The sequence below is a fragment of the Faecalibacterium sp. An122 genome (assembly GCF_002160895.1).
Taxonomy (GTDB): domain Bacteria; phylum Bacillota; class Clostridia; order Oscillospirales; family Ruminococcaceae; genus Faecalibacterium.
The window spans coordinates 1-44,516 of record NZ_NFLL01000023.1; the positions used below are offsets into that span (position 1 = coordinate 1).

General features: G+C 62.5%; 40 protein-coding genes, 2 tRNA genes and 2 riboswitches. Of the genes, 25 read left to right on the top strand and 17 right to left on the bottom strand.

The genetic code is table 11. From position 1 onward, the window contains the following. A partial coding sequence (locus B5E67_RS11795; protein WP_143405426.1) for an IS3 family transposase occupies positions 1–450 on the top strand: 450 nt, incomplete at its 5' end. Between the two features lie 149 nt (positions 451–599). Here B5E67_RS11795 and B5E67_RS11800 read toward each other — a convergent pair. Both B5E67_RS11800 and pyk read right to left on the bottom strand, forming a co-directional pair. Continuing rightward, positions 600–1,058: an S-ribosylhomocysteine lyase gene (locus B5E67_RS11800; protein WP_087385467.1), complete on the bottom strand. Its 459-nt coding sequence runs from the start codon at positions 1,056–1,058 to the stop codon at positions 600–602. A gap of 12 nt (positions 1,059–1,070) precedes the next feature. Then, entirely contained in the window at positions 1,071–2,837 is a 1,767-nt protein-coding gene (gene pyk / locus B5E67_RS11805) for a pyruvate kinase (protein ID WP_087385468.1), read from the bottom strand. A 321-nt stretch (positions 2,838–3,158) separates the two neighbouring features. On the opposite strand from pyk, the gene B5E67_RS11810 reads away from it, so the two are divergent. Continuing rightward, positions 3,159–4,337 carry a phosphopentomutase gene (locus tag B5E67_RS11810; protein ID WP_087385469.1) on the top strand — a complete coding sequence of 393 codons (1,179 nt, stop codon included), beginning with the start codon at positions 3,159–3,161 and terminating at the stop codon, positions 4,335–4,337. Positions 4,338–4,411: 74 nt separating this feature from the next. Here the strand turns inward: B5E67_RS11810 and secA are convergent, their stop codons facing one another. From secA to B5E67_RS11840, 6 genes are all read right to left on the bottom strand, one after another. Next, a complete protein-coding gene (gene secA / locus B5E67_RS11815) occupies positions 4,412–7,363 on the bottom strand; it encodes a preprotein translocase subunit SecA (protein WP_087385470.1) in 2,952 nt (983 codons plus the stop codon). 273 nt (positions 7,364–7,636) lie between these two features. Then, positions 7,637–8,278 carry an HAD hydrolase-like protein gene (locus B5E67_RS11820; RefSeq protein ID WP_087385471.1) on the bottom strand — a complete coding sequence of 214 codons (642 nt, stop codon included), beginning with the start codon at positions 8,276–8,278 and terminating at the stop codon, positions 7,637–7,639. 29 nt (positions 8,279–8,307) lie between these two features. Continuing rightward, the gene (locus B5E67_RS11825; RefSeq protein ID WP_087247326.1) at positions 8,308–8,847 is read right to left on the bottom strand and encodes a QueT transporter family protein; all 540 of its coding nucleotides are present in this window, start codon (positions 8,845–8,847) and stop codon (positions 8,308–8,310) included. Between the two features lie 9 nt (positions 8,848–8,856). Beyond that, a riboswitch (PreQ1-III riboswitch) is annotated at positions 8,857–8,947 on the bottom strand. 137 nt (positions 8,948–9,084) lie between these two features. Then, positions 9,085–9,954 (bottom strand): DegV family protein, encoded by an 870-nt coding sequence (locus tag B5E67_RS11830; protein ID WP_242956967.1) that lies wholly within the window; start codon positions 9,952–9,954, stop codon positions 9,085–9,087. A gap of 8 nt (positions 9,955–9,962) precedes the next feature. Further along, entirely contained in the window at positions 9,963–10,469 is a 507-nt protein-coding gene (locus B5E67_RS11835) for a tRNA (cytidine(34)-2'-O)-methyltransferase (RefSeq protein ID WP_087247247.1), read from the bottom strand. Between the two features lie 13 nt (positions 10,470–10,482). Further along, the gene (locus B5E67_RS11840; RefSeq protein WP_242956969.1) at positions 10,483–11,316 is read right to left on the bottom strand and encodes a bifunctional hydroxymethylpyrimidine kinase/phosphomethylpyrimidine kinase; all 834 of its coding nucleotides are present in this window, start codon (positions 11,314–11,316) and stop codon (positions 10,483–10,485) included. Between the two features lie 114 nt (positions 11,317–11,430). Between B5E67_RS11840 and B5E67_RS11845 the strand changes: the two genes are divergently transcribed. Continuing rightward, positions 11,431–11,634 carry a hypothetical protein gene (locus tag B5E67_RS11845; protein ID WP_087247245.1) on the top strand — a complete coding sequence of 68 codons (204 nt, stop codon included), beginning with the start codon at positions 11,431–11,433 and terminating at the stop codon, positions 11,632–11,634. An 81-nt stretch (positions 11,635–11,715) separates the two neighbouring features. On the opposite strand, the gene B5E67_RS11850 is transcribed toward B5E67_RS11845, so the two are convergent. The 3 genes from B5E67_RS11850 to mtaB form a co-directional block, all read right to left on the bottom strand. Further along, complete coding sequence (locus tag B5E67_RS11850; RefSeq protein WP_087364680.1) at positions 11,716–12,216, bottom strand: hypothetical protein; 501 nt, start codon at positions 12,214–12,216, stop codon at positions 11,716–11,718. A gap of 231 nt (positions 12,217–12,447) precedes the next feature. Next, positions 12,448–13,992 carry a 4Fe-4S dicluster domain-containing protein gene (locus B5E67_RS11855; protein ID WP_087364678.1) on the bottom strand — a complete coding sequence of 515 codons (1,545 nt, stop codon included), beginning with the start codon at positions 13,990–13,992 and terminating at the stop codon, positions 12,448–12,450. Between the two features lie 266 nt (positions 13,993–14,258). Next, positions 14,259–15,566, bottom strand: coding sequence for a tRNA (N(6)-L-threonylcarbamoyladenosine(37)-C(2))-methylthiotransferase MtaB (gene mtaB, locus B5E67_RS11860; RefSeq protein ID WP_087385473.1), 1,308 nt, complete (start codon positions 15,564–15,566; stop codon positions 14,259–14,261). Between the two features lie 249 nt (positions 15,567–15,815). Between mtaB and B5E67_RS11865 the strand changes: the two genes are divergently transcribed. The 9 genes from B5E67_RS11865 (at position 15,816) to B5E67_RS11905 (ending at position 24,271) form a co-directional block, all read left to right on the top strand. Further along, a complete protein-coding gene (locus tag B5E67_RS11865; RefSeq protein ID WP_087385474.1) occupies positions 15,816–17,015 on the top strand; it encodes a D-alanyl-D-alanine carboxypeptidase family protein in 1,200 nt (399 codons plus the stop codon). Between the two features lie 346 nt (positions 17,016–17,361). Then, entirely contained in the window at positions 17,362–18,693 is a 1,332-nt protein-coding gene (locus B5E67_RS11870; protein WP_087385475.1) for a glucose-6-phosphate isomerase, read from the top strand. Positions 18,694–18,745: 52 nt separating this feature from the next. Continuing rightward, positions 18,746–19,150, top strand: a complete 405-nt coding sequence (locus B5E67_RS11875) for an ATP-binding protein (RefSeq protein WP_087248538.1) — start codon at positions 18,746–18,748, stop codon at positions 19,148–19,150. 178 nt (positions 19,151–19,328) lie between these two features. Beyond that, positions 19,329–19,826 (top strand): YceD family protein, encoded by a 498-nt coding sequence (locus B5E67_RS11880; protein WP_087385476.1) that lies wholly within the window; start codon positions 19,329–19,331, stop codon positions 19,824–19,826. A 25-nt stretch (positions 19,827–19,851) separates the two neighbouring features. After that, positions 19,852–20,031 carry a 50S ribosomal protein L32 gene (rpmF, locus tag B5E67_RS11885; protein ID WP_087248534.1) on the top strand — a complete coding sequence of 60 codons (180 nt, stop codon included), beginning with the start codon at positions 19,852–19,854 and terminating at the stop codon, positions 20,029–20,031. Positions 20,032–20,138: 107 nt separating this feature from the next. Next, complete coding sequence (locus B5E67_RS11890; RefSeq protein ID WP_087385477.1) at positions 20,139–21,491, top strand: DUF512 domain-containing protein; 1,353 nt, start codon at positions 20,139–20,141, stop codon at positions 21,489–21,491. Continuing rightward, complete coding sequence (der, locus tag B5E67_RS11895; RefSeq protein WP_087248530.1) at positions 21,488–22,831, top strand: ribosome biogenesis GTPase Der; 1,344 nt, start codon at positions 21,488–21,490, stop codon at positions 22,829–22,831. The genes B5E67_RS11890 and der overlap by 4 nt, the downstream gene beginning before the upstream one ends. Before the next feature lie 145 nt (positions 22,832–22,976). Next, entirely contained in the window at positions 22,977–23,654 is a 678-nt protein-coding gene (plsY, locus tag B5E67_RS11900) for a glycerol-3-phosphate 1-O-acyltransferase PlsY (RefSeq protein WP_087385478.1), read from the top strand. A gap of 173 nt (positions 23,655–23,827) precedes the next feature. Then, positions 23,828–24,271, top strand: coding sequence for a GNAT family N-acetyltransferase (locus B5E67_RS11905; protein ID WP_087182454.1), 444 nt, complete (start codon positions 23,828–23,830; stop codon positions 24,269–24,271). Between the two features lie 424 nt (positions 24,272–24,695). Here the strand turns inward: B5E67_RS11905 and B5E67_RS11910 are convergent. Together B5E67_RS11910 and thiT are read right to left on the bottom strand one after the other, a co-directional pair. Then, positions 24,696–24,771: transfer RNA gene (locus B5E67_RS11910), tRNA-Ala, on the bottom strand. Positions 24,772–24,941: 170 nt separating this feature from the next. Then, on the bottom strand, positions 24,942–25,517 hold the full coding sequence (thiT, locus tag B5E67_RS11915) for an energy-coupled thiamine transporter ThiT (protein WP_087248526.1): 576 nt from the start codon (positions 25,515–25,517) through the stop codon (positions 24,942–24,944). Between the two features lie 79 nt (positions 25,518–25,596). Continuing rightward, positions 25,597–25,698, bottom strand: a riboswitch (TPP riboswitch). A gap of 162 nt (positions 25,699–25,860) precedes the next feature. Between thiT and B5E67_RS11920 the strand changes: the two genes are divergently transcribed. After that, complete coding sequence (locus B5E67_RS11920) at positions 25,861–26,640, top strand: MBL fold metallo-hydrolase (RefSeq protein WP_087385479.1); 780 nt, start codon at positions 25,861–25,863, stop codon at positions 26,638–26,640. A gap of 83 nt (positions 26,641–26,723) precedes the next feature. Here the strand turns inward: B5E67_RS11920 and B5E67_RS11925 are convergent, their stop codons facing one another. Further along, the gene (locus B5E67_RS11925; protein ID WP_087385480.1) at positions 26,724–27,812 is read right to left on the bottom strand and encodes a sugar kinase; all 1,089 of its coding nucleotides are present in this window, start codon (positions 27,810–27,812) and stop codon (positions 26,724–26,726) included. 206 nt (positions 27,813–28,018) lie between these two features. Next, positions 28,019–28,933, bottom strand: coding sequence for a radical SAM protein (locus tag B5E67_RS11930; RefSeq protein WP_087385481.1), 915 nt, complete (start codon positions 28,931–28,933; stop codon positions 28,019–28,021). Positions 28,934–29,098: 165 nt separating this feature from the next. On the opposite strand from B5E67_RS11930, the gene B5E67_RS11935 reads away from it, so the two are divergent. The 9 genes from B5E67_RS11935 (at position 29,099) to B5E67_RS11975 (ending at position 41,571) form a co-directional block, all read left to right on the top strand. Further along, the gene (locus B5E67_RS11935) at positions 29,099–31,105 is read left to right on the top strand and encodes a fructose-1,6-bisphosphatase (RefSeq protein WP_087248517.1); all 2,007 of its coding nucleotides are present in this window, start codon (positions 29,099–29,101) and stop codon (positions 31,103–31,105) included. A 289-nt stretch (positions 31,106–31,394) separates the two neighbouring features. Then, a complete protein-coding gene (locus tag B5E67_RS11940) occupies positions 31,395–32,681 on the top strand; it encodes a UDP-N-acetylglucosamine 1-carboxyvinyltransferase (RefSeq protein ID WP_143405427.1) in 1,287 nt (428 codons plus the stop codon). Between the two features lie 97 nt (positions 32,682–32,778). Further along, on the top strand, positions 32,779–33,576 hold the full coding sequence (locus B5E67_RS11945; protein ID WP_087385482.1) for an MBL fold metallo-hydrolase: 798 nt from the start codon (positions 32,779–32,781) through the stop codon (positions 33,574–33,576). A gap of 404 nt (positions 33,577–33,980) precedes the next feature. Next, on the top strand, positions 33,981–36,641 hold the full coding sequence (alaS, locus tag B5E67_RS11950; protein ID WP_087385483.1) for an alanine--tRNA ligase: 2,661 nt from the start codon (positions 33,981–33,983) through the stop codon (positions 36,639–36,641). Positions 36,642–36,750: 109 nt separating this feature from the next. Continuing rightward, on the top strand, positions 36,751–37,092 hold the full coding sequence (locus B5E67_RS11955; RefSeq protein ID WP_087248509.1) for a histidine triad nucleotide-binding protein: 342 nt from the start codon (positions 36,751–36,753) through the stop codon (positions 37,090–37,092). 33 nt (positions 37,093–37,125) lie between these two features. Then, positions 37,126–37,665: a phosphoribosyltransferase family protein gene (locus B5E67_RS11960; RefSeq protein WP_087248507.1), complete on the top strand. Its 540-nt coding sequence runs from the start codon at positions 37,126–37,128 to the stop codon at positions 37,663–37,665. A 76-nt stretch (positions 37,666–37,741) separates the two neighbouring features. Next, positions 37,742–39,910 carry a ComEC/Rec2 family competence protein gene (locus tag B5E67_RS11965; RefSeq protein ID WP_087385484.1) on the top strand — a complete coding sequence of 723 codons (2,169 nt, stop codon included), beginning with the start codon at positions 37,742–37,744 and terminating at the stop codon, positions 39,908–39,910. An 18-nt stretch (positions 39,911–39,928) separates the two neighbouring features. Next, a complete protein-coding gene (holA, locus tag B5E67_RS11970) occupies positions 39,929–40,960 on the top strand; it encodes a DNA polymerase III subunit delta (protein ID WP_087385485.1) in 1,032 nt (343 codons plus the stop codon). Further along, positions 40,957–41,571 (top strand): DUF4093 domain-containing protein, encoded by a 615-nt coding sequence (locus B5E67_RS11975; RefSeq protein WP_087385486.1) that lies wholly within the window; start codon positions 40,957–40,959, stop codon positions 41,569–41,571. Before holA ends, B5E67_RS11975 begins: the two co-directional genes overlap by 4 nt. A gap of 71 nt (positions 41,572–41,642) precedes the next feature. On the opposite strand, the gene B5E67_RS11980 is transcribed toward B5E67_RS11975, so the two are convergent. Together B5E67_RS11980 and B5E67_RS11985 are read right to left on the bottom strand one after the other, a co-directional pair. After that, on the bottom strand, positions 41,643–42,020 hold the full coding sequence (locus B5E67_RS11980; protein WP_087247936.1) for a PH domain-containing protein: 378 nt from the start codon (positions 42,018–42,020) through the stop codon (positions 41,643–41,645). 45 nt (positions 42,021–42,065) lie between these two features. Next, entirely contained in the window at positions 42,066–42,554 is a 489-nt protein-coding gene (locus tag B5E67_RS11985; RefSeq protein WP_087247934.1) for an HAD domain-containing protein, read from the bottom strand. A 184-nt stretch (positions 42,555–42,738) separates the two neighbouring features. On the opposite strand from B5E67_RS11985, the gene B5E67_RS11990 reads away from it, so the two are divergent. From B5E67_RS11990 to B5E67_RS12000, 3 genes are all read left to right on the top strand, one after another. After that, positions 42,739–42,814, top strand: a tRNA-Pro gene (locus tag B5E67_RS11990). A gap of 245 nt (positions 42,815–43,059) precedes the next feature. After that, complete coding sequence (locus tag B5E67_RS11995; protein ID WP_087385487.1) at positions 43,060–43,512, top strand: hypothetical protein; 453 nt, start codon at positions 43,060–43,062, stop codon at positions 43,510–43,512. After that, entirely contained in the window at positions 43,509–44,360 is an 852-nt protein-coding gene (locus B5E67_RS12000; protein WP_143405428.1) for a hypothetical protein, read from the top strand. The genes B5E67_RS11995 and B5E67_RS12000 overlap by 4 nt, the downstream gene beginning before the upstream one ends. Positions 44,361–44,516: the final 156 nt, after the last annotated feature.

The window sequence follows — 44,516 nt, forward strand, 5'->3', positions numbered from 1 at the left end:
TATATTCAAACCAAACAAGGTGTACTGTATCTGTCTATGATCCGTGATTTGTACGACAACAGTATTGTGGCTTATAAGACTGCAACCCAGCAAACAGTCAACCTGGTTCTGGATACCATCCACCTGGCCGTCCGCAAAGAAAAGAAAAAGGTCGCCGCGGAGTTACAGCTCCACAGCGACCAGGGGTTTCAGTATACTTCCCAAGCGTACTTTAACCTGACTAAAGAATACGGCATTACACCATCTATGTCAAGACGGGGAAATCCGTATGATAACGCGATGGCTGAAAATTTCTTCTCCATCCTCAAAACAGAGTGCATCTACCGCCACAAACCGGCTACATTCTCCGAGGCCAACGACATGATCGACCGATACATCCAGTTTTATAACCACGAGAGAATCCAAGCGAAAGCAGGAGTGGCTCCGCTAACGCTCCGCCACTCCTGCTGAATCCTAATATCCTACACTTGGGGCTTTTTTGTACTATCCGCACAATTTGGACCGGTTCACTCCAGACCGAGGGCAGGGGCTTTTTTGCGCCCAGAGACAGAAAAACGCCCTCCGGCGAAAGCCGAAGGGCGTTTTATACTGTCAAAACATCAGTCCTGGTAGTGGAGCTGGTCGGCGGTGAGGGCCTCCAGCACCGGTACCATGGCGGCGGCCTCGGCCCGGGCGGCGGGCAGGTCCATGTCCTGCCAGTTGCCGCACTCCACCTCGCTGGCGCCGGGAATGGGCCCGTCATAGGACGCCATAAACCGGAAGGACTCCACCGTCAAAGCCAGGGCCTCGGCGGGGGTCAGGCCCCGGGTCAGCAGGTAAAAGCCGGTGCGGCAGCCCATGGGGCCCACATAGATGACCCCCTGGCTCCAGGCACTGTTGCGGGCATAGGTGGCGAACAGGTGCTCCAGGGTGTGGGCTGCGCCGGTGGAGAGATAGTCGCCCTGGTTGGGGAGCTTCATCCGGATGTCCCAGGTCAGGACGTCGCCGTCCTGGCGGCTCAGGTACATGCCGGGCAGCAGCCTGGTGTGATCCACGCAGAAACTGGCGATCCGTTCCATGGGGGCGCCTCCTTAGGCCTGGCCCTGCAGGGACTGGACGCTGCCGTGCGCGCAGTCCACCGCGATGTCCAGACCGTCGCGGATGTGGCTGGTGGCGCCCTGTGCGCCCACGATGGCGGGCTTGAGCAGGGCCTTGGCGGTGATGGCGGCATGGCTGTTCATGCCGGGCTCCTCCACCACCAGAGCGGCGGCCTCACGGATATAGGGCATCATCTCGTTGCTGGTGAAGGGCAGGACCAGAATCATGCCGGGCTTGAAGCGGGCCTTGATCTCGTCCAGGCTGTGGCAGACGCAGGCCTTGCCGGTGGCGCTGGCGTTGGCAGCGTCCTCGCGGCCCACGCCCACGCCGGAAGCCAGGCAGTTGCCCACCATGTGGATCTTCACCATGTTGGTGGTGCCGCTGACACCCACCGGCACGCCGGCGGTGACCACGGCCAGCTCGCCGTTGTGGATATAGCCGTACTTCTCGGCCAGGCTGGTGGACACGTCGATCAGTTCATCGGTGCTGTGGGCCAGAGGCATCAGCAGCGGGGTGATGCCCCAGGACAGAGCCAGCTGACGCTGGACCTGCTGGCGCATGACAAAGGCGATGATGGGCTGGTCGGGACGGTACTTGCTCAGCAGACGGGCGGTGTTGCCGGACTCGGACACGGTGACGATGGCCGAGGCGTTGACGTCCTGGGCGGTGAGGCAGGCGGCGTGAGCGGTAGCGTCGCTGACGCTGGTGGTGCCGTTGACCTTCATCCGGCTCAGGCGATGGACCTGGTAGTGGGCGTCGGCCTCGGTGCGCTCGGCGATCTGGGACATGGTCCGCAGAGCCTCCACCGGGTAGGCGCCGGCAGCGGTCTCGCCCGACAGCATGATGGCGGAGGTGCCGTCATAGATGGCGTTGGCCACGTCCGAAATCTCGGCACGGGTGGGACGGGGGTTGTTCATCATGCTGTCCAGCATCTGGGTAGCGGTGACGATGGGCTTGCCGAAGGAGTAGGACCGGTCAATGATGGACTTCTGGATGCTGGGCAGCTCGGAGAAATCGATCTCGACGCCCAGGTCGCCGCGGGCCACCATGACGGCGTCGGCGGCAGCCAGAATGCTGTCGATGTTCTCGACGCCCTCGGGGTTCTCGATCTTGGCGATGATGCGGATCTTGGAGTCGTACATGTTCAGCAGGTTGCGGATCTCGTAGACGTCCTGGGCCGTCCGCACAAAGGAGGCGGCGATGAAGTCAAAGCCCTGCTCGATGCCGAAGATGATGTCGTCCCGGTCCCGCTGGCTCATATAGGGCATGGACAGGTGGACGCCGGGAACGTTGACGCCCTTCTTGTTCTTGATCTTGCCTGCATTCAGGACGGTGCAGACGATGTCGGTGTCGGTGACCTCGCGGATGGACAGCTTGATCAGGCCGTCATCCAGCATGATGGTGCCGCCGGGGGCCACGTCGTGGGGCAGGTCCTTGTAGGTGATGCTGACCATCTCCTTGGTGCCCTCCACCTCGCGGGTGGTGAGGGTGAAGGTCTGGCCTTCGTCCAGCATCTCGGAGCCGTTCTTGAAGTCCTTCAGACGGATCTCGGGGCCCTTGGTGTCCAGCAGGGCGGCCACAGGCTGGTTCAGCTCTTCACGAATGGCCTTCAGGGCGTCGAAACGGCCCTTGTGCTCCTCGTGAGAGCCGTGGGAAAAGTTGAAACGGGCCACGTTCATCCCGTTTTCTACAAGCGCCCGCAGCACGCCCTCCTTGTCGGTGGAGGGACCCAGGGTGCAGATAATTTTAGTTTTGCGCATAGCGTTTACCTCCTGGCATACCAATGCCGTATATGAATGATATTTTATGCCATACACTCTTATTATAACTTGATGGATACAAATGAGCAAGAAGTTTTTGTGAAAATGTTGTGACGGGCAACGTTTTGGAGGCCGGAAAGCCTTCGCGGAAGATCGGTGAAAGTGTGACTTTGCCTCTTTTGCGGGGTGGGGAAATATGGTATACTGAAATCAAACCAGCGCCCCGGCGCGCCGTTCTCCGCCCAGGAGGATGGACAGGCCCCGGCGCCCTTTGACCCGCGGGACGCCCGGCAGGGGCCCCGCAGAAAGGACTAAAACACTATGGCAAAACGTGTATTTTTGATCGTTCTGGACAGCTTTGGCATCGGTGCGGAGCCGGACGCCGCCGCCTTTGGCGACGAGGGCACCAACACCCTGGGAGCCATTGCCCGGGACCCGGCCTTTGACTGCCCCAACATGGGCCGTCTGGGCCTGTTCAACATCGACGGCGTGACGGCGGGCCAGCCGGACGCCGCCCCCATCGGCGCCTTTGCCCGGCTGCAGGAGCAGAGCATGGGCAAGGACACCACCATCGGCCACTGGGAGATTGCCGGCGTGGTCAGCCCAGAGCCGCTGCCCACCTTCCCCAACGGCTTCCCCGACGAGCTGATCGCCAAATATGAGGCCAAAACCGGCTACAAGGTCCTGTGCAACAAGCCCTATTCCGGCACCGAGGTGCTGAAGGACTACGGCGAGCAGGCCATGGCGGAAAACGCCCTCATCGTCTACACCAGCGCCGACAGCGTGTTCCAGGTGGCGGCCAACGAGGCCCTGGTGCCGGTGCCCGAGCTGTACCGCTGCTGCGAGATCGCCCGGGAGATGCTGAAAGGCAAGTACGGCGTGGGCCGTGTCATTGCCCGGCCCTTTGTGGGGGACAAGGCGGACAACTTCCGCCGCACCACCAACCGCCACGACCTGAGCCTCAAGCCTCCCCGCGACACCATGCTGGACCTGATCGGCAAGGCCGGCCAGGACGTCATCGCCGTGGGCAAGATCTTCGACATCTTCGATGGCCAGGGCGTCACCGAAAAGATCAAGACCACCGGCAACACCAACGGCATCGCCTTCACCCAGGCCCTCCAGACCCGGGACTTTGAGGGCCTGGCCTTTGTCAACCTGGTGGACTTCGATATGCTGTACGGCCACCGCCGCGATATCCCCGGCTACGCCGCCGCCGCCACCGAGTTTGACCGGTTCCTGACCGATTTCCTGCCCGGCATGCGGGAGGACGATATCCTGATGGTCACCGCCGACCACGGCTGCGACCCGTCCTACCTCAAGACCACCGACCACACCCGGGAGTATGTGCCCTGGCTGGTCTACGGCAAAAAGATCCGCCCCGGCGTCAACCTGGGCACCCGCATGAGCTTTTCCACCATCGCCCGGACCATCTGTGAATATCTGGGCGTGGACGCCTCCAGCCTGGACGGCCAGAGCGTCTGGAACGAGATCAAAGCTTAACTTGTTTTCCCGCCGATAAAAACGCCCCCGCCTTCTGTTTGTGGAAGGCGGGGGCGTTTGTGGTTTATGGTTTGTTAGTTTTTGGATGCCAGGTCGGGGTGGTACTGGGCGCAGGTGCACTTTTTCCACTTGAGGCCGCTGCCGCAGGGGCAGGGATCGTTCCGGCCGATCTTGCCCACGCGCACCGGCTTGTTGGCGGCGCCTGCCACCTGGCCGGCGGCTGCGGCCCGGGCGCCGGCGCTCTGGCCGGTCATCTTCTGGCGCAGGGCGGCGATGTCAGCCGAAGCAGGGGCAGCCGGAGCTGCCGCTGCGGCGGGGGCGGCGGCAACAGCGGGAGCGGCTGCCGCAGGTGCAGCGGGGGCCGGCTGCTGGGCAGCGGCCTGGGGTGCAGGCTGGCCCTGCTGGACCGGGCGGACCTCGATCATCAGCAGCATCTTGACGGTGTCCTCACGGATGGAGTCCACCATCTGGTCGAACATATCAAAGCCCTCGATGCGGTATTCCACCACAGGGTCCTTCTGGCCGTAGCTGCGCAGGGAAATGCCTTTGCGCAGCTGGTCCATGTTGTCGATGTGGTCCATCCAGTACCGGTCCACGCACCGCAGCAGGCAGATGCGCTCCAGCTCCCGCATCAGAGCGGCGCCGTAGCGGGTCTCTTTGTCTTCCAGCACCTTGATGCCGCGGTCGTACAGGGTGTCAGCCACCTTCTCGGGGGTCAGACCGGCCAGCTCCTCGGCGGTGTAGTGGAAGTCGTTGTCGGTGGTGAGCCAGCCCTTGTAATGGCGGCGCAGGGCGGCAAAGTCCCAGTCCTCCTTGACCTCGCCGGTCAGGAACAGAGCGCAGCTGCTGTCGATGTTGTCCCGCAGCATCTTGTGGATGTCGGCGCTGACATCCTCGCCGTCCAGAACCTTGCGGCGCTGGCCGTAGATGATCTCGCGCTGCTGGTTCATGACGTCGTCGTACCGCAGCACGTTCTTGCGGATCTCGAAGTTGCGGCCTTCCAGCTTCTTCTGGGCGCTCTCGATGGTGGAGGTAATCATCCGGGTCTCGATGGGGGTGTCCTCATCCAGGCCCATGGAATTCATCAGGTTCTGGACCCGCTCGCCGCCAAACAGGCGCATCAGGTCGTCCTCCAGGCTCAGATAGAACCGGGAAGCGCCGGGGTCGCCCTGACGGCCGGCACGGCCACGCAGCTGGTTGTCAATGCGGCGGCTCTCGTGGCGCTCGGTGCCGATGATGAACAGGCCGCCTGCGGCACGGACTTCCTCCGCCTCGGAGGCGATTTCGTCCTTGTACTGGCGGTACAGCTCGTCAAAACGGGCCCGGGCCGCCAGGATGTTGGCGTCGGTGGTGTCGCTGTGGCCGTCGGCCTCGATCAGCAGGGCTTCCACCTGCTCGGGCAGGGCGTCCTGGGGAGCGTCGGGGTTCAGCAGCTTCTCGCAGAACTGCTCTTTGCGCATCTGGGCCTTGGCCATGAACTCGGCGTTGCCGCCCAGCATGATATCGGTACCACGGCCGGCCATGTTGGTGGCGATGGTGATGGCGCCCTTTTTGCCGGCCTGGGCCACGATCTCGGCCTCACGCTCGTGGTTCTTGGCGTTCAGGACGTTGAAGTCCCGGGTCCGCTTCTGGAGCATCTTGGCCAGGATCTCACTCTTTTCCACGCTGACGGTACCCACCAGAACCGGCTGGCCCTTTTCGTGGCAGGCCATCACCTGGTCGATGACCGCACGGTACTTGCCGGCCACGGTGGAATACACCACGTCGGGGTAGTCCTTGCGGATGGTGGGCTTGTTGGTGGGAACGGTCACGATGTTCAGGCCGTAAATCTCGGTGAACTCGGTGGCCTCGGTGCGGGCTGTACCGGTCATGCCGGACAGCTTTTTGTACATGCGGAAATAGTTCTGGAAGGTGATGGTGGCCAGGGTCTTGCTCTCGGAGGCGATGGTGACCCCTTCCTTGGCCTCGATGGCCTGGTGAAGACCCTCGTTGTAGCGGCGGCCGATCATCAGGCGGCCGGTGAACTCATCCACAATGATGACTTCGCCGTCCTTGACCACATAGTCGATGTCCTTCTTCATGACGCCGTGGGCCTTGATAGCCTGCTCAATGTGGTGCACCAGGGTCATGTTGTCGGCAGCGGCCAGGTTGTCCACCTTGAAGTATTCCTCGGCCTTCTTGATGCCGCTGGCGGTCAGGGTGGCGGTCTTGTGCTTTTCGTCCACCACGTAATCGCCGTCGGCCTGGTCGTCGGCCTCCTCCTTGGTCTCCAGCTCCACCACCACGCTCTTGCGCAGGCCGCGGACAAACTGGTCCACCTGGGTGTAGAGGGAGGAGGAATCCTCGCCCCGGCCCGAGATGATCAGGGGGGTGCGGGCCTCGTCGATCAGGATGGAGTCCACCTCGTCCACGATGGCGTAGGCGTGGCCCCGCTGCACCATGTTGGCCTTGTAGGTGACCATGTTGTCGCGCAGATAGTCAAAGCCGAACTCGTTGTTGGTGCCGTAGGTGATGTCGGCGTTGTAGGCCTTGCGGCGGGCGGCGCCGTCCAGGCCGGGGACGATCAGGCCCACCGTCAGGCCCAGCCAGCGGTACAGCTTGCCCATCCACTCGCTGTCGCGCTTGGCCAGGTAGTCGTTGACGGTGACCACATGGACGCCCTCGCCCGACAGGGCGTTCAGGTAGGCGGGCAGGGTGGCCACCAGGGTCTTGCCTTCACCGGTCTGCATCTCGGCGATGTTGGCCCGGTGCAGGGCGATGCCGCCGGTGATCTGGACCGGGAAGTGTTTCATGCCCAGCACGCGCCAGGCGGCCTCGCGGCAGACCGCGAAGGCCTCGGGCAGGATGTCGTCCAGGGTTTCGCCCCCCGCCAGCCGCTCCTTCAGGGCCGGGGTCTGGGCCTGAAGCTCGCTGTCGGACATGGCCGCATAGGTGGGCTCAAGGTCGAGGACCTTCTTGGTGAGGGGGTTGATTTTTTTCAGCTCCCGGTCCGAGAAGGTGCCAAAGATTTTTTCTACCAGGGACATAGTTTCACCTCAAAATAGGAGTGTTCGTGTATTGTAAGGCGGGGCCCGGGGCGGAAAATGCCGCGGGCGGCGCCGGCTTTCGCAGGAAAGCGGAAAGGCTGTGCAGGGGGCCGCGGCAGGGCCCGGCCCCAATGACACTGCCCCTATGATACACCAAAGCAGGAAGGGGTGTCAAACATTTGCGGCGGATTCAGGTAAAATTTCTGTGAACAGACCGCAAAAACCGCCCTGTAAGGCCCCTTTGCGGGGGAAACAGGGCGGTGAAATCAGAGTTTACAGCAGGCCGGGCAGGTCTTCCAGCCGGTCGATGGTGGGGTTGCCGGTGGCTTCCAGGCGGGCGCGGGTCTGGTGTCCGCCGGTGTAGAGGATGCAGCGCACCCCCATGGCACGGGCGGTCTCGGCGTCGTGGTCGGTGTCGCCGATCATGACGCACCGGGCCGGGTCGGCCCCGCAGGACGCCATATACCGGCGGCCCAGCTCCACCTTGCTGACGCCGTGGATGTCGTCCAGGCCCAGCATCTCGATGAAGCGCCGGTCCACCTGCCGGCGGCGGGCCTGGTCCACCAGGTAGTCCCGGCGGGACACCGACAGCAGCACCTGGCCTTCACACCGGGCGGCCATCGCCTCCAGGGCGCCGGCGGCGCCCCGGGTCAGGGGGCAGCCGTCCACATGGGCATTGTACAGGTCCATGTAGGTTTCGGCCAGCTGGGGGAAGGGGGTGCGGTCAAAGTCGAAGCCCACCCGGCGGTAATAGGACTGGATGGGAAAGCCGAACACCCTGCGGTATTCCTCCACCTCATACCGCTGTGGGTAGTGGTAGGCGGCCAGCAGGCCGTTCAGACAGTCGCAGGAGTAGTCCACGTCGTCCATCAGGGTGCCGTTCCAGTCCCAGAACACAAGCTGCGTGTCTGCCATAAAGCTCCTCCTGTCAGGGTGTATGGGGGTTAAGCGTGCTGGCGGGTGGTCTCGTCGGTGAAGATCTGGGCCAGACGCGGGTTGGATTCAATCAGGCGGACCAGCAGGACGCCCAGCACACAGCAGCTGATGATCTCGCCGGCGCCCACCGACAGGGCGTTGGCAAAGATGAGGGCCGGGGTTGCCGGGGTGTTGGAGAAAAAGACCGCAATCTCGGTGCCCACGATAACGGCGTTCCACAGCACCGGGGGAATGGAGGCCGGGATGGCCAGGCCGCCCACACGCCAGCGGCGGACCGCATAGGTGCACAGGCAGGCCAGGAAGGTGGCCAGGGTGCCGAACACCACGTCAATCATGGTGGAGCCCAGCAGGTTGGCCAGGGCGCAGCCCAGGGTGACGCCCAGGATGTACTCGGGGCCAAAGATGGGCAGCAGGCACAGGGCCTCGGCTACGCGGACCTGGATGGCCCCATAGGAGAAGGGAGCCAGGCCCAGGCACAAGGCCACATAAATGGCCGCCACCACGGCGCAGCGGGTGAGTTTGCGGACGGTGAGAGTTTCCTTGTTCATGATACAATACTCCAGCGGAAAGATTTTGACCTTCCGGGGCCGCCAGCCCCCGGAGGTTTGGCCCGGCATGCGCCGGGGAGCCTAAAATCCTAAGTTGCTCTTTGGGTCGCTATTTGGATTTCAAGGAGTGCGCAGAGCGCACTATTCAATACTATACCACAGAAAAACGCCGGAAACAAGAGAAAAATGCCCCCGGCGGCAAACCGGGGGCAGATGAAATCAGATTCAGACCGGGGTTCAGCGGGCCTTGCCCACGTAGGCAATGGCGATGGTGTCGGGGCCGGTGTTGGCCGAGACCACGCCGCCCAGCTCAAAGACCACCACAGGCTCCTGACCAAAGGCCTTCTTGCAGGCGCGGCGCAGATCCTCCGCCTGCTTGATGTTGGTGTGGCCGATCATGTATTCGAAATCGTCCACACCGGCGATCTTTTTCTTGCACAGGTCCACCATGGCGGGGATGACCTTGTCATCGCCGCGGACCTTGCTCTCCACCACCGTCTTGCCGTCGATCAGGCTGATGATGGGGCGCAGGCCCAGCAGCTCGCCCGCAAAGGCGGCGGCAGCCGAAATGCGGCCGCTCTTCTTCATCTGGCGCAGGCTGTAGGGTCCCAGAATGATCTCCATTTTGTCCATCTGGGTCTCGAACTCGCTCAGGACATGGCGCAGCTCGGCGCCGTTGCGCAGCTTGCGGGCCATCTCGCAGACGTACCAGCCGAACACCATGGAATAGGTGTGGCTGTCCAGCAGGTGAATCCGCATCTTGTGCTCGGGGCGCTCCTCCCGCAGCATCCCGCGGGCCATGACGGCGTTGTCATAGGTGGAGGAACCGCCGCGGTTGATGGTGACGTGAATCACGTCGGTGTAGCCGGCGTCCACATACTCGCAGTACTTCTGGCAGAACTGGATGGGGGTGATGGCTGCGGTGGAGGGCACGCCCTTGGCCTGACGCATCAGGTCATAGAATTCCTCGTTGTTGCAGCTCACACGCTCCAGATAGTCGGTGCCGTCCAGCAGGATGTGGAAGCTCATGATGTCGATGCCGTACTTGTCGGCCATCGACTGGGGGATGTCGCAAGAGGAGTCGGTCAGGATCGCGATTTTGTTCATAGTAATCCTCATTTCCATTCGTAGTCACGCAGATGGCCGTGGTCAAGCAGCTCGGGAAAATCCCATTGGCGCAGAACCTCGTAGACGCCCACCGCCACGCTGTTGGACAGGTTCAGGCTGCGGCATCCCTCCCGCATGGGCAGGCGGATGCACCAGTCCTGATTGGCGGCCAGCAGGGCCTCGGGCAGGCCTGCGTCTTCTCTGCCGAAAACCAGATACGCCCCGTCCGGGTATGCCACGTCGGTATAGCGGCGGGGCGCCTTGGTCGAAAAATAATAGAAGGGGCCTTGATTGCGGGCAAAAAAATCGTCGAGGCCCTGATAATATGTTATATCAAGCATGGGCCAATAGTCAAGACCCGCGTGCTTTAATTTTTTGTCGTCGATGGTGAACCCCATGGGCCCCACCAGGTGCAGCCGGCAGGCGGTACAGGCGCAGGTACGGGCTACATTGCCGGTGTTTTGGGGGATGCGGGGCTCCACCAGGACGATGTTTAAGGTGGGTTTATGTTCCATGTCTTCCTCCAGTTTACAGCTCGCCCATGGGGGCCAGACGGGGCAGCAGCGGCTCGAACCACACGCCGAACCGGGTATCAGCGTCCCGGGGGGTGTGCTGGATGGCCTGGGCCACAAAGCCGGCGGCCGCGTCGGCGGCGGCGCTCAGGACGTTGCCACGCAGCAGCGAGCCGATGACGATGGCGCCGAACAGGTCTCCGGTGCCGGGGAAACTGCGGTCAATGTGCAGGTGCCGCACCACAAAGGGCTCGTCGCCGGCGCCGGCGCAGCCCACGAACTTGCCCATGGGCAGGCCGGTCACCACCACACGCCCGGCGATCCGGGTGAGCTGGGCGGCCAGGTCCAGAGCCTGTTCCTGGGTGATGGGCTCGGCGGGCAGGGCGGGGTCCTGGCCCAGCAGCAGCCGGGCCTCGGTCAGGTTGGGCAGGATCAGGTCGGCGGCGGCGCACAGGCTGCGGACCTTTTCAATGACGGCGGGGGTGAAGCCGCTGTAGGGCTTGCCGCCGTCGGCCATCACCGGGTCCACCACCTTGACCGCCTCCGGCCACAGCCGGAAGGCCTCGGCGGCCAGGTCCACCAGGGCCTCGGTGCCCAGGTACCCCACATAAATGCAGTCGGGCACAAGGCCCAGGGCACGGTAATGCTCCAGGGCGGCCCGGCCATAGGCTTCGCAGTCCAGCCGGGCGGGCTGGCCCAGGCCGCCGGTATGGGTGGACAGCAGCATGGTGGGCAGGGCGATGGGCTGCAGGCCCATCACCGCCAGCACCGGCAGGATCACCGACAGGCTGCACCGGCCGGCGCCGGACAAATCGTGAATGCAGAGGACTTTTTTGGGTTCAGTTGCCAAGGAACAGGCCTCCTTTTTATAAATACATATCCTGAACCCTCCCGGGCATACTATGACAGGCCGTCCGAAAACGGCACAGATGATCCAAACTTGTACAACGGGAGGGCACTGAGTATGAAAGACAATCGGGTACAATCCACCGCCGGCCTGCTGCTGGGCATGGCCGCAGGGGCTGCCGTGGGCGCCATGGGCGTCATGGCCGCCGTTCAGCAGAACCCGCGGGGCGTCCGCCGCACGGCGCGCAAAATGGCCAAGGGCGCCGAGCAGGCGGTGGGCCGCCTGGACCAGATGGCCAACGACCTGATGGAACGTTTCTGATCACCGGCCCGGGGCATCCGGGCAAAAAAAGACTGCGGCAGGCATGAGCCCCGCAGCCTTTTTGATGCCAGCGCCCAGCGCTCAGAGAACGGTGACGCACATCCGGGCCGTTTTGGTCGTCTCACCCAGCAGATCCATGTCCAGCTCGATGACGCAGGTCACCAGCAGGGACCGGCTGATGTTGCTGCCGGTCAGCACCGAGGAGGGCAGGTTCTTGATGGTGAGGACGGCGGTGCCGTCGTCCAGACTGCCCGACATCTCGCCGTCGTAGGAGATGTCCCCGATGGTCAGACCCGACAGATGGCCGTTGAAGACCACCGTCGAGACGGTCTGGATGGGCAGCTGGAGGGTGTAGGTGCCGTTGGACTGGCGGACCAGGGTGGCTTCACGGTTGGCGTCCACGCCGTCGTTCACCACCGAGGGGTTCTCGGTGTCCTGCTCCCAGAAGGACACCGCCACCGGCAATGTGGCGGTGACGCCGCCGGTGGGGCCGGTGGCCCCGGCCGTCAGGCCGCCCGCCAGAATCATTGCCAGGGCCAGCAGGGCTGCCCACAGCCGTTTATAACAAAGAGTACAGGTCATGTTCTAACATCCTTTCCTGAGGGGCGGCGCAGCAGCCTGTCGGACTGTGCAAACTGCCCCACTATCAAGATAGCACCCTTTCAAGGAATTGTCAAGAGCGCGTCAAATTCCGCGGCGCGGGGCCCGGGGCCTGCCGGGCCAAAACCGCGCAGGCAAAACAAAAAACGCCCTCCCAGGCCGCGGTGCCGGGGAGGGCGTCTCATTTCATCCGTGATGGGGAAATTTCAAGGATTATTCAAAGTTGGGGTCGTCCTTCAGCAGGTGGATGTTGGAGATGAAGGCGCTCTGCTCAGGATCGGTGAAGGGTGCGGAAGCCACATACTTGTTCAGCTGGACCGCAGTGCGGGTGGGATCGGCAATGGTGCCGGCGCCGCCGATGCAGCCGCCGGGGCAGCCCATGCCTTCCAGCAGGTAGCCGTTGTACTTGCCGGCCTTGGCCATCATCAGCATCTTCTTGCAGTCGGCCAGGCTCTGGGCGGAAGCAATCTTGACTTCCTTGTCGGGGTACCACTCGTGGATCTTGTCGGCGACAGCCTTGGCCACGCCGCCCGACTGGGCAAAGCCGCGGCCTGCGGCCGAGCCGTAGTGCAGCTCCTCCTCGCCCTCGGGCAGAGAGGTAAAGTCGATGTCGCGGGCCTCCATGACGCCGGCCAGCTCCTCAAAGGTCAGCACGAAGTCCACGTCGCTGCGGACATGGCGGCGGGAAGCCTCCAGCTTCTTGGCGGCGCAGGGTCCGATGAAGCAGATGCGGGCCTCGGGATCGGCGGCCTTGATCATGCGGGCGGTGAAGACCATGGGGGTCATGGTCATGGAGATATTCTTGGCCATATCGGGGAACAGGGTCTTGGCCATCATGCTCCAGGCCGGGCAGCAGGAAGTAGCCATGAAGTTCAGCTTGCCGGGGACCTCCTCCAGGAAGTCGTGGGCCTCGTCCACGGTGCACAGGTCGGCGCCGATGGCCACTTCCACCGTCTCACAGAAGCCAACCTGGGCCAGAGCGGCGCGCAGCTTGGGGGTGGTGTTCAGGGCGGGGAACTGGTTGACGAAGGCGGGGGCCACCAGGGCGTAGACGCGGTCGCCGCGGTTGAAGCTCTGGATCAGCTGATAAATCTGGCCCTTGTCGGCGATGGCGCCGAAGGGGCAGTTGACCAGGCACTGGCCGCAGGAGACGCAGCGGGAATAATCGATCTCAGCACGGCCCAGGGCGTCCGAATGGATGGCGCCCATGCCGCAGGCCGACGAGCAGGGACGCTCGGTCTTGACGATGGCGTGGTAGGGGCAGACGTCCACGCAGCGGCCGCACTTGATGCACTTGTCCTGATCGATGGTGGAGCGGCCCGACTCCCAGACGATGGCGCCCTTGGGGCACACTTCCATACAGGGATGGGCCAGGCAGCCCTGGCACAGGTCCGAGACCTTGACCATCTTTTCGGGGCAGCGGTTGCAGGCGAACTTGATGACGTTGATCAGCGGGGGATCATAGTACTTGTCCGCAATGTTGGCGTCCTCCAGCCCCGAGACGACGCTGTTGTGCTCGTCCATGCGGCGGGTGGGCAGGCCGATGGCCAGACGGACGCGCTCCTCGACGATGGCGCGCTCGAGGAAGATATCCTTGCGCAGTTTGCCCTCTTCGCCGGGGATGATGGTGTAGGGGATCTTGCGCATCATGTGGTTGGCCTGTTCGCCCTTGACGTTGGCATAGGCCATCCGGGCGACTTCGGTGAATACCGCCCGCCGGATCTGGATGACGGTGGTATTGATGCCTCTGAAGCTCATTCCAAACTCTCCTTTGCTTTGCAGAAAAAACCTGGCTCACGCAGTGAAATCTGTGCCATGGGTTTGCCGGCGCAGAGGTACAGAAGACCGGTCTGTCTGCGCCGTTTCATACGATTTTATTCTAACACATTTTGTCCGCCTTGAAAAGGGCAGAAGCGAAAAAAGCGTCAAGAAAATAACAAACACCCTGCAAAAAAGTCCGGGCCGCCGCATTCGGGCGGCAGTCCGGACAAAAATCAGGGGGTGCAGGCGCCCCGGCGGGGCGCTCAGGTTTTCTTTTCCAGGAAGGCGGCGGACACCCGGGCGCCGTCGAAGCGGCCCAGCCGCACCCGCACGATGTCGCCCGAGGCGCAGCCCGGGGCCGACACCGACACCGGCACATACAGCCGGGTGTAGCCGGTGAACACGGTGGCCGAGACGGGGGTTTCCAGCAGGACTTCGTCCTCGGTGCCCTCCAGGTCGGCCAGGACCCGGAGGCTCACCTCCTCGGCCCGCAGGTGCATGGCCCGGCTGCGGCGCTGTTTTTCCCGCTCGTGGATCTGGTCGGGGAAGCTGAAGGCCGGGGTCCCCTCCCGGCGGGAGTAGGGGAATACATGGACCCGCAGGAAGCCCACTTCCTCCAGGAACGCGCAGCTGGCCTCAAAGTCGGCCTCGGTCTCCCCGGGGAAGCCGCAGATGCAGTCGGTGGTGAAGCTGACCCGCCGGCCGGCGTAGGCCTGGCGGATGCGGCGGACAATGTCCAGATACTGGGCGGTGGTGTAGGGGCGGCGCATCCGGCGCAGGGTGCTGTCGCAGCCGCTCTGGAGGCTCAGATGGAACTGGGGGCAGAGCTTGTCCACCGCCGCCAGACGGCGGATGCCCTCGTCGGTGAGCATGTCGGGGTCCAGGCTGCCCAGACGAATCCGGTCGATGCCCTCCACCTGGGCGCAGTGCTCGATCAGCTCATAGAGATTGGTGCCGGTGTCGGTGCCGTAGCTGGGCAGGGAGATGGCGCTGAGGACCACTTCCCGGTAGCCGGCGGCGGCCAGCTGGCCCAGCTCGGCCAGGATGCTGGATTCGGACCGGCTGCGGACCGGGCCCCGGGCCTTGGGGATGATGCAGTAGGCGCACTGGCGGTTGCAGCCGTCCTCCACCTTGATGAAGGCGCGGGTGTGGGTCTCGAACCGGTCCACCGGCATCTCCTCAAAGGACTCGCCCCGGACATGGGGCTGGATGGCCACAATCCGCTCGTGGCCGTCCAGCAGTTTCTGGACGTTGTCCAGGATGGCGCGGCGGTCGGTGTTGCCGCAGACCAGGTCGGCCTCCATCAGCTGGGCGGCAGCCTCGGGGAAGGCCTGGGGATAGCAGCCGGTCAGGACGGTGACGGCGCCGGGATTTTTCCGCTTGGCCTGACGCAGCCATTTGCGGCTTTTCTGGTCGCCGAAGTTGGTGACGGTACAGCTGTTTACAATATAGACGTCGGCGGGCTCGCCGTCCGGCACCACGGTAAAGCCGTTGCGCTCGAACAGCTGTTCCAGGGCCTCGGTCTCGTTCAGATTGACCTTGCAGCCAAGGGTATAAAAACAAACGCGCATGGAAGTTCCTTTCCTGTCTGGGCGCCCCGCGGCCCGGGCTGAACCGCAGGGAAACAGCGGGGGAAAGGCGGGGCGATGGTGTGTTTTTGAGTATATCGAATCAAAGCGAAAAACGCAAGATGTAATCCTGCCGGACTGCCCGGGTCGGCGGCTGCATAAAATCACACTGGAGTGGTTGCGGGAAGCGGCGTCTGCCCGGGCCGTCCGGATACCGCCGCAGGCGCGGCCTAGAGGGATGGAGGCAAGAGAATGGTTCGTAGGAGTTTGGCTCTCAGTTGCGCGGCGGCGCTTTGTCTGTGGCTGGTGATGATGGCCTTTGCGCCGGCGGCGCAGGCCGCCGGGGAGGAGCCCGCCGCGGTGGAAACGGCGGTGGAGGCGCAGGCGGCGTCCCTTTCGCTGCCCTGCCGGACGGCCATCCTGATCGACCAGGACACCGGCACGGTGCTGTATGAGAAAAACGCCGACCAGCGGGTGCACATTGCCTCCATCACCAAGGTGATGACCCTGCTGCTGATCTTTGAGGCGGTGCGGGCCGGCAAATTCACCATGGACACCCTGGTGCCGGTGAGCAACCATGCCGCCAGCATGGGGGGCAGCCAGGTCTGGCTGGAGCCGGGGGAGCAGTTCACCCTGGACGAGATGCTGCGGGCCATCTGCGTGTCCAGCGCCAACGACGCGGCGGTGGCGGTGGCCGAGCTGGTGGGGGGCAGCGAGGAGGCCTTTGTGGCCATGATGAACGCCAAGGCCGCCGAGCTGGGGATGACCGACACCACCTTTAAGAATGCCTGCGGCCTGGACACCGAGGGCCATCTGTCCACCGCCCGGAATGTGGCCATCATGAGCCGCACCATCCTGACCCAGTACCCCGAGGTGCTCCACTACAGCGGCATCTGGACCGACTCGCTGCGGAACGGCCAGACCATGCTGGTGAACACCAACAAGCTGCTGCGCCGCTACGACGGCATCACCGGCCTCAAGACCGGCACCACCGGCGGGGCGGGGGTGTGCATTTCGGCGTCGGCCACCCGCAACGGCCTGAATCTGATTGCGGTGGTGCTGGGGTCCAGCTCCAGCGCCGAGCGGTTCGAGGCGGCCACCAAGCTGCTGGACTACGGTTTCGCCAACTATGAGGCCGCCGTCCTGCCCGACCTGTCCGGCCGGCCCCTGTATCTGACGGTGACCGGCAGCGCCGACACCGAGATTCCCCTGGATTATTCCGCCCTGCCCGACCGGCTGCTGGTGCCCAGCGGCGGCGGCGCGTCCCTGGCGGCCGAGATCAGCCTGCCCGACAGCTGCGCCGCCCCGGTGAGCCTGGGGGATGAGGTGGGCGCCGTCACCGTCACCAGCAACGGGGAGACGGTGGGCTCCTGGCCCATCCGTGCCGCTGCCGGCGCCGCCGAGATGGACTTTGACGCCGCCGTCCGCCTGATGCTGGAAAGCCTGTTCTGACGCTGGAGCCTCAGCGCCCTCCCGACCCCGGACCGGGCCGGGACGGGCGCTGTTTTGGCCCCGGGGGCCGGGGCCGGCGGCGCTTAAAACAGGACCAAAAGCTAATATTTTCCCGAACGGTTTCACGATTTTGCAGTTTGACGCGAAAATTAACAGAATTTACAACAGACCCCAGAGGGCCCTTGTTAAAATTGTATGAATCCCGGGGATTTTGGCCTTGACTTTATCGGGGCGGGACGGTACACTTAGAGAAAGAATCTCGTCGCCGCCGGCGGCAGGGGCCTGTGTCCCCGCTGCCCGCAGCGCGGAACCATACAAGGAAGGAACAGTTTGGAGGCCTAGAATCATGAGCGTTTCGTTTAACACCAAGCACCTTTCTCCGTTCATCAACAAAGATGAGTTTGCAGCGATCTATCCCCAGGTGGCGGCGGCCCATCAGAGCCTGGAGGCCAAGAACGGCCCCGGCAGCGATTTCCTGGGCTGGATGTATCTGCCCCGCGACTATGATAAGGAAGAGTTCAGCCGCATCCAGGCTGCGGCCGAGAAGATCCGCAGCGACTCGGATGTGCTGGTGGTGGCCGGCATCGGCGGCAGCTATCTGGGCGCACGCGCCGTGGTTGAGGCCGTCAAGGGCGTCTACCACAACGAGCTGGAGCCGGGCCTGAAGGTCTACTTCTGCGGCAACAGCATCAGCCCCACCGCCCTGAACGACATCATTGCTCTGTGCAAGGGCAAGCGCTTCTCCATCAATGTCATCTCCAAGTCGGGCACCACCACCGAGACCAGCCTCGCCTTCCGCGTGCTGCGCAAGCTGCTGGAGGACCAGGTGGGCGTGGAGGAAGCCAACAAGCGGATCTACGCCACCACCGACCGGGCCAAGGGCACCCTCAAGCAGCTGGCGGACAGCCAGGGCTGGCCCACCTTCGTCGTTCCCGATGACGTGGGCGGCCGCTACTCGGTGCTGTCGGCTGTGGGCCTGCTGCCCATCGCCGCCGCCGGCATCGACATCGCCGAGCTGATGAAGGGCGCTGCCGACGCCATGGAGCGGTTCTCGGTCCTCAGCCCCGACAACGACGCTTACCGCTACGCCGCAGCCCGCAACATCCTCAACCGCAAGGGCAAACAGATCGAGATCCTGGAGTGCTACGAGCCCAACTTCGCCCTGATGAACGAGTGGTACAAGCAGCTGTTCGGCGAGAGCGAGGGCAAGGACAACAAGGGCCTGTTCCCCGCCAGCTGCATCTTCTCCACCGACCTGCATTCCATGGGCCAGTTCATCCAGGAAGGCACCCGGAACATGTTCGAGACCATCGTCAACGTCAAGACCCCCGCCCAGGACCTCTACATTGAGGAGCTGGAGGGCAACTTCGACGGTCTGAACTTCCTGGCCAACCAGAACATGAGCGTGGTCAACCGCAAGGCCATGGAGGGCACCATCCTGGCGCACACCGACGGCGGCGTGCCCCAGCTGCTCATCGATGTGGACGACCTGTCGGCCTACAACGTTGGTTACCTGATCTACTTCTTCTGGCGTGCCTGCGCATGCAGCGGCTACCTGCTGGGCGTCAACCCCTTCAACCAGCCGGGCGTCGAGAGCTACAAGAAGAATATGTTCGCACTGCTGGGCAAGCCCGGCTACGAGAGTCTGACCGCAGAGCTGGAGGCCAAGCTCCAGTAATCGCACAGGAATCCTGCGCCGCAAGGCGTGGAAAATACAGGAGGCAATGACTATGATTAGACTGATTGTTGGCACCAAGGGTTCGGGAAAGACCAAGGCTATGATCGACATGATTAACGAGTCGGTCCGTACCAGCAAGGGCAACGTCGTCGTGGTGGAGAAGGGCATGAAGCTCACCTACGATATCGCATCGGCAGCCCGCCTCATCGACCTCGAAGAGTACAAGATCCAGGGCGGCGAGATGCTGTATGGCTTCGTCGCAGGCCTGATGGCCAGCAACTATGATATCACCGATGTCTACATCGACGGCATCCTGAAGGTCCTCGATCACGACATCAACCGTCTGGGCGTGGTTCTGGACGAGATGGCCGCCATCGCCGGCGACACCGTCCGCGTGACCGTCACCGTCAGCGCCGACGAGTCCATGCTGCCCCACAACGTCAAGAAGTACCTGTAAAAGGTCTCGGACGGTTTCATTCTGAAAAATTTCGGACAGGCCGGTGTGCTCAGGGCGCGCCGGCCTTGCCCGGTCCCGGCACAAAAGAATGAAATTTTTCCCATTTGTGCGCAATTTGGGGCTTGACACAGGCCCCCTTTGGCGCTATACTTACAAGGCAGCTTTTTAGAGGTGTACTATGCAATTTGACCTAAGAAGGTTCATCGCATCCGGCCGCGCCAGACAGGAGCAGACTTTTGACTGCGACCTGACGGGGCGTGATTTTGCCGGGTCCCGCATCGAGGCGCCTGTGGCCGCCCGCTTTGCAGCGGAGGCCGACGGGGACGAAGTGCGGATGACTTTGCAGGCAAGCGCATCGGTGCATGGCGAATGCGCACGCTGTCTCGACCCTGTCCAGCTTGAGGTACAGGTGGATGCGGGCTGGACGGCGCGGGAGCGCGACCTGGACAACCCGGATTTTGAGCTGCCCGTCAACGAGGCGGGCTGCATCGATCTGGACGACTGGCTCTACCAGGAGTTTTTGTTCCAGGTCCCCACGGTCCTGTTGTGCAGTGCCGACTGCCCGGGGCTGTGTCCCCAATGCGGGCGCAAACGTCCCTGCTCCTGCCCGGCTGCGCCGGAACAAAGCGCACAGCCGGATGCGAGGCTGAGCGTACTGAAATCACTGCTGAATTGATATTCCATCCAAGGAGGTGCAAACTATGGCAGTACCCAAGAGACATCTTTCCAAGGCCCGCCGCGATAAGCGTCGCAGCAACGTCTGGAAGCTGGAGGCCCCCACGCTGGTGAAGTGCAGCAACTGCGGCTCTTTCAAGCTCCCCCACCAGGCCTGCGGCAACTGCGGCTACTACAAGGGCGAGGAAGTCATCAAGAAGGGCTGATTTGCATTTTACTTGGTGGCATCATGGATGTATGACAGAAGGGGAGGGCGTGCCGCGCCTTCCCCTTCTTCGCGTTTTGAGACGCATTGCGAAAGGAGGCGGCGCCTATGGCCATGAAGATTGATACCGTCGCTGCGGGCAGCGACGCCCAGGCGCTGGGCCTGGGCCCCGGGGATGAGCTGTTGTCGGTGGACGGCAACGCCATCAACGACGCGCTGGACTACCAGTTTTATACCGACAGCCCCGGCTTTCATCTGACCGCCCGGGTGGACGGCGTCCTGCGGGAGTGGGATGTGGCCCGTCAGCCCGGCGAGGATTTCGGGTGCAATTTTGCCACCTATCTGGGGGACAAAAAGCACTCCTGCGCCAACCGCTGCATCTTCTGCTTCATCGACCAGCTGCCCCCCGGTATGCGCAAAAGCCTGTATTTCAAGGACGACGACGAGCGTCTGTCCTTCCTGTTCGGCAACTACATCACGATGACCAACATGCACGACCGCGAGATCGACCGGATCATCAAGATGCACATTTCGCCGATCAATATTTCGGTCCACACCACCAATCCCGAGCTCCGCTCCAAAATGTTGGCCAACCGCCGCGGCGGCGAAACCCTGAAATACCTCTACCGCCTGGTGGAGGCGGGCATCGCGGTGAACTGCCAGCTGGTGCTGTGCCGCGGAGTCAACGACGGGGACGAGCTGCGCCGCACCCTCACCGATCTGCTGGCCCTGGCCCCCATGGTCCAGAGCGTGGCGGCGGTGCCCTGCGGGGTCACCGACTACCGGGAGGGGCTGTACCAGCAGACCCCCTACGATGCGGCGTCCAGCGCCGAGGTCATCGACATCATGGAGGCCTTCGGCGCCGAGGCCAAGGCCCGCCACGGCGTCCGGATCATCTACCCCAGCGACGAGTGGTATCTCAACGCCGGGCGTCCCATCCCGCCGGCGGAGTTCTATGAGGACTTCGCCCAGCTGGAAAACGGGGTGGGGATGTGGCGGCTGTATGAGGACAGCTTCCGGGCCGAGCTGGAGCGGGCCCACGTGGTCTATGAGGAGAAAAAGATGGACGTGGTCACCGGCACCATGGCCGCCCCCCTCATCACCGCCATGATGGAGGAACTGCACCGGCAGTACCCCATGATTTCGGTGACCGTCCACCCCATCCAGAACCGCTTTTTCGGCGGCAACGTGGGGGTGGCGGGCCTGGTCACCGCCACCGACATCATCGACCAGTGCGCGGGCAGGCTGACCAGCGGTGTGCTGGGCGTGCCCGAAGTGATGCTGCGCAGTGAGCGGGATATGTTCCTGGACAGCATCACGGTGGAAGAACTGGCCCGGCGCCTGGGGGTCAAAGTGGAGATCCTGCCGGCCGACGGCGGCAAGGAGGCCCGCGCCCTGCTGCGCAGCGGGCTGCATATTTCCCGCCGCAGAAAGCCGAAGAAGGAGGAAATGAGCCAATGAGTAAACCCATTGTCGCAGTGGTGGGCCGGCCCAACGTGGGCAAATCCACCCTGTTCAATAAACTGTGCGGCCAGCGCCTCGCCATTGTGGAGGATACCCCCGGCATCACCCGGGACCGCATTTTTGCGCCCTGCGAGTGGCAGGGCCACGACCTGCTGCTGGTGGATACCGGTGGCATCGAGCCCAAGGCCACCGAGGGCATCCTGGCCCACATGCGCCAGCAGGCCCAGATCGCCATCGACACCGCCGACTGCATCATCATGGTGGTGGACGTCCGCTCGGGCCTGACCTCCTCCGACGAGGAGGTGGCCCACATGCTGCGCCGCAGCCACAAGCCCATCATCCTGGCGGTGAACAAGTGCGACAGCGTCGGCGAGCCGCCGGCCGAAATGTACGAGTTCTACAACCTGGGCTTCGATGAGGTGATGCCGGTGTCGGCGGTCCACGGCCATGGCACCGGCGACCTGCTGGACGCCGTCTGCGCCCATCTGGACTTTTCCGAGACGGTGGTGGAGGAGGACCGGATTCCGGTGGCCATCATCGGCCGGCCCAACGTGGGCAAGTCCAGCCTGACCAACCGCATCCTGGGCGAAAACCGGATGATCGTGGCCGACGAGGCCGGCACCACCCGGGACGCCATCGACACCCCGGTGGACAACGCCTATGGCAAGTTCATCTTTACCGACACCGCCGGCCTGCGCCGCCGCTCCAACATTGAGGAAGGCCTGGAGCGGTATATGGTGGTGCGGGCCCTGGCGGCGGTGGAACGCAGCCGCGTGGCCCTGATCCTGGTGGACGCCACCGTGGGCTTCACCGAGCAGGACAGCAAGATTGCGGGCTATGCCCACGAACAGGGCAAGGCCTGCATCATCGTGGTCAACAAGTGGGACGCCGTGGAGGGCAAAGAGACCAACACCATGGAACTGCAGCGCCGGGGGTATGCCGAGTGCTTCAGCTTCATGAGCTATGCGCCCATCATCTTTATTTCGGCCCAGACCGGCTATAACATCGACCGGCTGATGCGGCTGATCCGGGATGTGGACACCCAGAACGGCGCCCGCGTGCCCACCGGCGTCCTGAACGAGATGCTGGCCCGGGCCACCGCCCGGGTGCAGCCCCCCACGGACAAGGGCCGCCGCCTGAAAATCTTCTATCTGACCCAGGCCTCCACCCGTCCGCCGACGTTTGTGGCCTTTGTCAACTCCAAGCCCCTGTTCCACTTCAGCTATCAGCGGTACCTCATCAACCAGATCCGCGAGAGCTTCAGCCTGGAACACACCCCCATCCGCCTGGTGGTCCGCGAGCGCGGCAGCGGGCAGGTCGGGGCGAAAGACGTGTAATCAACCCTGGAAGAAATGGCCCCGGCCTGCATGGATGCGGCCAGCCAGCCGGGGCTTTTGGTACCGGCGAAGGAAGGCGGGTCCTGCAGATACAGCCTGTGTGAACACAGGGCCTGCCGCTGCTTGATTCAAAGGAGGAATCCCTATGCTGATGGATTTTCTGATCGTCCTGGCGGTTGCCCTGGAGGCATACCTGCTGGGCAGCATTGACACCGGCATCCTGGTGTCCAAGTTTGTCTACCACGACGACGTCCGCCGCCACGGCAGCGGCGCCGCCGGCATGACCAATATGCTGCGCACCTTCGGCAAGAAGGCCGCCGCCATGACCGCCGCCGGCGATGTGCTGAAGGGCGTGGCTGCGGTGTGCATTGCCCGGTGGCTGTTCGGCTATATGTCGGGCCAGCTGTTCTCCCAGTTCCTGGGGATCTACCTGGCGGCCATTCTGGCGGTCATCGGCCACCTGAAGCCCATTTACTTCGGCTTCAAGGGCGGCAAGGGCGTCCTGGTGGCGGCCGGCACCATTCTGGCGGTCCAGCCGGTGCTGATTCCCTTCCTGCTGGTGGTCTTTCTGGTCTGCCTGATCCCCACCGGCATGGTCTCCCTGGGCAGCATTACAGCAGCAGCCTCCTATCCCTTCCTGACCCTGGCCTATGGCCTGCTGAGCGGCTACGGCCTCCACGATGTGGTGGTGATGACGGTGGGCGGCGCCATTATGGCCGGCATGGTCATCTACATGCACCGCTCCAACCTCCAGCGCATCCGCGAGGGCAAGGAGTATCGCTTCGGCAAAAAAGGCAAGGACAACAACGGTACCAAAAACTGAGCCTGAACCCACATAGACACAGCAAAGCCCCCGCCGGGAAGGAGCGGTGTTCATAAGACAGTTAACAGCCACCGTAGTTTGAACTGCGGTGGCTGTTCTTGTATTTTATCCCCGTTATGTGATAGCATGGAACCGAACAGACCTACAAATCGGTATTTAGGGAGCAAGTTGATATGAAAATTAAAGAAATCAAGGAGAATAAAAAACAATTTCTTCCGTTGCTGCTATTAGCAGATGAGCAAGAGGATATGATAGACAGGTATATTAATAAGGGGACAATGTATGTTTTGGACGATGATGGAGTTAAGTGCGAATGTGTGATAACAGACGAGGGGAAGGGTGTCCTTGAAATCAAAAACATTGCAACTGAACCAGAATATCAGGGAAAGGGTTACGGTAAAGCACTAATTGACTTCGTTGCTACGACATACAAAGGGAAGTATTCTATATTGCAAGTTGGCACAGGGGATAGTCCGTTGACAATTCCTTTTTATGAGAAGTGTGGATTTATTCGTTCGCATAGCATTAAAAACTTCTTCACGGATAATTATGACCATTCAATATATGAAGCAGGTACTCAACTGGTAGATATGATTTATTTGCAGAAAAAAATATAAATTCCAATTTGTCGAACAGATACTAAGGGCGCACTTCTATACAGGGTAATCCCCATATGTGCGCTCGGTGAGACCGAACACCCCGGACACCTGAATGTCCGGGGTGTTTTGCGTCACTATGTTCCGAGCAAGGGACTGCATCCCTTGCGCCTCGAAAGCGGCTATCCACATAAGGCAAAAGGCGCGACCACTTTCATCACGCCTTTTGCTTTTGTTACTGTCTTACGAACACCCCGCTAACGGCGGGGGCTTTTGTTGTGGGTATCCTTCAAAAAGCGGCAAAGGCTGCGGTTTCGTCCCGGCAGAGGGCGCCCCAGGGACTGGCGGTCAGCCGGGCCAGGGCATGGGCGAACCGCCGGCCGGAACCAGACTGCCGCGGGCAATACAAACAAAAAAACACCCGCTTCGATTGAAGCAGGTGTCTTGGTGGAGATAAGCGGGATCGAACCGCTGACCTCTTGAATGCCATTCAAGCGCTCTCCCAGCTGAGCTATACCCCCATATTCTTGACTGTCTTAAGTGCTGTGCACCGGCGACGTCAGTTATTATAGCAGAGGAGAGGGGGAATGTCAACTGTTTTTCTGCAATTTTTTGCAAAAAAATGCCACCTCCCGGACGGCATCCGGGAAGCGGCGGAAAAACAACGCAGATACAAAAGACCTTGGCTGAATCAGGCGGCAGCCTTTTCCTGCTCCAGGAACAGCTGGGGCGCGGCCTTGTAGATCAGCAGGGCGGCCACCAGGGTGATGATGGTTTCGGGCAGCATGTAGCTGGCGTTGTAGGTCAGGCTGTAGACCCAGGCGGACAGGCCCTCGTTCAGGTTGCCCCAGATCAGCACGCCGGACAGGAAGCTGCACATGAACCGCAGGAAGCCGGCCATGAAGGTGCCCACGGCGATGCCCACCGCCCGGTTGGAGAAGGGACGGGCGAACAGCTCGGCCAGGCCCAGGGCCATGAACGCCAGCACATAGTCCAGCAGCACCTCGCCCAGGAAGTACAGGAAGGTGGGCACCGGGGGAGCCCAGAAGCCCAGCAGCATCTGCAGCAGGCTGTTCACAAAGCCGGTGAACAGGCCCCACTTGACGCCGTGGCGGAAGGACACCAGCACAAAGGGCAGCATGCTCAGCAGGGTGACGCTGCCGCCGTTGGGCATGGTGAAGATGCGGATGTTGGACAGAACGGTGCCCACCGCAATCATCAGGGCGCATTCCACCAGGATGCGGGTCTTGGAATAGGTTTTGGTCATCAGAAATCGCTCCTCAAAAAAGTAGTACACAAAAACAAAAGCGCCCGCTTTGCAGCAGGCGCATGGGGTGTTTACAAAACCGGACGTTCCGCAAACTTACCTACGCCGGCATTACCCGGATCAGGTTGGAGGGTACTCCGCTTGCGCGGATCTCAGCCTTTCGGCGCCCCTGTTTTCATGTCCACCGTCCAGTATAGACAACTGTGGAAAAATGTCAACCCCCGGGACGGGATTTTCTTGCCCCGGGACGGGGGCGCGTTCCCTTTTGGGGCGAAATGCGCTATAATAAAGCCAAAGCCGGCGGCCGGAGGGCCCCGGCACAATCCGAAAAGGCGGTGAAACAATGATCAACATCACAGCGCTGGTGGAAAACACCACCTCCGACGAGCGCCTGGACAAGGAACACGGCCTCTCCCTCTACATCGAGGCCCTGGGCCACAGGATTTTGTTTGACATGGGGCAGACCGATCTCTTTGCCCGCAACGCCGAGGCCCTGGGCATCGACCTGGCGGGGGTGGACCTGGCGGTGCTGTCCCACGGACACTACGACCACGGCGGCGGCCTGGCCCGGTTTCTGGAGCTGAACCAGACCGCCCCGGTCTACCTGAACCAGCACGCCTTTGAGCCCCACTACCACGGGGAGGAGCGGTACATCGGCCTGGACACAGCCCTGGCGGCCAGCCCCCGGCTCCGCTTTGTGGGGGACCGGGAAGAGATTGCCCCCGGCCTGACCCTGGCCACCTGCAACGGCCTGCCCAAGCGGGAGGACCTGGGCAGCTTCGGCCTGACGGTGGAGGAGGACGGGGCGTTCCGGCCTGAGGACTTCCGCCACGAGCACTATCTCCTGATCGAGGACGCCGGGCGGCGGGTGCTGATCAGCGGGTGCTCCCACAAGGGGATTCTGAACATTGTGGACTGGTTCCGGCCGGATGTGCTGGTGGGCGGCTTCCACTTCAACACCATGCCCCTGGACGACGCCCTGGCGGGCTACGCCCGGCAGCTGTCGGCCTACGGCACCGACTTCTACACCTGCCACTGCACCGGCCGCAAGCAGTACGCCTTTATGAAGGAGTACATGGACCATCTGGCCTATCTTTCCACCGGCCAGACCATCCAGGTGTAAAACCCGGCCCGACGGGCCGTTCCCAACAAAAAACACCCCCGGGCGCTGTGGGCGTCCGGGGGTGCGGTGGTTTTGGGGGAACGTTAACGCTTGATGTCGTAGTTCATGTTCATCAGGTTGCGGATGGTGCCCACGTCGTCGGTGATGTTGGCGTCGCCGTGGATGGTGTGCTTGATGGCGCTGCTGGCCACCGCAAAGTTGATGATGTCCATGGCCTTGTAGTTGTGGAGCATGGAGTAGATCAGGCCGCTGGCGAAGGCGTCGCCGCCGCCCACGCGGTCCAGAATGTTGAAGGTGAACAGCTTGCTCTCGAAGGTATGGCCGTCCAGCCACATGAAGGCCTTCAGGCTGTTCTCGCTGCCGCTGTGGGCGTAGCGCACATGGCGGGCGATGCACTTGATGTTGGGGTACCGCTCAATGAACCGCTGGAAGATCTCGTCCTGCTGCTCATAGCTGGGCTGCAGGGGCACGCCGTCCTTCCAGTCGCCCTTGGAATGGTCGTTCTCGTCCTTCCACAGGTGGTAGGGCTCGATGCCCAGCAGCACGTCCACATAGGGCAGGCACTCGGTGCAGAAGTCCCGGGCGTCCTCCCAGCTCCACAGGGAGCTGCGGAAGTTGCCGTCAAAGCTGACGGTCAGGCCCTTTTTCTTGGCGGTTTTCAGCAGGTCCATGGTCAGGGCCCGGCAGTTGGGGGCCAGGGCCGGGGTGATGCCGCTCAGGTGCAGCCAGTCGTAGCCGTCCAGCAGAGCTTCCAGGTCCACCCGGGAGAAATCATACTCGGTGATGGCGCTGTGCTTGCGGTCGTAGGTGACCTTGGACGCCCGGATGCCGTAGCCGGTCTCCAGGTAGTAGGTGCCCAGACGGTGGGTGGGGACATCCTGCTGGGTGGCCAGAATCATGGGGGTGCAGTGGACGTCGTTGGAGCGCAGCATGCGGACCGCGCTCTTGCCCAGGCTGTTGTTGGGCACCACGCTGAAAAAGGTGCTGTCCACGCCCAGGTTGGCCAGCGCCAGGGCGATGTTGGCCTCGCTGCCGCCGTAGCTGGCCTCAAAGCTGGAGGTCATGCGGATTTTTTCGTAGTTCGGCGGGGTCAGACGGAGCATGATCTCACCGCAGGTGATGAATTTCGGCGCGTCGGTATCTCTGCTCAACAGAGGATTGTAGTGTTCCATAGGGCTCCTCCTTCAAGTTCCCGGTGGGCGGGTGCAGGCCCCAAAGGCCGCACTTTCAGTGTTGTATCCATTATATTGCTTTTCGCAGAGAATTTCAAGCAGCTTTCCCAAAACGTTGGAGGCAATGTGCCAAAATTTGTGGAAACCTGCTGTGCATTTGGATCAAAATGCGGGGATTTCCGCGCCGCGACGCCGAAATCCGCCCCTTACACCCCCGTCAGGTCGAAGCTGGGGGTGTATTCCTCCTGGGCGCTGCTCTTCTGCTGCATGTATCCGGTGGTGAGGCCCTTGTCCATGGCGTAGTTCACCACCCGACGGTATTCGTAGGTGGTGATCCGCCGTCCGATGCCGTGTTCGGCGGCCTGATAGAAGGGGGTGAACTGGCTCATGAGGCTGGGCAGGAAACAGCCGGGGCCGGCGTCGTTCCAGGCGGCCATCTGGTCCAGCACCCGGAAACTGTCGTCCGTGTGGCCGGGGATGGCCAGGTGCCGCAGAATTACCCCCCGCTGGAGGATGCCCTCGTCGTCAAAGACGGGGCGGCCCGCCTGGGCCAGCATGGCCTCGATGGCGGCTTTGGCGGCGGCGGGGTAGTCGGGGGCGGCGGACAGGTCGGCCGCCAGGGCAGGGGAGATGTATTTCAGGTCGGCCAGCCAGATGTCGATGTACCCCGCCCAGCGGGCCACGCTCTCGACGGTTTCATAGCCGCCGGTGTTGCAGACGATGGGCAGGTGCAGCCCGGCGGCCCGGGCCTGGTCCAGGGCGGCCATAATCCAGGGCTGCCACTGGCCGGGGGTCACCAGGTTGATGTTGTGGGCCCCCTGGGCCTGGAGGTCCAGGAAAATCCCGGCCAGCCGCTCCACGGTGATTTCCTTGCCGAAGGCCTGGGCGCTGATGGGGTAGTTCTGGCAGTAGCAGCACCGCAGGGCGCAGCCCGAGAAAAACACGGTGCCGCTGCCCCGGGTGCCGCTGATGCAGGGCTCCTCCCAGAAGTGGAGGGCCGCCCGGGCCACTTTCAGGGTGCCGGCGGCGCCGCAGTATCCGGCCCGGCCGGCGGCGCGGTCTGCGCCGCAGCGCCGGGGGCACAGGTCACAGCGGCTGGGGATGGTGAAGGTTGTAGACATAGTGCATAAAGTCCCTTCCAAAAGATTTACGGATTTGACCTGCAAACAGTATACCATTTTTTCTGCCCGGCGTGTTATACTGAGTATTGAAAAAACTTGTATCCTTTGAAAAGAACGGATTGAGAAGCATTGCGCCGTGCTCCGGCGCGCAAGGAGGGATGATCCATGCAGACCGAAACCGACGAAATCCGCAAAAATCTGAAATACCTGAACCTGCTGGCCCGGGACTACCCGTCCCAGGCGGCGGCCGCCAGCGAGATCATCAGCACCCAGGCCCTGCTCAAGCTGCCCAAGGGCACCGAACATTTCATGAGCGACCTCCACGGGGAAAACGAGGCCTTTGTCCACATCCTGAACTCGGCCTCGGGGGTGATCCGGGAGAAGGTGGACGCCGTCCTGGGGGAATCGGTTCCCGCCGAGACCCGGGCCGAGCTGGCCACCCTGATCTATTACCCGGCGGAAAAGCTGCCCCAGCTCAAGGCCCGCCAGCCCAGCCAGTCCGCCCTGGAAAACTGGTACAGCGAAACCCTGCTGCGCCTCATTGACATCTGCCGCCTGGTGTCCTCCAAACACACCCGCAACCACGTCCGGTCCTGCCTGCCCTCGGGCTGCGGCTATGTGCTGGACGAGCTGCTCCACGCCCATTTTGAGGACCACGACAAGGATTTGTATTACGGCCAGATCGTGGGCAGCATCATCGAGAACGGCCGGGCCGACCGGTTCATCACCCGCCTGTGCGAGCTGATCAAGCGGCTGGCGGTGGACAAGCTCCATATTGTGGGGGACCTGTTTGACCGGGGCCCCCGGCCCGACATCATTCTGGACCTGCTGCTGCGGCATCATAGCGTGGATATCCAGTGGGGCAACCACGATGTGGTGTGGATGGGCGCCGCCGCCGGCAGCCCCATCTGTGCCGCCACCGTCATGAAAACCACCCTGGCCTACCACAACCACGGGATGCTGGAGGACATCTACGGCATCAACCTGCGGCATCTCCAGCGGCTGGCCGACCAATACTACGGCCAGGACGACCTGTCCATCTGGATGCCCCACACCGACGCCGCCCGGGGGCCCTACACCGAGGGAATGCTCCACCGCTGCGCCGTCATGCACAAGGCCATCTCCATCATCCTATTCAAGCTGGAGTGCGCCGTCATCGACCGCAACCCCGATTTTCAGATGGAAGGCCGGGACTACCTGCGCCGGATCGACTGGGAGAAGGGGACGGTGAACATCGCCGGGAAGGACTACCCCCTGCGGGACACCAGTTTCCCCACCGTGGACCCCGCCAACCCCGCCGCCCTCAACGAGGACGAGCAGATGGTCATTGACCGGCTGGTGGCCTCCTTCCGCCAGAGCGAAAAGCTCCAGCAGCACGTCCGGTTCCTGTACGCCAAGGGCAGCGTCTACCACATCGAAAACGGCAACCTCCTCTACCACGGGGCGGTGCCCATGACCGAAAAGGGCTCCTTTGCCTCCGAGCGGTTCGAGGGCCGGACCTATTCGGGCCGGGCCCTGATGGACTACTGCGACGAGCGGGCCCGCCGGGGCTACTACAGTCCCGAGGGCAGCGCCGCCCGCCAGAGCGGCCAGGATTTCCTGTGGTATCTGTGGTGCGGCAAGCTGTCGCCCCTGTTCGGCCGCAGCGCCATGACCACCTTTGAGCGGATCTATGTGGCTGACCCCGCCACCCACGCCGAGGTGAAGGACCCCTATTATACCTGGTACAACGATGAGGCCGCCTGCCGGCGGATTCTGTCCGAATTCGGGCTGCCGGGGTCCTGCCATATCATCAACGGCCATGTGCCGGTAAAGGAGAAAAACGGCGAGAGCCCCATCAAGGGGGGCGGCCGGCTGATTGTCATTGACGGCGGGTTCTGCCGGGCCTACCACGAGAAAACCGGCATCGCCGGCTACACCCTGACCTATTCCAGCCGGGATATGTCCCTGCGGACCCATCAGCCCTTCATCAGCGCCGAAAAGGCCATCACCGAAAACATCGACATCGTCTCCCGGGAAAACATCCTGGAACAGGAGAACCACCGGGTGCTGGTGGAGGACATCGACGAGGGCGAGACCCTGCGGGAAAAGGTACATGACCTCAAACAGCTGGTGGCTGCCTATCAGCTGGGCTGGATCAAGGAGGCCGAGGTCCAGGACCGGGTGTGGTAACTGCCTCTTGACGCCCGGAGGAAATATGTGTATTCTGTGTAAAAGAGAGAAAAAATACGAATGAATATGGAGAATCTGGGCAAAACAGAAAATAAGAGCAAACCTCTGGCCTGAAACTTTGCTTTTTTCCTGGAGTTGTGTATAATAGGGTGAGCCGCAAGGGAAACGGCGTGTTTGCGCTGCCCTGAAAATCCGCCTGGCTGTGTACAAAAATCCGGTCTAGGTGCAGGGAACGTGTGCGGCGTGGGACGTTTATTGAATCTGCGGACCCATGAAGGAGATCATTACTTTGGAGAAGTTTGTAATTACCGGCGGCAAGCCCCTGCAGGGCGAAGTCGCTATTTCGGGCGCCAAAAATGCGGCGGTGGGCATCCTGCCCGCCACCATCCTGGCGGCCGGCGTCTGTGTGATCGAGAATCTGCCCAACATCAGCGACGTATCCGTCAGCCTGAACATCCTCAGCGCCCTGGGCGCTCAGGTGCGGATGCTCAACCGCAACACCTACGAGATCGACACCACCCATCTGGTCAGCACCAACGTGCCGGACGACCTGTCCCGGCAGATGCGGGCCAGCTACTATTTCCTGGGGGCGCTGCTGTCCCGCTTTGGCAAGGCCCAGGTGGCCATGCCCGGCGGGTGCAATCTGGGCCCCCGCCCCATCGACCAGCACCTGAAGGCCTTCAGCGCTCTGGGCGCCCAGGACAGTGTGGATTACGGCATGATCACTGTCCGGGCCAAGGAGAAGCTGCAGGGCGCCCGCATCTTCTTTGATAAGGTGAGCGTGGGCGCCACCATGAACGCCATGCTGTCGGCGGTGATGGCCGAGGGCCAGACCATCCTGGAAAACTGCGCCAAGGAGCCCCACGTGGTGGACCTGGCCAACTTCCTGAACATGTGCGGCGCGGACGTCCGCGGCGCCGGCACCGACGTGATTAAAGTGCGGGGCGTCAGCCAGATGCACGGCTGCACCTACAGCATCATCCCCGACCAGATCGAGGCCGGCAGCTATATGGTGGCCGCGGCGGCCACCGGCGGCGACGTGATGATTCACAACGTCACCCCCAAGCACCTGGAACCCATCACCGCCAAGCTGCGGCGCTGCGGGGCCGAGGTGGAGGAGTTTGACGACGCGGTCCGGGTCACCCGCACCGGGCCCATCCTGCCCACCAAGATCAACACCATGCCCCACCCGGGCTTCCCCACCGACATGCAGCCCCTGATGGGCGTGCTGCTCAGCGTGGCCAAGGGCACCAGCACCATCACCGAGGGCATCTGGGACAACCGCTTCCGCTATGTGGATGAACTGCGGAAGATGGGGGCCAACATCCAGGTGGACGGCCAGGTGGCGGTGATCGAAGGGGTGGAGCGGCTGATGCCCGCCCCCCTCCACGCCAGCGACCTGCGGGCGGGCGCGGCCATGGTGGTGGCGGCCCTGATGGCCGACGGCACCAGCGAGATCGAGGAGATCAGCCACATCGAGCGCGGCTACGAAAACATTGTGGAAAAGCTGCAGGGCCTGGGGGCCGACATCCGCAAGGTGGAGCGGGTCCCCGCCGCTCTGGAGCAGGCTCTGTAACAAAACCGAACCAACCCTGAATCCCTGGAGTCGCACCGGCCTGGCGCGGCTCTTTTGATTCGTTGTACACCCAGGGCAGGGAGGGCCCTTTTCCCCCATGGCAGAATTCATCTCGCTTTATTCCGGTTCCTCGGGCAACTGCAGCGTGGTCCGCAGCGGCGGCCGCTGCCTGCTCATCGACATGGGCAAGGGGGTGCGGGTCACCACCGGCGCGCTGCGGGAGGTGGGGATCCAGGCCGCGGACTGCGCCGGCATCCTCATCACCCACGAGCACAGCGACCACGTCAAGGGCCTGGCCACCTTCCTCAAACGGCATCTGCTGCCGGTGTACGGGGCCCAGGCCACCCTGGATGCGCTGGAGGCCGGCGGCGTGCTGCCGGCGGGGTGCCCGGTCCATGTGCTGGACCCCCAGACCGGCGACGAGGAGGAAATCGGCGGGTTCGGGGTGCGGGCTTTCCCCACCAGCCATGACGTGCCCTGCGTGGGCTACCGCATCACCACCCCCGAGGGGAAAGTGATGTCCATTGCCACCGACCTGGGCGTCCTGACCCCGGCGGTCCATGCCGCCCTGGCCGGGTGCGACCTGGTGGCCCTGGAGAGCAACTACGACCCCTACATGCTCCGCAACGGGCCCTATCCCTATTACCTGCGGGCCCGCATCGAGAGCCCCCGGGGCCATCTGTCCAACGACGAGTGCAGCGAAAAGCTGGCCGAGCTGGTGCAGCAGGGCTGCGAAAAGTTCGCCCTGTGCCACCTGTCCCAGGAGAACAACACCCCCGCCCTGGCGCTGCAGACGGTGTTCACCACCCTGGGCGCGGCGGGGGCCGTGCCCGGCAAGGACTGCATCGTCCAGACCCAGCGGCGCAATGAGGTCAGCCCTACGCTGGAATTTTGATCGAAACAGTTGACAAAAACGCTGTACATGCTTATAATTTGAGTGGTGCGGCCGGGGGTGTGGCCCCCTGCCGCCCGCCTGAAATCAAAAAGGTTATTTGGCGATGACAGGGCCAGGAATGTGCGCCCAGCCGTTCAGAGAGAGGGTTTTTCAGCTGTGAGGCCCTCCGGCTGTTCACGTTCCATGCCACCCTCGAGCTCCCGGCGAAACAAGCCGGGCGCGGCGCAGCGTTATTGCGGCAAAAGAGGCGGCAGGCCACCCGGCCCGCCGCAAGTTGGGTGGTACCACGGAGCAGTTACGGCAGCCTTCGTCCCTTGTCGGGGCGGGGGCTGCTTTTGTTTTCGCCGCGCTGCCGTTTATATTCAGGCCCCGCATGGCGGGGCAGAGCAAGGAGAGAATCGTTTATGCAATGGACCGGTTTGAATGAACTGCGTGAAAAATACCTGAGCTTCTTCGAGGGCAAGGGTCATCTGCGCCTGGGCAGCTTCCCCCTGGTGCCCAAGGACGACCCCAGCCTGCTGCTGATCAACAGCGGCATGGCCCCCATGAAGAAGTGGTTCCTGGGCCAGGAGGAGCCGCCCCGCCACCGGGTCACCACCTGCCAGAAGTGCATCCGCACCCCCGACATCGAGCGGGTGGGCATCACCGCACGCCACGGCACCTTCTTTGAGATGCTGGGCAACTTCTCCTTCCAGGATTACTTCAAGGAGGAGGTCATTCCCTGGGCTTGGGAGTTCCTGACCAGCGACGAGTGGATGGCCATCCCCAAGGACAAGCTGTATATCTCGGTCTACCTGGAAGACGACGAGGCCTATGACATCTGGACCCAGAAGGTGGGCATCGCCCCCGACCACATGGTCCGCATGGGCAAGGAGGACAACTTCTGGGAGCACGGCTCCGGTCCGTGCGGCCCCTGCTCCGAGATTTACTTTGACCGCGGCATCGAGTACGGCTGCGGCAAGCCCACCTGTGGCCCCGGCTGTGACTGCGACCGCTATATGGAGATCTGGAACCTGGTGTTCAGCCAGTTCGATTCGGACGGCAAGGGCCACTATGACCGCCTGCCCAAGCCCAACATCGATACCGGCATGGGCCTGGAGCGTCTGGCCTGCGTGATGCAGGGCGTGGGCAACCTGTTTGAGGTGGACACCGTCCAGAGCGTGCTGCACCATGTGGAGCACATCGCCGGCAAGACCTACAAGCAGAACGACAAGACCGACATCTCCATCCGCGTCATCACCGACCACATCCGCAGCTGCACCTTCATGGTGTCGGACGGCATCCTGCCCTCCAACGAGGGCCGCGGCTACGTGCTGCGCCGCCTGCTGCGCCGCGCCGCCCGTCACGGCCGTCTGCTGGGCATCCAGGGCCCCTTCCTGGTGGACCTGGTGGAGACCGTCATCCAGTCCAGCGAGAGCGCATACCCCGAGCTGCGTGAGCACGCCGCCTACATCAAGAAGGTGGTGGGCACCGAGGAGGCCAACTTCGCTCGGACCATCGACGCCGGCATGAACATCCTCAACACCCTCATCGACGGCATCGAGAAGGCCCATCAGCACGTCCTGAGCGGCCTGGATGTCTTTAAGCTGAACGACACCTTCGGCTTCCCCCTGGACCTGACCCGCGAGATCGCCGCCGAGCAGGGCATCGAGGTGGACGAGGAGGGCTTCCACGCCGAGATGACCAAGCAGAAGGAGCGGGCCCGCGCCGAGCGCCTCAAGAAGAATATCTCGGGCTGGAGCGCCGACCTGTTCGGCTCTCTGGAGGCTGCCCCCACCGTCTTTACCGGCTATGACACCCTGAACGACCAGGGCGCCGTGGTGGCCCTGTCGGACGAGGAGACCCTCACCGATGCCATCGCCACCGACGACCAGGCCAAGGAAGGCGTGCTGGTGGTGCTGGACAAGACCCCCTTCTACGCTGAGATGGGCGGCCAGACCGCTGACCACGGCGTCCTCACCGGCGACAACTGCACTCTGCGCGTGCTGGACGTGAAGAAGACCCCCAAGGGCTACTTCGTCCACACCTGCGTGCTGGAGAACGGCTATGTCCGCGTGGGCGACGTGCTGAACGCCCAGGTGGACCGTGAGTACCGCTGGGCCATCGCCCGCAACCACACCGCCACCCACCTGCTGCAGGCTGCCCTGCGGGAGGTCCTGGGCGACCACGTCCACCAGGCCGGCTCCTATCAGGATGCCCATGTGACCCACTTCGACTTCACCCACTTCAGCGCCGTGACCCCCGAGGAACTGGCCCGGGTGGAGCAGATCGTCAACGACAAGATCTATGAGGCCCTGGAGGTCAACGTCCGCAGCATGCCGCTGGACGAGGCCAAGAAGATGGGCGCCATGGCCCTGTTCGGCGAGAAGTACGGCGAGATCGTCCGCGTCGTGGACGTCTGCGGCTGGTCCACCGAGTTCTGCGGCGGCACCCACGTCAAGAACACCGCCCAGATCGGCTGCTTCAAGATTGTCAGCGAGTCCTCTGTGGCCGCCGGCATCCGCCGCATTGAGGCCGTCACCGGCAAGAACCTGCTGATGCGGGCCAACGCCAACGAGCTGACCCTGCGCCAGACCGCCGCCGCCCTCAAGGCCAACAACGTGGCCGACCTGGCCGCCCGCGCCGAGGCCGTCATGGCCGAGAACAAGGCCCTGACCAAGGAGCTGGATAACCTCAAGGCTGAGGTGGCTGCCTCCAAGGTCACCGACCTGTTCAAGAACGCCAACGAGGTCAACGGCGTCAAGATCGTCACCGCCTACTTCACCGGCACCGCCAGTGACACCCTGCGCGGCATGTGCGACACCATCCGCGACAAGGCCGTCAACCCGGTGGTGGCCGTCCTGGTGGGCAGCGACAACGGCAAGACCACCATGGCCGTGGCCGTCAACAAGCTGGCCCAGGCCAAGGGCCTCAAGGCCGGCAACCTGGTCAAGGAGCTGTCGGCCATTGCAGGCGGCAAGGGCGGCGGCAAGCCCGACTTCGCCATGGCCGGCCTGAAGGACGCCACCAAGATCGACGAGGCCCTGCAGGCTGCAGGCGAGGTGGCCGGCCGCCAGATGGCCTGATCCACGGCCCGCGCGCGGCTTTGGACGCCGCGCTGACTGATAACGGCAGAAACCGGCCCCCGGCCGGGCGCTGCCGGCAGATTCACCCACGAAAGGAGCTGTCACAACCATGGATGACTGCCTGTTCTGTAAGATCGCTGCGGGGGAAATTCCCTCCAACAAGCTGTACGAGGACGACCAGCTGCTGGCCTTTTATGACATCGACCCCCAGGCCCCGGTCCACTTCCTGGTCATCCCCAAAAAGCACATTCCCTCGGCCGCAGCCCTGACCGAGGCGGACGGGGCCCTGCTGGGCCACATCTTCGCCACCATCGCCAAACTGTGCAATGACCTGGGCTGCGACGGCGGCTACCGCATCGTGTCCAACGTGGGCGAGGACGCCGGCCAGAGCGTCAAGCACCTGCACTTCCATGTGATGGCCAAGCGCCCCATGGGCTGGCCCGCAGGCTGAGAGCCCAGATCGGAAAAAGGAGAGAATCACAACATGGCTGAAACCTATACTTTGAAGGTCGCGGGCCTGACCCGCGAGCTGACCATCTGCAAGGTGAACGACCACATGGACATTGCGGCCTTCATCATGCTGGGTGACAGTGAGCTGACGGTGGCCGCAGCCGCCGAGCTGCTGAAAAAGTGCCCCGACTTTGACATCCTGCTCACCGCCGAGGCCAAGGGTATCCCCCTGGCCCACGAGATGAGCCGTCAGAGCGGCAAACCCTATGTCTGCGCCCGCAAGAACGTCAAGCTGTATATGAAGGACCCGGTCATCGTGGAGGACCAGTCCATCACCACCGCCGGCAAGCAGAAGCTGGTCATCGACCGCAAGGAGCTGGACCAGATGAGCGGCAAGCGTGTGCTGGTGGTGGATGACGTCATCTCCACCGGCGGTTCCCTGAAAGCCCTGGACGCCCTGGCCGAGCAGACCCACTGCGAGATTGTGGGCCAGGCCGCCGTCCTGGCTGAAGGCGACGCAGCCAAGCGGGAGGACATCATCTTCCTGGAGCCGCTGCCCCTGTTCTTCCATTGATGGGGTGAGGCGGCCGGTCTGCGCACTCTTTGCCGGTGCGCTGAGCGCACAGCTGATCGCTGCTTATGAGCCGCAGGTGACCCTCGGGCCGCTTGCGGCTTTCTTTGTCGGGATCTGCCTGGCGGTGATGCTGCTGGGCGGGCGGCACAGGGGATATGGACCCTGGCTGCTGGCGGGGGCCATGCTGGGCATCGGCTTTACCCTGCGCACCCAGGCCCGGCTGGAAACCCTCACCAGCCGGTACGACAACACCACCGTCCGCCTGGTGGCCAGCGTGGAGGAGGTGCGGGAGGGTTACACCCGGCTGAATGTCCGGGCCAGGCTGCGGGTGGAGAGCGCCCGGGGGCAGGAGGTGTCCTTCTGCTGCTGGTGCGACAACCTGCCGGCCTGTGAGGCCGGGGACCGGATCGAGGGGATTTTCACCCTGGAATCCCCCGGCCAGGAGGACCGTCCCGGCCGCTACGCCGACGAAATCGTCTTTCTGGCCGACTACAGCCAGCAGTTTGCCCGTCTGGGAGAGGCGGAAGGCTTTCGGGCCTGGTCGGCCCGGCTCCAGCAGACCCTCAGCGACGCTCTGTGCAAAGATATGGAAGGGGACGAGGCCGGCGCCCTGGCCGCCATGGTGGTGGGGGACCGCAGCCGGATTTCCACCGAGCTGAACAGCGCCTACCGGGCGGCGGGATTGTCCCATGTGCTGGTGGTCAGCGGAATGCACGTCACCATCCTGTGCGGCATGGGCCTGCCGGCCCTGTGGGATATGAAACGCTGGCTGACGGCAGGGCAGAAGCTGGCCCTGCTGCTGCCGGACAAGCTGGGCTTTAAGCTGTACCGGCGGTTCGGGGTGCGGCTGGCCCAGATGCAGCTGCGTCCCGCCCGGCCCATGGAGGGCTGTTTCAGCCGGCGCAGGGTCTGGGCTTTGCGGCTGCGGGCCCTGGGGCCGGTGGCTCTGGCCGTCCTGCTGACCGGCATCACCGGCTTTACCCCGTCGGTACTCCGGGCCGCCGCAGCGGTGGCCATCGGGGCCTTTGGGGTGTGGGTCATGGCTCCCGCCGACGCCATGACCAGTCTGGCCCTGGCCGGGCTGGGGATGAGCGCCTTCAACAGCTACGCCGTCTGCGACGTGGGCTTTGAACTGTCCTATGCGGCGGTGATGGGCACCCTGGCAGGGGCGGCCCTGGCCCGCCGCCGCACCCAAAGGCTGAACGACCGCCCGGCCTTTCGCCGGGAGGGGATGGGACAAGCGCCCCTGATCCAGCGGGCGGCTCTGCGGCTGGCGCGGGCGGTCTGGACCACAGGATGCATCTCCCTGTGCGCCTCGGCGGCCACCTTCCCGGTGCTGGTTCTCCGGGGGATGAGCACCAGTCCCTATGCGCTCATATCGGGTGTGGCCGTCCTGTGGATGGTGCAGCCCATGATGATTCTGGGCATCCTGGCGGCCCTCACCGGGCTGGTGCCGGCACTGTACCCGATCTATCATCTGCTGGCGATGGGAGCCGGAGCTCTGGCCCGGCTTCTGAACGCCTGGGTGGAGATGGTGTCCCAGTGGCCCGGGGCCCAGATGGCCTTTGACAGCCGCTATGCCGCCGCAGTGAGCCTGATCCTGATGGGCCTGTGCTACCTGGCCTATCAGGGACGGGTGCGGGCCCGGTTCTGGGTGCCGGCGCTGGTGCTGGCGGCTGCGGTGGGGATCGGCGGGGCGGTGGTCCTGAGCCGGGATGTGGTGCAGGTGGCCCTGGTGGGCAGCGCCCAGACCCCCTCGGTGATCCTGACCCAGAACGGCCAGACGGTGGTTCTCTACCGGGGCGGCAGCAGCGGCCGCACCGCGGTGGAGGGCTGGCTGGAAAGTCACGGCCTGTCCCAGCCCTGCCTGCTGGTGGATTTGCGCAGCGAACCCTCCCGGGTGACCCGCCCCGAGGCGGACCGGGTGATTCTGGCGTCGGGGCTGGGAGATTATGCCACCTACCGGGGCCAGCGGGGCGATATGAAAGTGGAAGTCCTCTGCCTGCCCCAGGGCCGGGCCGCCCTTGTGACGGTGGGCCGGTGGCGGCTGGCAGCGGTCAACGGCACCTTTGAGCTGGCCCAAACCATGGAGGTGGACTGGCTGCTGGCCTCACCCTCCGACCCGTCGGCCTTCCGGTGGGAAGGGGTGCTGGCGCTCAAGGAATACGACTGGATGGACCCGGATACGCCCCGGGCGTCCGGGCTGCTGCTGCGGCCGGGCGGGGGCGTGCGGGTCCGGCAATGACAAAGGAGGCGAGGCGCGATGCCCGCAGAAACCAAGCTGGCGGTCCTGGCGGAACAGGGCTGCCCGGTGTTCTATTTTTACTCCACCGAGAAATATCTGGTGCACCAGGCGGTGCAGGCGGCCTGCCGCCTGCTGGCCCAGGGGGCAGAGGAGGAGATGACGGTGCTGGACGGGGCGGCTCCCGACGTGGAGCAGCTGGTGATGGCAGCGGGCACCATCTCGTTTTTCGGCACCCGGCGTGTGGTCTGCCTGCCCGAGGTGGACCCCGGGGCCTACAGCGAAAAAGACCTGGAAGCCTTCATGGACACGGTGGCCAGCCTGGAAAACGCCGTGCTGGTGCTGGGCAGCGTCTTTGAGGCCGAGCGCACCGGCAAGGCCAAGCCGGGCAAACGGGCCCAGCGGCTGATTGCCCAGTGCAAAAAGCTGGGCTGGGCCGAGGAACTGGCCAAGCCCGGCTCCGCCCAGCTGCGGCAGATGATGACCGACCGGGCCCAGGCTCAGGGGGCCGAACTGACCGGCCCGGCGGCGTCGGCCCTGCTGGACCGCTGCGGCGAGGACCCCTACCTGCTGGAAAACGAGGTGGACAAGCTGGCGGCGGCCTCGGGCTACCGCACCATCACCCCGGCCCTGGTGGCCGACATGGGTGTGGTGAGCCTGGAGGCGGACGTCTTTGAGATGGTGCGGATGGTGACCGCCCGCAACGCGGCCGCCGCCTGCAAGAAACTGCAGGTTCTGCTGCGGCTGCAGCAGGAACCCATCGCCATCACCGCCGCCCTGATCGGCAGCTATGTGGACCTGTACCGGGTCAAGCTGGGCCAGCAGAACAAAAAGAACTACACCGCCGTGTTCAAGGACTTCGGCTACAAGGGCAGTGATTTCCGGCTCAAGCGGTCGGCCCAGACGGCGGCAGGCTACACCCTGCCCCAGCTCAAGCGGTGCCTGAATATCCTGCTGGAGCTGGACAAAAACCTCAAGGGCCAGCCGGTGAACCCCCAGGTGCTGCTGGAAATGGCCCTGTGCCGCCTGGCCATGGAAGGAGGCAGCCGATGAGCGAACGTCTGCATACCGGCCGGGTGCTGGTGGTGGAGGGCAAGTACGACGCCGCCCGCCTGGCCGGCCTCACCGACGCCATGATCCTGCTGACGGGCGGGTTCGCGGTGTTTTCGGACAAAAAACGCCAGCGGCTTCTCAAGCAGCTGGCAGAGCAAAACGGCCTGATCCTCCTGACCGACTCGGACAAGGCGGGGTTCCAGATCCGCACCTACATCACCAACCTGGTGGGGGAGGAACACGTGGTCCAGGCCTATGTCCCGGCCATGCCGGGCAAGGAGCGCCGCAAGGCCGCCCCCGGCAAGGAGGGTCTGCTGGGGGTGGAGGGGGTGCCCGACGAGGTGATCCTCCGCAGCCTGCGGCAGGCTCTGGGCAGCGAGGCCGACCGGCCCGCCGCCCCCCGAACGGGCCGGGCCGTCACCTACACCGACCTGTACGACTGGGGCCTGTCGGGTACCGCAGGGGCCGCCGAGCGGAAATACCGGCTGCTGGGGGCCCTGGGGCTGCCGCCGAGGCTTTCCAAAAAGGAAATGCTGGAGGTATTCAACCGGCTGTATACCTTTGAACAGCTGGACCGCCTGCTGCAGCAGCTGGAAGAACCCGAATCCTGAACAAAACAAACGCCCGGGCCTTTCCCGCAAAAGGGGATAGGCGCCGGGCGCTTTTGTGTGTTGGGCAGGATTCAGCCCGAGATGGCGTTCTCGATGACGCGGCAGAGCAGGGCCAGGTCGGAACCGGCCAGCAGCTCAAACTTGACGGCTCCCAGGCCGGAATACCACAGCTGCAGCTCGCCGTCCAGATCGCCCATGCCGGCGGACTCGATGGCGTAGGCCTGCACCCGGCGGTAGGGCAGGGAGGTGAAGGACTTTTTCATCCCGGTGACCCCCTGGACGTTGATGGCGATGACCCGGCGGTCGGTAAAGACGACGCCGTCCCGGACGCTCTGGAAGGCCTGGACCACCTGTTCACCGGGGGTGAGCAGAGGCTGGATCAGGCGCTCCAGCTTGGAGTCGTTGACCGGGCGCAGTTTGAGGAAGGACGGGTTTTCAAAATCAATCATGGCGGACACCTCTTTCGTTGGATGGTTAGGGTGAGTATAACAGATTCAGACGCCGGGGGCAACCCCGGCCAAAAGGTCCAGCGCCTGCCGGAAATCCCTCCGGCGCAGTCCCCGCATGCTGTCCACCTCCACCAGCCGGGCTTTCAGGGCCGGCGTGCCGGTGAACTCGTCGGGCCGGTCGTCCAGGATGACAAAGCCGGCGCCGGGGTGCTGTTCCAGCCAGGCGGCGATCTCCTCCCCCTTGCTCCGGCCCAGAATGGGGGCCAGATCCCATACCGGGGTGCCGTTGGCCTCCAGGGTGCGGTAGAAGTGGTCCCGGATGGCCTGCATGAAAGGGTCGTCGTCCTCAAAGCTGTACCGCCAGGAGGAGGACAACACCACCCGGGCGCCGGTGCGCCGCACCAGCCGGCGCAGCAGCCCCAGGGCGATGGGGTCAAAGAAGGGCCGCTCCATGGGCCGGCGGAACAGCCAGTTCAGCCGGACGCTGAGGGGCGTGCAGAGAACGCCGTCGATATCCAGGAAAATCACCGTCATAACAGGGCCTCCGTCGGGGTGGGCAGGTGCTGGCTTTATTGTAGCACGGCCCGGCCCCGCCGGCAACTGCCGATTGACGAAACGCCCCAAACGCGGTATACTATAGAGCAGTGCCGGGGTGTTGCGCAGTTGGTAGCGCGCCTGCTTTGGGAGAATACGCCCGGGCCACCCCACAACTTCATATCCGGGTGTAGCGCAGCTGGTAGCGCGCCTGCTTTGGGAGCAGGATGCCGCAGGTTCGAATCCTGTCACTCGGACCACCTTTCTTAGAAAAACCGCCTAAATAGGCGGTTTTTCTGCGTTTTTAGTTTGAATTTTACTGTTTTAGCGTTTGCTGTTTTGAGGTGGTTCAAAGAGTGCAATATCGGCGGGCGCATGAGTGAGCGTAGCGGCTGAAACCGCTAAATCCCTAACCCATCCCTAATTGGCAGAAAGCCAAAAGTATATGCTACTAATCTTGTCTTTCTGCACTTTATAGGATATACTCATTTGGGAGGGTTGTGATATGGAGTTAACCATTAAAATTCAAGGTGATAGCGAAGGGTATGTCACTTTTGAGTGCCCATTTTGTGGCTCAGAATTTAAACTTCAAGCTGGAGAATATCAGGATGATGAACACCCGTTTGAAGATTTATTCTGCCCCTATTGCGGCCTTACACGATATAAGAACGCATTTCTTTCCCACGAGGTAATTGAGCAGGCTCAGGCAATGGCATACAATTATGCTGTCGAGGAACTCAACAAGGCTTTTGGTAAGATGGCAAAATCTATTAATAGATCTAAAGGCATAATCAAGATGAAGTATCGTCCGCTAAAAAAAGTAGCAACGAAGGAATTGAAGGATAAAGACACATCAGAGGTAGAATTCAACTGTACTTGTTGCAATCGGCATGTTAAGGTCCTGTACTGTGCTGGTGTGTCCAAAATATTTTGTCCGTACTGTGGGGTGGATATATGATTACTCTTCGTGAACTCAGAACAATTAGTCTTGAATTTAGACGTGTATCAAGTAATTTTTTAAACTGCGATGATGATACAGCGGATGTTGCATTGATCCGTTTTTATTCTTATTTGACTAAAACGGAATGGATTCAGGATTTAATCTCAGATATCCTTACCACTACAGAATTTGATTTCAGAGACTGCTTCCCGGAGCATAGTGATGATTGGTTTGAGGCATCTATTCCAGTAGATGAAAAGCAACATTTCAAAGCTCAATTTGATTATCTCTCTTTTCTTGCTGGGCGGACTCCAGTGAATGTGTTGGGTGAGGCAATGCACTATTATCACTCTGCAAAAAAGTTTTCGGAAATAATCCAGTCCTTTGTTTGCAACACATTTAAACCAATGATTGACTACATTAACGATGCTATTTCCATGGAGATGATAGTTTTAGAAGCAGAAACGAAGTTGCCCGTTCCCACAGTGTATCAAACTATTGAAAACAACTATGGTACTGCAAATGCACAGGGAACAGGAAACATAACTTCTTCTAATATCAGCACATCCACCGTGTCGGATATCACAGATTTGCTTGCAAAAATTCTTCCGTCCCTGGATTTGTTGTCTGATGTCCCTCAGGATGAAATTGATAATGTCAAAGACGATTTAGAGTCTGTTGAAGAACAGCTCACTTCTGCCGCTCCCAAGAAAAAAAGACTGCAAAAGGCAGTGGATGGAATCAAAAAGTTTCTTTCAGATTTTTCTATGAAAGTTGCTGTTTCCGTAGCTGCAGGAGCTGTGACCAGCGCAGATTGGTTCATGCTTATTCAGAAGTTGGAAGAGTATATCAGTAGCATTGGATAATCTCATCTCAAATCCGTTGCCCTTAGGTGAACTTTTACCTAGGGTGTATCTGAAAACTCAAAAACGCCCAAAAAAGTGTTAAAAAGACAAGAAAAAGACATAAAAGGATTCTATCATAGGCAGTGCAAGGAAGTGATAGCATGACGATTCATCGTT

Excerpts from the sequence above, each read along its gene's own strand:
- secA (WP_087385470.1), bottom strand. The coding sequence starts at position 7,363 with ATGTCCCTGGTAGAAAAAATCTTTGGCACCTTCTCGGACCGGGAGCTG.
- B5E67_RS11835 (WP_087247247.1), bottom strand. The coding sequence starts at position 10,469 with ATGGAACATAAACCCACCTTAAACATCGTCCTGGTGGAGCCCCGCATC.
- B5E67_RS11935 (WP_087248517.1), top strand. The coding sequence starts at position 29,099 with ATGCAGACCGAAACCGACGAAATCCGCAAAAATCTGAAATACCTGAAC.
- B5E67_RS11830 (WP_242956967.1), bottom strand. The coding sequence starts at position 9,954 with ATGAACAAAATCGCGATCCTGACCGACTCCTCTTGCGACATCCCCCAG.
- B5E67_RS11955 (WP_087248509.1), top strand. The coding sequence starts at position 36,751 with ATGGATGACTGCCTGTTCTGTAAGATCGCTGCGGGGGAAATTCCCTCC.
- B5E67_RS11855 (WP_087364678.1), bottom strand. The coding sequence starts at position 13,992 with ATGAGCTTCAGAGGCATCAATACCACCGTCATCCAGATCCGGCGGGCG.
- B5E67_RS11865 (WP_087385474.1), top strand. The coding sequence starts at position 15,816 with ATGGTTCGTAGGAGTTTGGCTCTCAGTTGCGCGGCGGCGCTTTGTCTG.
- B5E67_RS11845 (WP_087247245.1), top strand. The coding sequence starts at position 11,431 with ATGAAAGACAATCGGGTACAATCCACCGCCGGCCTGCTGCTGGGCATG.
- B5E67_RS11820 (WP_087385471.1), bottom strand. The coding sequence starts at position 8,278 with ATGGCAGACACGCAGCTTGTGTTCTGGGACTGGAACGGCACCCTGATG.
- rpmF (WP_087248534.1), top strand. The coding sequence starts at position 19,852 with ATGGCAGTACCCAAGAGACATCTTTCCAAGGCCCGCCGCGATAAGCGT.
- B5E67_RS11890 (WP_087385477.1), top strand. The coding sequence starts at position 20,139 with ATGGCCATGAAGATTGATACCGTCGCTGCGGGCAGCGACGCCCAGGCG.
- B5E67_RS11800 (WP_087385467.1), bottom strand. The coding sequence starts at position 1,058 with ATGGAACGGATCGCCAGTTTCTGCGTGGATCACACCAGGCTGCTGCCC.
- B5E67_RS11850 (WP_087364680.1), bottom strand. The coding sequence starts at position 12,216 with ATGACCTGTACTCTTTGTTATAAACGGCTGTGGGCAGCCCTGCTGGCC.
- B5E67_RS11995 (WP_087385487.1), top strand. The coding sequence starts at position 43,060 with ATGGAGTTAACCATTAAAATTCAAGGTGATAGCGAAGGGTATGTCACT.
- B5E67_RS11870 (WP_087385475.1), top strand. The coding sequence starts at position 17,362 with ATGAGCGTTTCGTTTAACACCAAGCACCTTTCTCCGTTCATCAACAAA.
- B5E67_RS12000 (WP_143405428.1), top strand. The coding sequence starts at position 43,509 with ATGATTACTCTTCGTGAACTCAGAACAATTAGTCTTGAATTTAGACGT.
- plsY (WP_087385478.1), top strand. The coding sequence starts at position 22,977 with ATGCTGATGGATTTTCTGATCGTCCTGGCGGTTGCCCTGGAGGCATAC.
- B5E67_RS11905 (WP_087182454.1), top strand. The coding sequence starts at position 23,828 with ATGAAAATTAAAGAAATCAAGGAGAATAAAAAACAATTTCTTCCGTTG.
- B5E67_RS11920 (WP_087385479.1), top strand. The coding sequence starts at position 25,861 with ATGATCAACATCACAGCGCTGGTGGAAAACACCACCTCCGACGAGCGC.
- B5E67_RS11945 (WP_087385482.1), top strand. The coding sequence starts at position 32,779 with ATGGCAGAATTCATCTCGCTTTATTCCGGTTCCTCGGGCAACTGCAGC.
- B5E67_RS11825 (WP_087247326.1), bottom strand. The coding sequence starts at position 8,847 with ATGAACAAGGAAACTCTCACCGTCCGCAAACTCACCCGCTGCGCCGTG.
- thiT (WP_087248526.1), bottom strand. The coding sequence starts at position 25,517 with ATGACCAAAACCTATTCCAAGACCCGCATCCTGGTGGAATGCGCCCTG.
- B5E67_RS11930 (WP_087385481.1), bottom strand. The coding sequence starts at position 28,933 with ATGTCTACAACCTTCACCATCCCCAGCCGCTGTGACCTGTGCCCCCGG.
- B5E67_RS11875 (WP_087248538.1), top strand. The coding sequence starts at position 18,746 with ATGATTAGACTGATTGTTGGCACCAAGGGTTCGGGAAAGACCAAGGCT.
- B5E67_RS11810 (WP_087385469.1), top strand. The coding sequence starts at position 3,159 with ATGGCAAAACGTGTATTTTTGATCGTTCTGGACAGCTTTGGCATCGGT.
- B5E67_RS11960 (WP_087248507.1), top strand. The coding sequence starts at position 37,126 with ATGGCTGAAACCTATACTTTGAAGGTCGCGGGCCTGACCCGCGAGCTG.
- mtaB (WP_087385473.1), bottom strand. The coding sequence starts at position 15,566 with ATGCGCGTTTGTTTTTATACCCTTGGCTGCAAGGTCAATCTGAACGAG.
- B5E67_RS11975 (WP_087385486.1), top strand. The coding sequence starts at position 40,957 with ATGAGCGAACGTCTGCATACCGGCCGGGTGCTGGTGGTGGAGGGCAAG.
- pyk (WP_087385468.1), bottom strand. The coding sequence starts at position 2,837 with ATGCGCAAAACTAAAATTATCTGCACCCTGGGTCCCTCCACCGACAAG.
- B5E67_RS11980 (WP_087247936.1), bottom strand. The coding sequence starts at position 42,020 with ATGATTGATTTTGAAAACCCGTCCTTCCTCAAACTGCGCCCGGTCAAC.
- B5E67_RS11925 (WP_087385480.1), bottom strand. The coding sequence starts at position 27,812 with ATGGAACACTACAATCCTCTGTTGAGCAGAGATACCGACGCGCCGAAA.
- B5E67_RS11880 (WP_087385476.1), top strand. The coding sequence starts at position 19,329 with ATGCAATTTGACCTAAGAAGGTTCATCGCATCCGGCCGCGCCAGACAG.
- der (WP_087248530.1), top strand. The coding sequence starts at position 21,488 with ATGAGTAAACCCATTGTCGCAGTGGTGGGCCGGCCCAACGTGGGCAAA.
- alaS (WP_087385483.1), top strand. The coding sequence starts at position 33,981 with ATGCAATGGACCGGTTTGAATGAACTGCGTGAAAAATACCTGAGCTTC.
- holA (WP_087385485.1), top strand. The coding sequence starts at position 39,929 with ATGCCCGCAGAAACCAAGCTGGCGGTCCTGGCGGAACAGGGCTGCCCG.
- B5E67_RS11985 (WP_087247934.1), bottom strand. The coding sequence starts at position 42,554 with ATGACGGTGATTTTCCTGGATATCGACGGCGTTCTCTGCACGCCCCTC.